Source organism: Ralstonia flaminis (assembly GCF_958415495.1).
In the GTDB taxonomy this organism is placed as follows: Bacteria; Pseudomonadota; Gammaproteobacteria; order Burkholderiales; family Burkholderiaceae; genus Ralstonia; species Ralstonia flaminis.
This window is the reverse complement of the sequence record NZ_CATZLL010000006.1, coordinates 112365-167644: the sequence shown is the minus strand read 5'-3', so window position 1 is coordinate 167644 and position 55280 is coordinate 112365. Positions and strand designations below refer to the sequence as shown.

Sequence of the window (55280 nt, the reverse complement as noted above, 5' to 3'; positions counted from 1 at the left end):
GAGTAGCGGAAGGTCTTCTGCGCCAGCGCATCGGAATACTTGCGGTACATGCGCCATGCATAGGCGAAGAAACCGCCGCCCAGCACCAGCGCCGTCGCAAGGTAAATGTAGCCGCTCATGCCGTACACAAACGGCAGGATGGTCGCGGCAATCATGATGAGCGTGTACAGCAAGATGTGCAGCAGCGTGTATTTCTCGCCGTGGGTGATCGGCAGCATCGGCAGGCCAGACTTGGCGTAGTCGGCACGGCGGTACAGGGCCAGCGCCCAGAAGTGCGGCGGTGTCCAGGTGAAGATGATCAGCACGAGGATCCACGCCTCGGCCGGCACGCTGTTGGCGACAGCTGCCCAGCCCAGCGCCGGCGGCATCGCGCCCGACAGGCCACCGATGACGATGTTCTGCGGCGTGGCCGGCTTGAGCAGCAGCGTGTAGATGATGGCGTAGCCGATGAAGGTGGCGAAGGTCAGCCACATCGTCAGGTCGTTGGCGAACACGTGCAGCGTCCACATGCCCGCGCCGCCCAGCACCAATGAGAACAGCAGGATCTGCCGTGTGCCCAGCTCGCCGCTGGCCGAGGGGCGCCACGCCGTGCGCCGCATCATGGCGTCGATCTTGCGTTCGACCAGGCAGTTGATGGCGAAGGCCGCGCCGGCAAACAGCCAGATGCCGACCGCGCCGCCAATCAGCACCGGCCACGGCACCATGCCCGGGGTGGCCAGGAACATGCCGATCACGGCGCAGAATACGGCGAGCTGCGTGACGCGCGGCTTGGTCAGCGCCGCATACTGCGATGCGGTGTGCCGCCAGCCAGGGAGTTGAGTGGAAGTCGTTGGGGTTGCCACGGTATTCATAAACAATCAATCAAACGGCGGCCACTGCCGCAGGCATCGGCGCGCGCACTTGCGCCAAGCCGATCAGGTAATGCAGACGCACCATCAGCAACAGCAGCACCGCCGCGCCACCGTTGTGCGCCACCGCCGCCAGCAACGGCCAGCCGAGCACGATATTCGACAGGCCGGTCGCCAGTTGCACGGCCAGCACAATGAGCAGCACGGTCGCCACACGGCCGATGCCGGCCACACGCCGCGCGCGTATGCCAAGCCATGCCAGGTAGCTCAGCACGAGCACCGCAAAGACGCGGTGCGTCCAGTGGATCGCGACCAGCGCGTCATGCGAGATGAAATCGCCCCCGGCGGTACGACCCAGCTGACGCCAGAAGGTGAAGCCATGCGCGAAATCCATCGCGGGCACCCACTGGCCATTGCATAGCGGAAAGTCAGTACAGGCGAGCACCGCGTAGTTGGTACTGACCCAGCCACCCAGCGCGATCTGCACGACGAGCAGCAACAGACCGATTGCCGCCGGCACACGCAGCAATGCACCCTGACCGTCGACCAGGCGCGGCGTGTCGTTCTTGCAGCCAAGCCAGATCAACGATGCGAGCAACGACATGCCGAGTAGCAGGTGCGTCACCACGATGGCCGGCTGCAGCTTGAGCGTGACCGTCCAGGCGCCAAACGCGCCCTGCACGCACACCAGCGCCAGCACAGCCGTGGCGTACCAGGGCGATTGCTTGAGTTCCTTGCGTTTGACCCACGCCAGCACCACCAGCGTGATGATCAGCACGCCCAGCGCGAGCGCGAAATAGCGGTGCGTCATCTCGATCCACGCCTTCATCCACGTGACCGGGCCACTCGGCATGGCGGTTTGCGCGGCGTGAATGTCGTCACGCGCGTGGAAGGGGTTGGACGTGCCGTAACAGCCGGGCCAGTCCGGGCAGCCCAGGCCCGAGTCGGTCAAGCGCGTGAAGCTGCCGAACATGATGAGGTCCAGCGTCAGGAATGCCGTGATCCACACCAGCTTGCGGTACTTGTTGCGGTCCCCCTTGACCAGCACGTAGCACAGCGGGATCAGCGCGATCAGGATGCCAATGGATGCAAGTTGCAGCAGCATGGCTTATCCGATGCGCGAGTACTTGAGCAGCCGCGTCAGGTCACCGCGCACCTTCTTCGGGTCCGGGTCCTTCGGGAACGACATCATCAGGTTGCCGAGCGGGTCGATCAGGAAGATGTGGTCCGTTGCCGGCGTCTTGCCGTCGGTCAGCCAGTCCTTGGGCAACTCGGGCGCACGCAGGAAACGCGCGGCGGCGTAGTCGTCGTTATAGGCCTTCATCAGGCGTGGGTCGATCGCGCCGCGATCCGTGACCAGCCACACGGGGACGATACGGTCACGGTCCGGGCCCTGCCCGATGCGCAACTGGCGCATGGTGAAGAGCTTGCGCGCGCAGTTGTCGTCGCAGGCGCTGTTGTCCACCGAGACCATCAGCCACTTGCCCTTGATGCTGGCGAACGGTACTTCTGCGCCGTGCTCGTCCTGCACCATCAGGCCGGTCGGAATCGGGCGCTGCGGGTCGACCAGCGCGCCATACGCGGCCTTGCCGCCGGCCGGCGTGAAGACGTAGTACGCGAGGTACGACGCAATCACCGGCGATGCGCATACCAGCAGCAGGAACAGCATCATCAGGCGGCCCCGGCGCGTGCGCGCGTCGATACGCGGGTCAGCGGGCGCCGCGAGTATGCCGGGCGTGCCCGGTGCAGATTCCTGGTTCACCATGTGATTCCTAATACATTCAACTGCGGCACTAAGCCGCAACACGTGTTCGTATTCAGACGGGCTCAGAAGGGCCCGCCAAGCGACGATAGCGTCGCACGCTGTAGACAACCATCAAGGTCAGCACCGCCGCCGCCATCGCAAACCACTGGAACGCGTAACCGTAATTGCGGTCGGCGCCCAAGTCTGCACGCGGCCAATCGCGCGCCAGACCGTCTTGCGCGTCGGATTGCTGCTCCACCACAAAGGGCTGCAACGGCACACCGATTTCGCGCGAAAAAGCGTCGAGGTCGATATTCTGCCTAAGTCGCTGGCCGACTTCATCCGCGCCGTCCTTGCGCCCCAGGCTGAAGACGCGGCTGGCATGTGGCACAGCAACCCCTTCGACCTGCACTTCGCCCGCCGGTGTGGTGTACGGCGCGATGCGCGTGCGGTCTGCCGGATCACGCGGCAGCCAGCCACGGTTGACCAGCACCGCACGTCCACCCGCCCCTTCCAGCACGAATGGGATCAACACCTCGAAACCGGCGCGCGACACGCCATTGTTCGTATGCGGGCGATTGTCGAGCAGCACCGTATGCGCCACGTCAAACGTGCCACGCAGCAGCACCGGCCGGTACAGCACCGCATCGGCCGCGACAGGTTGCGCCGTGATGCGCTGCACGGGCGCATTCTGCAGCGCCTCGATGCGCGCCTGCTTGTCGATGCGCTCCTGCGCGCGCGACAACTGCCACCGCCCCAGCGCGCACGTGAGCGCAATCAACAGCACGCCCGCCAACATCGGCACCGGCGCAAACCACTGGCGCAGTGGCACGCGCGCGGTCATCGCGTCCACCCGGTGAGATAATGCACGGCAACCATTTCCAAGCTCTCAACCTTCCATGCGCATCGTCGTTGCCATCGCGTTCCTGCTGATCCTCGGCAGCCTTGCCTCCGCGCTGTTCTTCCTGATGCGCGACAAGGGCAACAGCAACCGCACCGTCCGCTCACTGATGTTCCGTGTCGGGTTCTCGATCGCGCTGTTCATCTTCATTCTGGTTGCGAACCGGTTAGGCTGGATCCACAGCACCGGCATCCAGTTCGGCCAGTAATCCACCGACGCCAGAAAAACGAAAACGCCGCAGCGGTGTCCCGTCTGCGGCATTCATCGGCCAAGCAATAGGGCGACAAGCGCGTCGCCCCGATCCATTCTGCCTTACAGCCAGTACACGACAACGTACAGGCCCAGCCAGACCACGTCCACAAAGTGCCAGTACCACGCAGCGCCCTCGAACGCGAAGTGGTGCTCCGGCGTGAAGTGACCCTTGATCACGCGGCCCAGCACCACGGACAGCATGATCGCACCCATCGTCACGTGGAAACCGTGGAAACCCGTCAGCAGGAAGAACGTCGAGCCGTAGATACCGGACGTCAGCTTCAGGTTCAACTCGTGATACGCGTGGATGTACTCGAACGCCTGGAAGCCCATGAACGTGAAGCCCAGGAGAATCGTCAGCAGCAGGCCCTGGATCACCTGGGCACGCTTGCCTTCACGCAGGGCGTGATGGGCCCACGTGAGCGTCACACCCGAGGTCAGCAGCAGCGCCGTGTTGATGGTCGGGATCGGCCACGGGCCCATCGTCGTGAACGGCTTGACCGTACCGGCCGGGCCGGCATTCGGCCATAGCGCGTTGAAATCGGGCCACAGCAGCTTGTTGTTCAGATCGCCCAACCAGGGCATGGCGATCTCGCGGGCGTAGAACAGCGCACCGAAGAACGCCGCAAAGAACATCACTTCCGAGAAGATGAACCAGCTCATCGACCAACGGAACGAGGCATCAACGCGATCACCGTATTTGCCGCCTTCGGATTCGGAGATGGCATCGGCAAACCACGCACGCAGCACGAACAGGAACCACAGCAGGCCGATCAGGAAAGTCCACGGCGCCCACGGCTGCGCGTTCACCCACGCCGCAGAACTCAGCAGCACGATCAGCAAGCCGATACTGGCCGTTATCGGATGCCGCGACGGCCCGGGTACGAAGTAGTACGGAGCGTTCGCTCGGTTCGCACTCATCTCTTTTTCTCCAGCTCTATTTTTTTAAGAATTCACTCGATGTTGCCCGGCCCCTGCTGCTCAGGCCGTCTCCTCAACCTTCAACTGACGACTGCACGCACAATCATCAGCAGTACAAAGATGAACAACGCCGTTGCAAGCAGACCCGCGATGATCACGTGCACAGGATTGAGCTGTGCCATGTCACGATCATGATCGCGCCCCTTGCGCACCCCGAAGAAGGACCAGAACACCGCCTTCATCGTCTGTGCGAATGACGCGCGTCGTTTGGTCGCTTCCTTCAGGTCGTCCATGGTTTGCCTTGTGCCCTCACGTTCCCTTGCCTGGCATCGCCGGCGCAATGGCTGACGGTGCGTGGATTTCAAAGAAAGTGTAGGACAAGGTGATCGTCTTCACGTCTTTCGGCAGCTCCGGATCGATCACAAATACCACCGGCATTTCGCGCGACTCGTTGGCCGTCAGCTTCTGCTGCTTGAAGCAGAAGCACTCGATCTTCTTGAAGAACTCGGTTGCCTGCTTGGGCGCGTAACTCGGGATGGCCTGCGCCTCCACCGTACGCCCTTCCTTGTTCACCACCTCGTAGACGATCTGGCTGATCTCGCCCGGGTGGACTTCCATGCTGTTCTTGACCGGGCGGAAGCGGAACGGCCCCTGGCTGTTCGAATCGAATTCCACCGTGATCGTGCGCGAAGTGTCGACTTGCGAGTTGCGCAGTGCGCCGCCATCCTCTTCGCGCGTGTTCAGCACGTTGATGTTGGTGACTTCGCAGATCTTCTTGTACAGCGGCACCATCGCATAACCGAAGCCGAACATCATGACCACCACGACGGCCAGCTTGCCGAGCATGGAGCGGTTCAGGCCACGTTCGATGGCCCGATCGTCTTGATGGTCTTGGACCGGCGGCTGGCTCATATGCGGTCTTACGAAGTTTGATTCAGCGATGGATAGATCGCGTATTCGTCATGTCTTCGGCTAACCGCCGAACACCACGCGCTTGAAAATCACACCCAGAAAGAAAACCAACGCGATGGTGCCAAGGATGAACCCCAGGCGACGGTTGTTGGCGCGCTGCTCGGGCGTTGGGCTTTTTTCTGGATTCGACATCGTTGCCTTGCGGATCGCGAGGCCGGAAGCGGCCGGCCTCGCGATACCTGAATTACTTCACGTGCGGCGGTTCTTCAAAGGTGTGGAACGGCGCCGGCGACGGCACGGTCCACTCAAGGCCTTCTGCGCCATCCCACGGCTTATCAGCAGCCTTCTCGCCACCGCGATACGACGGCAGCACCACGAAGAAGAAGAAATACACCTGCATCAGGCCGAAGCCCAGTGCACCGATCGACGCGACAGCGTTGAAATCGGCGAACTGCTGCGGGTAGTCCGCATAGCGGCGCGGCATGCCGGCCAGGCCCAAGAAGTGCATCGGGAAGAACGTGAGGTTGAAGGTGATCATCGAACCCCAGAAATGGATCTTGCCGCGCGTTTCGCTATACATGTAGCCCGACCACTTCGGACCCCAGTAATAGAAGCCCGCGAACAGCGCGAACAGCGAACCGGCCACCAGCACGTAGTGGAAATGCGCCACCACGTAGTACGTGTCCTGCAGCTGGATGTCGATCGGGGCCACGGCCAGGATCAGGCCCGTGAAGCCGCCCACCGTGAACACGAAGATGAAGCCGATCGCAAACAACATCGGTGTCTCGAACGTCATCGAGCCGCGCCACATCGTGGCCACCCAGTTGAAGATCTTCACGCCAGTCGGCACGGCGATCAGCATCGTCGCGTACATGAAGAACAGCTGGCCGGTCACGGGCATGCCGGTCGTGAACATGTGGTGCGCCCACACGATGAACGACAGGATGGCGATCGAGGCCGTGGCGTACACCATCGAGCTGTAACCGAACAGCGGCTTGCGCGCGAAGGCCGGCACGATCTGGCTGATGATGCCGAACGCCGGCAAGATCATGATGTACACCTCGGGGTGCCCGAAGAACCAGAAGATGTGCTGGTACATCACCGGGTCACCGCCGCCGGCAGCCGAGAAGAAGCTCGTGCCGAAGTGACGGTCGGTCAGCACCATGGTGATCGCGCCCGCCAGCACCGGCATCACGGCGATCAGCAGGTACGCCGTGATCAGCCACGTCCAGCAGAACATCGGCATCTTCATCAGCGTCATGCCGGGCGCGCGCATGTTCAGGATGGTCACGATGATGTTGATCGCGCCCATGATCGACGAGGCACCCATGATGTGCACCGCGAAGATCGCCATGTCCATGCCCGGGCCCATCTGCACCGACAGAGGCGCATAGAGCGTCCAGCCGGCAGCCGTCGCACCGCCCGGCGCGAAGAACGAGCCCACCAGCAGGAGGGCGGCCGGCGGCAGCAGCCAGAAGCTGAAGTTGTTCATCCGGGCGAACGCCATGTCAGAGGCGCCCACCTGCAGCGGGATCATCCAGTTTGCGAAGCCCACGAAGGCCGGCATGATCGCGCCGAACACCATGATCAGGCCGTGCAGCGTGGTGAACTGGTTGAACAGCTCCGGATGGAAGAACTGCAGGCCCGGCTGGAACAACTCAAGACGGATCAGCAGTGCCAACGTGCCGCCCGAGAGCAGCATCATGAACGAGAACAACAGGTACAGCGTACCGATGTCCTTGTGGTTGGTCGCGAACAGCCAACGGCGCCAGCCGTGTGGATGGTCGTGCGCGTGGTCGTCTCCATGACCGTGCGCGTGATCTTGCGGGTGCGTAACAGCGGTGCTCATCGCAAAACTCCTTGGATTCGTTTCGTCACGCAGACGATCAATCAGCTAGCGCTGCGGTCTTGCGCCGCATTCGCTTGTTGGGTGGCCACCTGGCCGGGGGCTTGCGCAGCGGCAGTCTTGGCGCCGCCGCCTTCGGGCATCTTGCCGCCGCGCGCGTCCTTCACTTGCGACGGTTGCAGCAGGTCACCGGTATGGTTGCCCCAATTGTTTCGCTCGTACGTGATGACGGAGGCGATCTCCACATCGTTGAGCGCCGAAGCCCAGGGCGGCATTGCAGCCTTGCCGTGCAGCACGATGTCCACGTGGCCAGCCAGCGGGCCGTTGGCGATCTTCGAGCCGTCCAGCGCCGGGAACGGACCACCGCCCTTGCCGTTCGGCTGATGGCAGACCGCGCAATTGGCGGTGTAGACCTTCTCGCCACGCGTCTTCAGTTCGTCCAGCGTGTAGACCTTGCTGGGGTCATCCGCCTTGGCGGCCATTTCCTTCTTCTTGCCGTCGACCCACGCTGTGTAGTCGGCGTCGGACACGACGCGCACGACGATCGGCATGAAGGCGTGTTCCTTGCCGCACAGCTCGGCGCACTGGCCGCGGTACACGCCAACCTTCTCGGCCTTGAACCACGTGTCGCGCACGAAGCCCGGAATCGCATCCTGCTTCACGCCGAATGCCGGAATCATCCACGAGTGGATCACGTCGTTGGCGGTGGTGACGATGCGCACCTTGCGGTTGACCGGCACGACCAGCTCGTTATCGACTTCGATCAGGTACGTGGTGCTCTTGGGCGCCTCGTTGTTGATCTGCTCGCGCGGCGTGGTGAGCGTTGAGAGGAACGAAATGCCCTCGCCTTCGCCCTTCAGGTAGTCGTAACCCCACTTCCACTGGTAACCGGTGGCCTTGATGGTGAGGTCAGAATTGGTGGTGTCCTTCATCGCGACCACGGCCTTGGTAGCCGGTAGCGCCATCCCGATCACGATCAGGAACGGCACGATGGTCCAGATGATTTCGACGGTAGTGCTTTCGTGGAACGTCGCCGGCTTGTGGCCCAGCGATTTGCGGTGCTTGAAAATGGAGTAGAACATCACCCCGAACACACCGATGAAGATCACGATACAGATGATCAGCATCATGTAGTGCAGCCAGTGGATCTCGGCGGCGATCTTGGTGACCGGGGGCGCGAGATTGAGCTGCATCACTGCGGGGCCGCCTGGCATGTCTTCCACTGCCAGAGCCGTTTGACCGAAGGCGAGGAGTGAGCCTGCCGCCAGCAAACTTGCCAATGTCTTATTCAACATTTTCATTTTTTATCTACCCAATTTACAGATTCCACTCTGCCCCGGTGCGCGGCTCATGAGACCTGGGTTGGTTGCCCCTGTCCCAAACACCGGGAAAGCTCGTTCGCAAGCCTGCTCCGCCCGACCGGATCGAGAAATCGGCCGACCCGCACGACGCGTCCACCGGAATGCAGCGCAACCAGCTCCCGGAGGGGCTCATTTCGCGGCTCGCCGAGTTCGACGCGCACCCACTGCGGATTGAACACATGGCGCACCCGCTGGCCGGCGCTCACCTGTTCGATCACCAGCGCGCCGTCCTCCAGCCAGACGTGCTCGTAATCGGAGGCGTGGCGGGCATGGTACAGCAACGCCCATCCGAGAATCGCGACCTCCAGCCCCGAGAAAGGCAACACCAACCACGCACCTTGCCACGCAAAGAACGAAGCGATCACGAACGAGAGGATGACAATCGAGAGGTAGAACCAGCCGACCTGGCGAGGTGAAAGCGAGCAGTTTCGCTTCATGAGCCAGTTCTTGCGCGGCGATTCCGGAACGGTGGAGGCGCCACATGCTGGCTGGAGCGCCGTATCAACGCATACATTTGCAATGTCGTGCATTGAACCACTCCTGCCTCGGATGCATACCCGATCGGTTCGCCCGTGGCAACAAACGGGATAGGCCTTAGGGGGGACTGCTGCGACAAACCGGCACAGTATATGGTCCTAATTGACCCCAAACAAGGTAAAGCGCCTTTATGCAAGTCCCGGCTTGACAAGGGGCTATCAATGCCGTTCCTGCATCAAGAACCGCCTCAGGCGCGCGGTTTGCGGCCGATCTGATCAACTGGGATCATCGCCCGCCCTTCATCATCCAGCGCCTGCCGGCGGGTGGGCGCCAGCTTCCAGGCATGACCGTAGACGACCTCGAAGGTCAGCGGGATCAGGCCCTCGGGATTGCGCTGCGCGTCGAGCGCGTCAAACAGCCGTTGGCGCCAGCGCGGCGTGTGTAGCCCTGCGCTGGCCAGGTTGCGGCCGCTTTCATCCATGAGGCCCGCCATGCCGCCCAGCAGATGCACGTCGGCCAGCAGCGCCTGCGGGGTCTCGTAGGTGATGGTGATCTGCTCCATGTCCATCACGGGCGTGGACCAGCGGCTATGCACCAGCATATCGCCAATGTCGTGCATATCGACAAAGCGCAAGGTGTGGACACCCGCATCGATACCGGCCAGCGCGCTGCGCAGCTCGCGCAGGGTGTCCGGGCCGAACAGGCTGAACATCAGCAGACCGCCTTCCTTGGTGATGCGGTGCCACTCCGGAAAAATCGCGTGCGGAGATGGGTCCCAGTGCAGCGCCAGGTTGGACCACAGCAGGTCAAACGACGCATCAGCAAATGGCAGCGCGCGAAAGTCTGCCTGGGCGAAATCGAAGACCGGGCGCTTCTTCAGCAGCCGACCGAGCCAGCCCGTGTCCGTGCGCTGCGGATCAAGCTGTATTGCCCGCGCCAGCATGGCGGATGACCAGTCCACGCCGCAGATCTGCGCATCCGGATACTGGGCGCGCAGCACCGCCAGCCCTTGTCCGAGGCCACAGCCCAGGTCCAGCGCACGCGACGGCGTCAGCTTGATGTACGACAACCGGTCCTGCATCCGGGCTCCGACCTCGCGCAGCAGGAAGTCCATGTCGGCAAGACGCGCGGCGCGGCGATCGAAAGCGCGCCGCAAGGCGGCGGGACGGGCGAGAACGGGATCGGACATCGACAAATCGAGGCGGAAACTGCGGGCACCAAGTATACCGGCGGGATGTTTCAGGCGCCGTCTGATGGCGCATCGGCCGCAAATCGGCTGGGATGGCGACTTTTTGACCATGCCTCCAACCCTGTTGCGCCAATGGTTTCATGCCGGCCTGCAGCACCTGCTGCCATGCGCCTGCGCGCTGTGCGGCGCAGTCCAGCGTGAGCTGGTCTGCGCCGGCTGCATGGGCGATCTGGCGCCGCAACTGCACCGGCGGCGCTGCATCCAATGCGCCATCGCACTGGACGCCCGGCACATCGCCCGGCATTGCTCCGCCTGCCTGGCCGGCATGCCCGACTTTGACGCCACCATCGTCATTGCGGACTACGGCTGGCCGCTCGATCACCTCGTCACCGGATTGAAGTTTCGGGCGCAGTTGCCGCTCGCGGCATGGCTGGCCGACCGTTTGCGGGACGCGCTGGTCGCCGCGCCGGGCGGCCTGCCCGACCTGTTATTGCCAGTGCCGCTGTCGGCAACCCGTCTGCGCTCGCGCGGCTACAACCAAGCCTGGGAGATCACCCGGCGACTGGGCAGGCAACTCGCCATCCCGGCCAAGGCAGATGGGCTGCGCCGCGTGCGCGACAATCCCGCCCAGGCCTCGCTCGATCGTGCCGAGCGCCTGACCAACCTGCACGGCGCCTTCGAGGTGACGGACGCGGGCAGCATCGCGGGGCGTCACATCGGCGTCATTGATGATGTGATGACCACCGGCGCCACCCTCGGCGAGATCGCCACCCGACTCAAGCGCGCAGGCGCCGCGCGTGTCACCAACGTGGTTGCCTTGCGTACGCCCTAGTTACATGCTTATGCGACATTGTGTCGCGGCCCGTGTTTGGCACTGTGGCGGGGTGACAACCCTCGTCAATCTAGATAAGCTCGCCGCCGAAATTTCCTTGGCCAGCCATCATGTTCAACGTCGTCCTCGTCGAGCCCGAAATCCCGCCCAACACGGGCAATGTGATCCGCCTGTGCGCCAACACGGGCGCGCAGCTGCATCTGATCGAGCCGCTGGGGTTTCCGCTCGAAGACGCCCGCATGCGCCGCGCCGGCCTCGACTATCACGAGTACGCAACGATGCGCGTGCATGCCGATTGGGAAGCCTTCCTACGGGATGCGCAGCCTGATCCGGCGCGCATGTTCGCGCTCACCACGCGTGGTTCCACACCGTTTGCCAGCATGACTTTCCAGCCGGGCGACTGGTTCGTGTTCGGATCGGAAACGCGCGGGTTGTCTGAAGAACGCCGCGAATGGTTTCCCACGTCGCAGCGCATCCGTCTGCCGATGCGGCCCGACAACCGCAGCTTGAATCTGTCGAACACCGTGGCGGTGGTGGTGTTCGAAGCGTGGCGGCAGAACGGTTTCGAAGGCGGCGCCTGAGCGCCAGCCCCGCACCAGAATCAGCGCGCCGATTCGGATTTCGCGTCGCGCTGTAGCAGACGATCCACTGCGCTTGCAGGCGCAAGACCCTCGAACAGGACTTCGCACACCGTAAAGGTAATCGGCATGTCGACGCCTTTTGCTCGCGCCAGTGCGGCGACAGCGCGCGCGCAACGCACGCCCTCGGCGACATGGCCAAGGCTGTGCAGGATGTCGTCAAGCGTGCGGCCCTGCGCGAGCTGCATGCCGACGGTGCGATTGCGCGAGAGATCGCCCGTGGCGGTGAGCAGCAGATCGCCCATGCCGGTCAGGCCCATGAAGGTTTCCGGCCGACCACCCAGTGCGATGCCCAGACGCGTCATCTCGGCCAAGCCGCGCGTCACCAGCGCAGCGCGCGCATTCAAGCCCAGGCCCAGACCATCCGCCGTGCCGGTCGCTATGGCCAGCACGTTCTTGACGGCACCACCCACCTCCACACCGATGAGGTCATCGCTCGCATACACGCGCATCGCGTGATGGTGGAAACCGCGTTGCGTGAGCTTGCCCAGCGCAGCGCTGGTGGATGCCACCGTCATCGCGCACGGCAAACCCTGCGCGACCTCCTTGGCAAAGCTCGGGCCGGACAGCACACCCGTCGCCAGATCCGGGTGGCTGGTCTGCGTCAGCACGTCGGCAACGATGGCGTGGGGCAACGCACCGGTCTGTGGGTCGAACCCCTTGCATAGCCAGATCACGTTGCGCACACCACCGTGCGCGGCAACCGCCCGAGTCAGGTCGGCCAGACCCGCAACGGGCGAGGCAATCACAGCCAATGCGTCGTTGCCGGCTGCGTGATCGAGCGCGGCGTGCAGGTCAGCCTCGAAACGCAGCGACACCTGCAGCGCGATGCCCGGCAGGTAAGCCTCGTTGATGTGCGTGGCGGCCATCTGCGTGACGAGGCTGGCGTCACGCCCCCACAGCACGACATCGTGCGATTGCGCGGCATGGCTGGCCAGGGCAGTCCCCCAGGCGCCGGCACCCAGAACGGAAATTCGCATGCGCGTGTGCATGTTCAAAACTCGGATCGGTCAGGCAAAAAGGTCGAGCAAAAGAAAAAGCCCGCGCGAGCGTATGGCCGGCGCGGGCTTCTGGCGCGGTGCGCCTCGTACTTAGTGGGTGGCCTTCGAGCCGTCCGGCATCACCAGACCACTGTTGCCACCGGCAGCTTGGGCTTGCTCCATGGCGGCAGCCAGGCGCTGCTCGTACAGTGCCTGGAAGTTGATCTCCGCCAAGTGGATTGGCTGGAAGCCCGCGCGGCCGATGGTGTCGGCGATGTTCGAGCGCAGGTACGGGTACACGATGGTCGGGCAGGCGATGCCCAGCAGCGGGTCCATTTGCTCGTCCGGCACGTTGCGGATGTCGAAGATGCCGGCTTGCTTGGCTTCCACCAGGAAGGCCACCTTCTCTTGCACCTTGGTCGTGACCGTGCCGATCACCACCACTTCAAACACACCCTCGGCCAGTTGCGAGGCGGACACGTCCACCTGCACTTCCACGGACGGCTGTTCCTGTTCCAGGAAAATGTGCGGCGAGTTCGGCTGTTCCAGCGACAGGTCCTTCAGGTAGACGCGCTGAATGTTGAAGAACGGCTGGCCATCCTGGCCCGGTTGCTGCTGTTGCTGGTCGCTCATGACTCGCCTTCAGATAGATGTATGGTCAGTGCGCGGCGGGATCTGTTCCGCGCGCAAGACGCGTATGGTACATGAGGCAATGGTGCCCACCATGAGAGCTGGCCTAAAAGTGCAACGCCCGGTCAAAGCCGGGCGTTTTGGCATGGCGATCAGGCCGCCAACAGTGGCACCAGCCCGCCTTCGCGGTCCAGCGCAGAGAGGTCATCGAAGCCGCCGATGTGGCGATCGTCGATGTAGATCTGCGGCACGGTGCGGCGATTGGTGCGCGTCATCATCTCTTCACGCTTGCCGGGTTCACGGTCGATCAGGATCTTCTCGATCTGCTCGACACCTCGCTGCTTCAGGAGTTTTTCCGCTGCCACGCAATAGGGGCAGACGGTGGTGCTGTACATAACCACGTGCGCCATACTTCAAACCTCGTTGTCTTTATTTGACGACCGGAAGACCAGCCTGCTGCCAGGCGGCCAATCCGCCCTCGAGCGAATAGACCTCACTGTAACCGGCCTGCTTCAAGACTGCTTGCGCCTTCCCGGCGCGCTGGCCGGTCTGGCATACGAGGATGATGGGGGTCTCTTTGTTCTTTGCAAGGCCGGCAGCCTTGCCTTCCAGCTCGCCGAGCGGCGCATGCTTGGCTTGCGGCAGGTGGCCTGCGGCGTATTCAGCACTCTCACGCACATCCACCACCACAGCATTGCGGCGATTGATGAGCTGGGTGGCAACCGAAGCGCCTACCTGGGCACCACCGCCACCAGCAAGGCGGCGCTGGATGGGGCCCCAGATCAGCAGCAGACCCGAAACGATGGCGACAGCAAGCAGGGCAAGGTTGTTGTAATCGGCGAAGAACTTCACGGTATGGGTTTCCTGGATGGATCGGGCGGGCCGAATTGGCGAACATCAGCCGAACGGCTCGGGCGCGCGCGGGGACATGATGCGGGCGGCATTATAAAATAGCTGGTTTCGGCGGCCGCACGATGACGCCACGACGCATCGCCGCAGGCCCGCGCGCAGGTTTTCTCACTTCTCATCATGGCAGTCATGCATAAGCTCGTCCTCATCCGCCACGGCGAATCAACGTGGAATCTGGAGAACCGCTTCACCGGCTGGGTCGACGTCGACCTGACCGACACGGGCGTTGCCCAGGCCCGCCAAGGCGGCCGCCTGCTGCGCGAAGCCGGCTTCACCTTCGACCTGGCCTACACCTCGGTGCTCAAGCGTGCAATTCGCACGCTCTGGCACGTGCAGGATGAAATGGACCTGATGTGGATCCCGACCCGCAACGAGTGGCGCCTCAATGAACGCCACTATGGCGCACTGTCGGGTCTGAACAAAGCCGAGACCGCCGCCAAGTTCGGCGATGAGCAAGTCCTCGTCTGGCGCCGCAGCTACGACACGCCGCCGCCCGCCCTTGAGCCCGGCGCCGAAAACGACGCGTTCGGCAACCCGCGCTACGCGGGCCTGTCGCGCGAGCAAGTGCCCCTGACCGAGTGCCTGAAGGACACCGTCGCACGCGTGCTGCCGCTGTGGGAAGAATCGATCGCCCCGGCCATCAAGAGCGGCCAGCGCGTAGTGATCGCCGCGCACGGCAACAGCATCCGCGCACTGGTGAAGTACCTGGACGGCATTTCGGACGCTGACATCGTCGGCCTGAACATCCCCAATGGCACACCACTTGTGTATGAGCTGGACGCCAACCTCAAGCCGATCCGCCACTATTACCTGGGCGATCAGCAAGCGATTGCCGCGTCCCTCGCGGCGGTAGCCAGCCAGGGTAAGTCGAAATAAACCGTAACGAGGCGTTTGGCACTCCAACGCCTTTATACTGTCGAAGCCTGTAGCCCGGGATATGCGCGAGCCATCCCGGGTCATGTTTATCTACTGTTCCCACGTCCACGCTCGACACATGCGAACTTCGCTCAAGAACATCAGCTTGATCGCCATTGGCCTCGTCACCGGGGTTCTGGCGACGCTCCAGCTCTCCGCCACCGCGCAAAACGCGACGGTTGGGCCGCTCCCGCTGGAAAAGCTCCGCCTGATGGCCGACATCTTTGGCCAGATCAAGCGCGAATACGTCGAGCCCGTGGACGACGACAAACTGCTGACCGAAGCCATCAAGGGCATGGTCTCCAGCCTTGACCCGCATTCGGCGTATCTCGACAAGAAAGACTTCCAGGAACTGCAGGAAGGCACTCAGGGCCGTTTTGCCGGCTTGGGCATCGAGATTTCGCAGGAAGAAGGCCTGGTCAAGGTCATCAACCCGATTGAAGACACCCCCGCCTTCCGCGCCGGCGTGCAACCGGGTGATCTGATCACCCGCATCGACGACAAGCCCGTGCGCGGCATGCCGCTGGAGCAAGCCGTCAAGCGCATGCGCGGTGCGCCGGGCACCAAGGTCACGCTGACCATCTATCGCAAGAAGGAAGAGCGCACCTTCCCGCTCACGATCACCCGCGCTGAAATCCAGGTGCAGTCGGTCAAAGCCAAGCTGCTGGATAACGGTATCGCCTGGGTGCGTATCACCAGCTTCCAGGAACGCACCGTGCCGGACCTGGCCAAGAAGCTGAATGACCTGGCCAAACAAGACGGCCACCTCAAGGGCCTGATCCTGGATCTGCGCAACAACGGCGGCGGCGTGCTGCAAGCCGCTGTGGGCGTGTCGGCCGCGTTCCTGCCGCCGGATGTGACGGTGGTGTCGACCAACGGCCAGGTGCCGGATGCCAAGCGCACGTACAAGGCAAACTTTGCCAACTACCGCTTGAGCAACTTCGATTCCGATCCGTTGGCCGGCCTGGACCCCGAGTTCAAGACCGTGCCGATCATTGTGCTGACCAACGCTTACACGGCATCGGCATCGGAAATCGTGGCGGGTGCGCTGCAGGATCACCACCGTGCCAAGACGATGGGCAAGACGACCTTCGGCAAGGGCTCAGTGCAGACGGTGCGTCCGCTGTCCAACGACACCGGCATCAAGCTGACCATCGCGTACTACTACACGCCGTCGGGCAAGTCGATCCAGGCCTGGGGCGTGCGCCCGGACATCCCGGTTGACCAGAACCCGGACGGCGACCCGGACGACGCGCTGATCACCCGTGAAATCGACACCGAGCGCCACCTGCACAACAAGCAGGAATCGGAAGAAACCGAGATGACCGAGCGCGAAAAGCGCCGCGTTGAAGAGCTGCGTCGCCTGGAAGAAGAGAACGCCAAGAAGACACCTGAGCAGCGCGAGAAGGAGCGCAACAAGAAGCCGATCGAGTTCGGTTCGGCTGACGACTTCATGCTGCAGCAGGCGATCAACGAGTTGCGCGGCCAGCCGGTCAAGCGCTCGAAGTCGGTGCTGGAAGCCGCCGTGGCGACGTCGGACAAGCCCGCCAAGTCGCCGGCCGCCAAGGACGGCAGCGATGCCAAGCCCAAGGCCAAGCCGGCAGCACAGAAGCCCAACGTTCCGGCCAGCGGTGTCATCCCGGCACCGGAGCCGAGCGGCGCCCGTTAAGACACCCGCCGGCAAACACTGGCAAACTTGCGAGGCCGTGCACTGCACGGCCTTTTTCATTGCACCGCCATGAACGACAACCAACTGCTGCGCTATTCCCGCCACATCCTGCTCGACGAGATCGGCATCGAGGGGCAGACGCGTCTGCTTGAAGCGCATGCGCTCGTCATTGGCGCGGGTGGCCTGGGCGCAGCAGCCCTGCCCTACCTGGCAGCCGCAGGCGTAGGCACGCTCACCATCGTCGATGACGACACAGTCGACTTGACCAACCTACAGCGCCAGATCCTTCACACCACCGAGTCGGTTGGACAGCCGAAAGTGGCATCGGCACAGGCCGCCATCGCCCGCCTGAACCCGGGCGTGCAGGTCAACACCGTGCAGCGCCGATTGGATGCGGACAGCATCGGTGCGCTACTCGGCGGCGTGAATGTGGTGCTCGATTGTTCCGACAATTTCGCCACGCGCCAGGCAGCCAACCTCGCCTGCGTGCATGCGGGCGTGCCGCTGGTGTCGGGGGCGGCGATCCGCTTTGACGGGCAGATCAGCGTATTTGACAGCCGCGCTGGTGGCCCCTGCTACGCCTGCCTGTTCCCTCCCGACGAGCCCGCGCCGGACGTGGCCTGCGCAACGATGGGGGTGTTCTCGCCACTGGTCGGCATGGTGGGCACCGTGCAGGCCGCCGAGGCGCTCAAGCTGATCGCTGGCATCGGCCGCTCGCTTGCCGGGCGCCTGCTGATGCTCGACAGCCTGTCGATGGAATGGACGACGATGCGTGTGGCGCGTCAGGCGTCGTGCCCGGTCTGTGGTGGCGCACACTAGTCCTAAGTCCTGGCTCACTGAACGCGGACAACAAAAAAAAAGGAGGCCCAGAGGCCTCCTTTTTCCTTGCCGATCGACGAGGCTTACTCGCTGTCGGCTTCCATCTGCGACTGCAGGAAGTTCTGGATGCCGATCTTATCGATCAGCTCCAGCTGCGTCTCCAGCCAGTCGATGTGCTCTTCGGTGTCGTCCAGGATGTCGACGAAAATCTCGCGGCTGACGTAGTCCTTGACGGACTCGCAGTACGCAATGGCTTCCACCACCGTGGTGTGTGCGGCCTTCTCCAGCTTCAGGTCGCACTCGAGCATTTCCGGGGTGTTCTCGCCGATCATCAGCTTGCCGAGGTCCTGCAGGTTCGGCAGGCCTTCGAGCATCAGGATGCGTTCGATCAGGCGATCGGCGTGCTTCATCTCGCCGATGGACTCTTTGTATTCGTGGTCCCCGATGCGCTTGAGCCCCCAATGGCCATACATGCGCGCGTGGAGGAAGTACTGGTTGATGGCGGTCAGCTCATTCTTGAGCTGGGCGTTCAGATATTGGATAACTTTCTTATCGCCTTTCATTCTTGGGGCTCCTGCGGGTGATGGACGCACGCACGCGTCCGTTCAAGGCGAGCCCTGTGCCTGACCCAAGCAACAAACGCCACCTAGGCTATTCAGCCTGGGCGGCAGGTCGCGGCGAAAAAAGAAACGGAAAAGCGGGGGTATCAGGCAGCCAACGCACTAGCCGAAATGGCTTGATCGTTGGCAACGGGCTCGTCGCGACGCTCGATTATGGCATGCGTGCTTGCACGGCCCAACACCTGATCGACGGGAATGCAGCTCACCGCTTCGGCGAGCACCTGCTTGGCGCAGTCCCGGCATTGTCCACAGCAGGTGCCGACGCCCAGCGTCTCGGCGAGTTCGTCCATTGTCGACACGCCCAGACGGGCAGCGCCATGGATTTCGCGATCGGTCACTTGGTTGCAGATGCAGACGTACACAGGTTTCCTCCGCAGCACTCAAAACGCGCTGTGAAACCAGAATAACAGAGAATGGTAATGAGAACAATTCTTGTTCTACCTCATACAATCGGCAGGGACAAACAGGTGCGCGCAAGCCGTCTTTTCGCGAAAAGACGTGCAATTTCAGTCACTTAACGGGGAAGCGCCCCTGAGACAGGCGATGCGCCGGTACGACAGTCGTGTGGGCCCGGTGCTTAAAAACTCAGCAGGTCAAGCGCGAGCCAGCGCGCCCAGTGCGTCCTGGATTTCAGCGGGTTCACAGGCGTGCAGCAGGCGGTCGGCCTCACGCATCAGACGCGGGCGGTCCGAGCGCAGGATCTGCTGCTTCACGCTGAGCAACTGCGATGGATGCATCGAGAACTCGGTGAGCCCCATGCCGAGCAGCAGGCGCGTCATCGTCGAATCGCCCGCCATCTCGCCACACACTGATACCGGCTTGCCCGCCAGATGCCCTTCGCGGATGGTACGCGCAATCAACTGCAGCACCGCCGGATGCAGTGGGTCATACAGATGCGCGACCGCGTTGTCGGCGCGGTCGATGGCCAGCGTGTACTGGATCAGGTCATTGGTGCCGATGGAGAAGAAATCCATGCGGCGCAGGAATACCGGCAGGATCAGTACAGCAGCCGGAATCTCGATCATGGCGCCAACCTTGACGGTCGGGTCATAGGCGATGCCGTCGGCGTCAAGCGAGGCCTTGGCACGCGCGAGCAGATCCAGCGTCTGGTCGATCTCGCGGGCGTGCGCGAGCATCGGCACGAGAATCTTCACCGGCCCGAAGGCCGACGCCCGCAGCAGCGCGCGCAATTGCGTCAGGAACATCGCTGGCTCCGACAACGACCAGCGAATCGCACGCAGCCCCAGCGCCGGGTTGGGCGCGGTCTCGAACACGTCGTCGCGGATGTCGAGCGGCTTGTCGGCGCCGATGTCGATCGTGCGGATCGTCACCGGCAAGCCCTGCATCGACTCGACCGCCGTGCGGTACGCGTGGAACTGCTCTTCCTCGTCGGGCAGCGCGCCACGCCGGTTCATGAAGAGGAATTCTGAGCGGAACAGCCCGACGCCCACAGCGCCAGCCTTCACGGCGGCGGCTGCATCTTCCGGCATCTCAATGTTGGCCAGCAGATCGATCTGCGTGCCGTCGAGTGTGACAGTGGGTGTGTGGCGCAAACGCTCGAGGCGCTTCTTCTGCAGCTCGCCCTCGCTGCGGCGGTGGCGGTATTCCTCAAGGATGGCCACGCTCGGATCAACGATGACGATGCCGTTGTCGCCATCGATGACGATGACGTCGTCCTGGCGGATCAGCGCGCTGGCATTGTGCACGCCCACCGCAGCCGGAATATCCAGGCTGCGCGCAACGATGGCAGTGTGTGAGGTGCGCCCGCCGAGGTCGGTGACAAAGCCAGCGAACGTTTGACCGCGAAACTGCAACATGTCCGCCGGGGCGATGTCATGTGCGACGACGATCATGCCGGCGTCCGGATCGCAGCCGACCGCCACCGGTGCGGGCGCCAGCGCGGGCGCACCGGCCAGCACCTTCAGGATGCGCTCGACCACCTGCTCGATGTCGGCCTTGCGCTCGCGTAGGTACTCGTCTTCGATCTCACCGAACTGGCGGATCAGCTCTTCGAGCTGCGTGGTCAGCGCCCACTCGGCGTTGTAGCGCCGCTCGCGAATCAGCTTCTCCGCCTCCTGCGACAGATGCGGATCATCCACGAACATCGCATGGACGGCCAAGAAGGCGCTCAGCTCCTCAGGCGCATCGGCGGGCAACTCATGCTTGAGCGTGACCAGCTCGCCGCGCACAGCGGCTCGAGCGCTGCGCAGGCGCTCGACCTCGGCGTCCAGCTTATCTTCGTCGACGAGGTAGTGCGACACATCCAGTGCCGCGCGCGCCAGCATATGGGCTCGACCAATGGCGATGCCGCGCGAGACCGGGATGCCGTGCAAAGTGAATGGCATAGAGACGCTGGCCGAGAGCTGCTGCGTTGTCTGACAGGTTGTGGGTTACTCGCCTTCGCCGAAGCGGTCGTTGATGAGTCCGACCAGCCCGTCCATGGCAGCCTGCTCGTCAGGGCCTTCGATCTCCAGCGTGACGGTGGAGCCGATGCCTGCCGCCAGCATCATCACGCCCATGATGCTCTTGGCGTCGACCTGACGGCCGTTGCGCGACATCTTGATCTGGCTGTCGAACTTGCTGGCGAGCTGCGTGAGTTTGGCGGAAGCACGGGCATGCAGCCCGAGCTTATTGATGATGGTGATATCCCTCTGCAGCATATTTGTCCGGATGGTTGGCAACCTGGTTCTGAACGGCTGTCGAGCCGACCTGCAGTACGCCTTGCGCGCCGCCGGCCAAGGCCTTGGCAGCAAGTTGTTCGAGTTTTTCGGTGCGATAGCAGATGGCGCGCACCAGCATCGGCAGGTTAACGCCGGCCAGCACACGCACACGACCTGGATCCGCCAGGCGGGAGGCGATGTTGGCAGGCGTGGCTCCGAAGATGTCGGTCAGCACCAGCGCGCCGTTGTCCTCGACCAGCTCTGCGAGTTTGGCGCGTGCCTGGGCCAGCACGGCGGCCGGCTCGGCATCGGGCAGGACGTCGATTGCACCCAGCCGTTCGGGCTGGCCGCAATACACGTGTGCAGCGCAATCGCGCAGTGCGCTGGCCAGCGGCGCATGAGCGATGATCAGAATCCCTGCCATGATCGAAAAGCGAATCGGTATGACTCTGATTGTATCAGGGCCATTTGGGGCGATTGCGCACAGTGTGACGGAACTCCCCCGAGCGGAGGACACCCGCCAGAGGGGCTATGCCGCCTTCCTAGGCCAACTTCCGGCCAGTCCCACCTAACCCCGCGCCCGGCGACTTGCCCGCGGCCCGCTCGAGCGCGTCGATGAACATGCCAGCCACGTTAAAGCCGGTCTGCTGGGTGATCTCCTGGAAGCACGTCGGGCTGGTGACGTTGACCTCGGTCAGGTAGTCACCGATGACATCCAGGCCGACCAGTAGCAGGCCGCGCTGCCATAGCACCGGCGCGAGTGCATGCGCAATCACTTGATCGCGCTCGGACAAGGGCTGGGCACGACCCGTACCGCCGGCGGCCAGGTTGCCGCGCACTTCGCCAGCCATCGGGATGCGTGCCAGCGAATGCGGCACCGGCGAGCCACCGATCAGCAAGATGCGCTTGTCGCCCTCGCGGATGGCGGGAATGTACTGCTGCGCCATGATCGTGCGCGCGCCGTTGTCGGTGAGCGTTTCGATCACAGCGCCGAGGTTCATGCCGTCCGGCCCGACGCGGAAAATACCCGTACCACCCATGCCGTCGAGCGGCTTGAAGATGACGTCGCCCTGCTCGGCGTGGAAATCGCGCAGGCGCTTGGCATCGCGCGAGACGATCGTCGGTACGGTGAACTCGCGAAACTGCGCAATCGCCAGCTTCTCGGAGTGGTCACGAATCGCCTGCGGCTTGTTGAACACACGTGCGCCCTGGCGCTCGGCAATCTCCAGCAGCCAGGTGCTGGTGACGTACTCCATATCGAACGGCGGGTCCTTGCGCATCAGCACGGCGTCAAAGCCCGTGAGCGGTAACAGGCGCGCATCGCCAGCGCGATACCACTCTTGCCCATCCTCCTCATTGCCGGTCAGGGCGATGGGCGTGGCAACGGTTTCGACCACGTTGCCCGACAGCGTGAGGTGCGACTGCAGGCACGTGTAGATGGCGTAGCCGCGTGCCGTCGCCTCGCGCATCATCGCGAAGGTGGAATCCTTGTAGATCTTGAACGTCGACAGTGGATCGACGATGAACAGGATGCGCATGGCGATTCCCTCAACAGCTTGTACTTAGATCAGCGGGTTCGGGTCGGTCTTCTCGAGCTCGAGCGACGCGGCCAGCAAAGCGAGACGGGCCACTACGCCATACATGTAGAAGCGGTTCGGCTCGCCGGCGCCCGGCTTGGCGTGGCTGTCCGGCAGCGAGTTCGACGCAAACGGCAGCGGCACGAAATGCATGCCCGGCGCGTTCAGATTCTCGTCCACGCCGCGGCCCGTATGAACCCGATAGAAGCCGCCAACCACGTAGCGGTCGATCATGTAGACCACAGGCTCAGCCACGGCCTCGTTGATTTTCTCGAAGGTGTGCACGCCTTCCTGCACGATCACCTCGGAGACCTCCAGGCCTTCCTTGACCACGCTCATCTTGTTGCGCTCCTTCCGGTTGAGGCCCTTGACCTCGGAAGGATCACGCACGGTCATCACGCCCATGCCGTAGGTGCCGGCATCCGCCTTGACCACCACGTACGGGGTCTCGGTCACGCCGTATTCCTTGTACTTCTTGGCGGTCTTCTTGAGCACGGTCTCAACCGCGTGGGCGAGTTCTTCCTCGCCGGCGCGCTCGTGGAAGTCAAGGCCGCTGCACTTGGTGAAGTACGGGTTGACCATCCACGGGTCAATGTCGATCAACTTGGCGAACTTCTTGGCCACTTCATCATAGGCGGCGAAGTGGTTGGTCTTGCGGCGCTGCGACCAGCCCGCGTGCAGCGGCGGCAGCAGGTACTGCTCGTGAATGTTCTCGAGGATCGGCGGTACGCCGGCCGACAGATCGTTATTCAGCAGGATCGAACACGGATCGAAATCTTCCATGCCCACGCGGCGGCCCTTGGTGCCGATGCGCGAGATCGGCTCGACCACCAGGCGCTGACCATCGGGCAGGTCGATCGGCGTCGGTTCCTTGATGTCTTCGGACAGCGAACCCAGGCGCACGTTGAGCCCTGCCTGGCGCATGATCTGCGACAGGCGTGCCACGTTCTGCAGATAGAACATGTTGCGCGTATGGCGCTCGGGGATCAGCAGCAGGTTCTTGGCGTCCGGGCAGATCTTCTCGATCGCGGCCATGGCGGCCTGCACGGCCAGCGGCAGCATCTCTGGCGCCAAGTTGTTGAAGCCGCCCGGGAACAGGTTTGTGTCGACCGGCGCCAGCTTGAAGCCGGCGTTGCGCAAATCGACCGAACAGTAGAACGGCGGCGTGTGTTCCTGCCATTCCAGGCGGAACCAGCGTTCGATGGCGGGCGTGGCGTCAAGAATCTTCTGCTCGAGCTCCAGCAGCGGCCCGTTCAGCGCGGTGATCAGGTGCGGAACCATACCCTTCCTATTGATGTAATTTATCGCCCGCTCCGATTGTAGAGGAACAGGCAATAGCTTGCAGACGACAGTGGGCTATCGATATGCGGTCAGCGGAGGGTTTCGCAAGGGGCGGTGTGTGGCAAGGCACAAAACCACACAAAAAACGCGGGCAAAAAAAAGCGCGGGGCTGCCGCGCTTGGGGAATAGCCTGACAGATACGGGGAGCGTTCTGCAGGTGGAGGAAACCACGTCTGCAATGTAAGCGTCCGCATAACGAGAGGCAATTGAAGGTTTTTTACATCGGAATTAAGGCTACGCGGCTTGGGGCGGGCGCCAACAAAAAACCCGGCACGTGGCCGGGTCTTTTGCTCCATCAGGTTGCGGATCAGTCTTCGTAGGCAGTTTCGCCGTGGGACGTGATGTCCAGACCTTCGCGCTCCTCTTCCTCCGGTACACGCAGGCCGACGACCGCGTCGACGATCTTGTACGAGATGAAGGCCACCACGCCAGACCAGATCACGGTGGTCAGCACGCCCTGGAACTGGATCCACAGTTGACCGCCGATCGAGTAGCCGTCGGCCACCTTGTTGGCGACATAGTCGTAGATGCCAGTGCCGCCCAGGCTCGGCGAGGCAAACACGCCGGTCAGCAGTGCGCCGAGGATACCGCCCACGCCGTGCACGCCGAACACGTCCAGCGTGTCGTCCATGCCCAGCATGCGCTTGAGGCCAGTCACACCCCACAGGCACAGCAGGCCGGCGATGATGCCCAGCGCGATCGAGCCCATCGGGCCGACAAAGCCGGCTGCCGGGGTGATGGCCACAAGGCCCGCCACAGCACCCGATGCAGCACCCAGCATCGACGGCTTGCTCTTGCCGATCCACTCACCGAAGCTCCACGACAGCACAGCAGCGGCGGTGGCCAGCAGCGTGTTGACGAAGGCCAGCGCGGCGCTGCCGTTGGCTTCCAGGGCCGAACCGGCATTGAAGCCGAACCAGCCGAACCACAGCAGCGAGGCACCGACCATCGTCAGCGTCAGGCTGTGCGGCTTGAGCGCTTCACGGCCGAAGCCGATGCGCTTGCCAAACAGGAAGGCCCCCACCAAGCCCGCGACAGCGGCGTTGATGTGCACCACGGTACCGCCGGCAAAGTCCAGCGCGCCCTTTTGGAACAGCCAGCCCGACTTGGACGTCATGAGTTCAGCGGCCTTGGCATCGGTAAAGCCATCCGGACCCGGCCAGAACCAGACCATGTGGGCGATCGGCAGGTAGCTGAAGGTGAACCACAGCACCACGAACAGCAGCACGGCCGAGAACTTTGCACGTTCGGCGAAGGCACCGATGATCAGCGCGCAGGTGATCGCAGCAAACGCGCCCTGGAACGCGAAGTACGCGTACTCCGGCACCACCACGCCCTTGCTGAAAGTGGCGGCCACCGAATCTGGCGTCAGGCCCTTCAGGAACAGTCGGTCCATCCCGCCGAAGAACGCATTGCCTTCGGTGAACGCGAAGCTGTAACCGTAGACGGCCCACAGGATGATGATGAGCGAGAAGATGCCCATGCACTGCATCAGCACGGACAGCATGTTCTTCTTGCGCACCAGGCCGCCGTAGAACAGCGCCAGACCCGGCAGCGTCATCAGGATGACGAACGCGGTGGAGATCAGCAGCCAGGCCGTATCGCCCTTGTTGGGCACGGGCGTGGCAGCCGCAGGGGCAGCAGCGGCAGCGGGCGCAGCAGCGGCTGGCGCGGCGGCCGGTTCCGACGCAGCAGCAGCGGCTGCCGGCGCGGCGCTGGCTTCAGCGGCAGGCGCAGATGCGGCCGGCTTGTCCTGCGCCATAGCCGGCGCGGACAGTACGGCGCCTGCAAGCACCGCAGCGACGGCCCCCGCCGTCAGGAATCGTGTGAACCAGGTTTTCATGTCTTGACCTCTTCCTTGGCTGGTTGGCGCTTATAGGGCGTCGCCGCCGGTCTCGCCGGTGCGGATGCGGATGACTTGCTCAACGTCGGCAACGAAAATCTTGCCGTCGCCGATCTTGCCGGTGCGTGCGGATTTTTCGATGGCTTCGACGGCGCGCTCGAGCACGTCGTCGGGCACGGCCACTTCAATCTTCACTTTAGGCAGGAAGTCGACGATGTACTCGGCGCCGCGGTAGAGCTCCGTGTGACCCTTCTGGCGCCCAAAACCCTTGACTTCCGTAACGGTGATGCCCGACACCCCGACTTCGGACAACGCCTCGCGGACCTCGTCGAGCTTGAACGGCTTGATGACCGCCATGATGAGTTTCATGCTGGATTCCTCCTCGATTGGCAGCGCCCTGTTGTTGTTCAATGAGCGCCGCCTCGCCTCGTTGATTAGAAAGTCTTGGTGACCGACAGCAAGGCTGTGGCCTTGCCCATGTAGCTGCCGCGAGTGTTGGTGTAGAAGGCGCGCGAAGCATTCGTATCGATGTAGGCCAGCGATGCCGTCCAGCCGCTGCCGAAGTCCTTCGTCACGCCGATCTTCCAGTCGGCATAGGAGGCGCGTACGGCCTGGTGCGGCACCTGCTGGTAGCCTGCATGCAGGTTCAGCGTCAGGCCCCAGAAGCCGGTGTCGAAGTTGCCCGACAGATCAAAGTACTGGCTGTGGTGCGAATCGGGCGTGCCGAACAGGTTCGAGAACGCATGGGAGTACTTGAATGTGACCGGGCCATAGCCGATCTGCGCATAGCCTTCGGTCGTGTGCGGGCGCGTGAAACCGTCGGGATAGCTGCCCGGGTAGTAGTACTGCAGCACGCCCACGTCGATGGGCACGTCCTTGACGATCTCGGTCTTGTAGCCACCGTAGAAGTCCATCTCGATGGGTGCGGACACGTTCGAGTTGGAATCGCTCAGCCAGCTGATCGACGAGTTCCAGTTGCCGATGTAGAAGCCTTCGGGCAACACGCCGCCCGGAATGGCGTAGTCAAAGCCGCCTTGAATGGCTGGCTTGTTGTTGGTCTGCATGATGCCGCGATAGCGGTATTGGCTGGCCAGCGTGAGATTGGCAGTCAGTGCAGGTGCCGGCGCGGGCGCGGCGGCAGGTGCATCGGCCGCCGGAGCGGCGGGCGCAGTCTGAGCAATGGCGGTTTGCGTGATACCGGCGGCAGCACCGGTCAACAACACCACACTGGCTGCGTACGCAAATTTCTTCATAACGGCTCTCCCCCTTTAGAAAGTCGCAACAACAGAACGGAACGTGGAAACGTGAAAAAAGTCGCACTGGTTCTGCAACTGTCATGCCATGTCGAGGTGGTGAAGTTGGAGGATTCCCTCGACCGATACGCCACACACGGCGTGGAGCATGAAACAGGAGAAATTGGGGACGGATCGCTCAAGTGATGCACGCCACCCGCCAACAGTTGCCGCAGGCTGATCTGCCCAATGCAGCCTCAGCCCGTCATGGCACGCAAAAAGCCATGTGATAGAGTGATTTCAACAACGTGTCATGGCCCCGCCTGATATTCCGGGGCAGCGGACGCTGAATCTGTCCCCGTTTGGCTGGCGTCGGCAATGCCGCATCGCAGCGAGACTTGCTGGGATTTGTGGAGTTGGAAGCGCTCAACAGGTAGCATCCTCGCCTGCAGCACCGAAACCACGCGCCTTGTGCCGCCCAGCGCACCATGACACGGCAACTCCAGCGCACAAAAGCGGTGCATGCACCGGCTTGGCGCAGGCAGCCTGACCCTCGGAGAACCTCAATGAAACCCACCGATCTCTTTACCGACTTTCAGAACCGCGTGACCGAGGCACTGCGCAACTCGCCGGCCGCCGACATCGAAAAGAACGTGCGCGCGATGATGACCCAGGGCTTTTCCAAGCTCGATCTGGTCACACGCGAAGAATTTGATGTGCAGTCGCAGGTGCTGGCCCGTACCCGCGCTCGCCTGGAAGAGCTGGAGACGCGCGTGGCTGCGCTCGAAGCGCAGCTCAAGACCACCGCCCCGGCAAGCACCGGCCAGTAACGCGCGAGCGCCCAACATCACGCAGGGAGTGGGTACCGCCCCCTGCTGTGCCCGCCGCCGCACCCGTGCTGCGGCGCACAGCGAAAAGTTCGAAGCGCCGCCTTGTTGCAACTGGTGAACTGATCTAGAACGTCCTTAAGACGCACGCGCAGCAGCGCTTGAGGAGAAGATCATGCAGCATCGCCTCTACTTTCTCTTGCCGGACGTCGCCAGCGCCCGGCGTGTCATGAATGACCTCCTGTTGGCGCGCATCACCGAGCGCCACATCCACTTCGTCGCCAAGGAAGGCGCCGACCTCACCGGCCTGCACGAGGCCAACCTGCTCCAGACTTCCGACATCGTCCACGCCACCCAGAACGGGCTGGTGATCGGCGGAGGTGCGGGCGTGGCAGCGGGCGTGGTGGCCGCGCTGTTTCCGATCATTGGCGAAGGTCCGCAGTGGGGGATGGTCGGCATCACAACCGTGGTCGGCGCGCTGTTTGGTGCGTGGGCCTCCAGCATGATCGGCAGTTCCGTGCCGAACAGCCGCCTCAAACCGTTCAAGCAGGCGGTGGAGGATGGGCAGATCCTGTTGATGGTGGACATACCGCGCTCGCGCGTGCCGGAAGTGCGCGCCCTGCTGCAGAACACGCATCCCGAAGGCCGCTTCAGCGGTGAGGATTCGGCGATGCCTGCGTTCCCTTGATCTGATCTGCCGACAACAACACCGGAGCCACGTGCTCCGGTTTTTTTGCATTCAGACTGCGCGTCAAATTTGGATGCAGGCAGAGATCATGGCGTGGCGTGGCTGGCACAGTGGCAGGTTCCTCTTACGCCGCGCACTGACACGCCATGCATCCCTGCCCCGCTCTCTGTTCCGCCAGTCATGTCAATCGGAGGACGCCGCGATGAGCCTCGCCGTCCTGCGTTCACGCGCGCTCTCCGGCATCGATGCGCCAGCAGTGTCAGTGGAGGTGCATCTGGCCAACGGGTTGCCGTCGTTCACCATCGTCGGGCTGCCCGACACCGAGGTGAAGGAGAGCAAGGACCGCGTGCGCGCCGCCATCCAGAACAGCCGCTTCGAGTTTCCGGCGCGGCGCATCACCGTCAATCTGGCACCGGCGGATCTACCAAAAGAGTCCGGGCGATTTGATTTGGCGATTGCGCTGGGCATCCTCGCCGCGAGCCGGCAGATTCCGCACACGCATCTGGACGCGCACGAGTTTGCGGGCGAGTTGTCGCTCTCGGGTGACTTGCGGCCGATTCGCGGAGCGCTGGCGATGGCGTATGCACTGTCGCGCAACCCCACATCCGCAGACGGCGAAGCGCCGCTGACCCGCGCGTTCGTGCTACCCACCGAAAACGCCGCAGAAGCCGCACTTGTCAGCGGCACCAAGGTGCTGCCCGCGCGGTCGCTCATCGAGGTATGCGACCACCTCAGTGCGCCCGACCGCAAGCTCGCGCCCGCGCTGCCCGCACCGGTCGATGCTGATATCCGCTATCCCGATCTGTCAGACGTGCGCGGCCAGCCGCAAGCGCGGCGCGCATTGGAAGTGGCCGCGGCGGGCGGCCATTCGATGCTGATGATCGGCCCGCCCGGCACCGGCAAATCGATGCTCGCGCAACGCTTTCCCGGCTTGCTGCCGGACATGAGCGACGACGAAGCGCTCTCTGCCGCCGCTGTGATGAGCCTGACCACGCGCGGTTTCGATGCCAAGCGCTGGAAGGTGCGGCCGTTCCGGGCGCCACATCACACCGCATCGGCGGTGGCGATGGTCGGCGGCGGTAATACGCCGAGGCCCGGCGAGATCTCGCTGGCACATCAAGGCGTTCTATTTTTGGACGAACTCCCCGAGTTCGAGCGCCGCGTCCTCGAGGTCCTGCGCGAGCCGCTGGAAACCGGCCACATCACCATCTCGCGCGCTGCGCACCAGACCGACTTTCCTGCCAGCTTCCAGTTGATTGCCGCGATGAACCCTTGCCCGTGCGGCTATCGCGGCCATCCGCTACGCGCGTGCCGCTGCACGCCAGACCAGGTGGAGCGCTACCAGGCACGTATCTCCGGTCCGCTCCTCGATCGCATCGACGTGCAGATCGAAGTGCCGACGCCTTCGCAGGAAGAATTGCTGGATGGCCCGCCAGGCGAGCCGACCGCCGATGTGGCCGAGCGCGTATCGGCGGCGCATGCCCGGCAACTCGCGCGGCAAGGCAAACGCAACGCACTGCTGGCTGGCCACGAGATCGATCTGCACTGCGCCCGCACGGATGCTGCCGATGGCTTGCTGCGTCATGCCATGACGCGCTTCTCGTGGTCCGCCCGCGCCTATGCACGCGTGCTCAAGCTGGCCCGCACCATTGCTGACCTGACCGGCGACGCGCAGATCGATGCCGTGCACGTGGGCGAGGCGATCCAGTATCGGCGTGGGGTGAAGGCAGACTAGTTCTCGGCCGCGCGCTGCCCGTCGATCAACTTCGCCAACAGCTTTGCCAGTTGCCGCTGCTCGGCGTCTGTCAGCACCGATAGCACGGCGCGCTGGTTCTCGACATGCGCGCTGACCGCCTTGTCGATCAACGCAAACCCCGCCTTGGTAAGCGCGACCAGCGTGCCGCGGCCGTCTTCCGGGTTGGGCCGGCGCTCCACCCAGCCGGCCTGCTGCAGGCGATCGATGCGATTGGTCATGCCGCCCGAGGACATCATCGCCGCGTCGTACAACGCGGTGGGCGTGAGCGCATAGGGCGCGCCGCCGCGGCGCAGGGTGGCGAGCACATCGAACTCGCCGGGCTGCAAACCGAATTCCGCAAAGAGCGGGTTCAGCCGTTCACGCGCGATGATGAGGGCCGCCTCGCCCAGGCGCCCGAGCAGCAGCATCGATCCAACATCCAGGTCTGGGCGTTCGCGATTCCATTGTTCGACGGCCTGTGCAGCGCGGTCCATTCTCCCTTCCTCCAGCGGTGGTTATCTTGACGTCAAGACAACTCGTTTTTATCTTGACGTCAAGATAGTGCGATACCGAGCGATACAACGCAAGCCAACCGTCACGGCCAACCCGGCTGACGCGTCTTGCAGGTACCCCCCCCCCGACCCTTGCTGGAGCCCAAGATGAGTCCCACCTCGATCACCGCCGACGATGCCTCGTGGCTGGATCTGTTTCGCGGTGCCAATGCGCTGCGCGTGCTGGTGCTGGCCGCTGGCGTGGCGTTGCACGCCATCAATCTCTACCTGACCACGACGATCCTGCCGAGCGTGGTCGACGACATCGGCGGTGTGGCCTTCTATGCCTGGAATACGACGCTGTTCATCGTCGCGTCGATCACCGGGGCGGCAGTTGCGGCGCAGGTGATCCAGCATGTTGGGCCGCGCGGCGCCTACCTGCTGGGCGCGGCGGTGTTTGGCGGCGGCTCGGCGCTGTGTGCGCTGGCGCCCACCATGCCGGTGCTGCTGGTGGGCCGCGTGCTGCAGGGGCTGGGCGGCGGCGTGCTGCTGTCGGCACCGTATGTGCTGATGCGCAGCGTGCTGCCCGAGCCGTTATGGCCGCGCGCGCTGGCGCTACTCTCGGGCATGTGGGGCATTGCGACGCTGCTCGGACCGGCGGTCGGCGGCATCTTTGCGCAGTACGCGACGTGGCGGCTGGCGTTCTGGTCGCTGGTCGTGCTGATCGCGTTGGCGGCTGCCGCTGCCGTGGTCGTGCTGAAGCCGGCGGCTACCCAGGCGGAACATCCGACGCCAGTGCCCGCGCGTCAACTCGTGCTCCTGGCGGTTGCCGTGGTGGCGGCGTCGTGGGCCAGCGTCAGCGACACACCGTGGCTTGGCGCGCTTGGATTGATCGCAGCAGGCATCACGCTGCTGGCCATCCGCCGCGTGGAGATGCGTTCGTCGCGCCGCATCCTGCCCGCCGATGCATACACGGGCCGCACGGCGCTCGCCGCACTGTACGGCGTATCTGCGCTGCTGGCCGTGACGGTCACATGCACGGAGATCTTCGTGCCGCTGTTCTTGCAGCGGCTGCATGGACAGAGCCCGTTGATCGCGGGCTACATCGCGGCAACGGCCTCGGCCGGCTGGACGCTGGGTGCCATCCTGAGCGCGGCGTTGCGCGAGGCGTCGGTCACGCGCGTGATCCGTGTGGCGCCGTGGGCCTGCGCGGCGGGTCTGCTGGTACTGGCGTTTCTGGTGCCGATGGGCGCGGGCGATACGTGGGTGACCGCGCTGATCATCGTCGCGCTTACGCTGGTGGGATTGGGCGTGGGCGTTGTGTGGCCGCACCTTGGCAACCGCATCATGACGGCGGCGCCGGCGGTAGATCATGACCGCGCCTCGGCGTCGATCGTGACGGTACAACTGGTGGCAACAGCCTTGGGGGCAGCGTTGGGCGGCGTGGTGCTCAACACGCTGGGAGCTGCCGGCCCGGCTCCAGATCTGGGCACCGCATCGCGCTGGCTGTTCCTGCTGTTTGCGGTGGCGCCCGTGGGCGCGTTGGTGATTGCGCGCGCTGGTCTCGGCACGCGGCCAGCCCAGCGGGCACGGTAGCCGTCAGGCCGTCTGACGCTTCACGAAGAACAGCGCGGCACCGATGCTCATCAGCATGCCGCCAAAGAAACGGCTCTGCCAGCGCAGCGCGCGCGGATTGCGGAACAGGCGCTGCGCACGCGAGGCCAGCAGCGCATAGCCGTGCATGACGATCAGGTCAACGAACACCATCGTTGCCGCCAGGATGCCGAGCTGCGACAGCAGCGGCTTGGCCGGATCGATGAACTGCGGCAGCACCGCCACCATGAACAGGATGCCCTTCGGGTTCGTCAGATTGGTCAGCAACCCGACCAGGAAGCGCCGGCGCGCGCCGCTGCCGGAAACCTTCACCGGTTCACCCTCGGCGGGCTTGTTGATCTGGATAGGCGTGCGCCACTGCACGATGCCCAGATAGATCAGATACAGCGCACCAACGATCTTGATGGCCGTAAAGGCATGCTCCGACGCGATCAGCAGCGCGCCCAGTCCAGCGCCCGCAATGAACAGGATCACCACGATGCCAAGCTCCAGCCCGGCAATCGTGACTGACGTACGGCGCACGCCATGTGTCAGCCCGTGACTCATGCACAGAATCGCGCCCGAGCCCGGCGAAATGGCGATCACCCAGGCGGCCAGAAAGAAGGCCAGCCAGACTTGCAACGTCATGATGGTTCCCCGTGATGTGATGAGGTGAGATGTCAATCGGAAGACGACGATTGTGCACCGGCTATGGCCGACGCGCTCGGCAGGGTCTGTTCCTATTCCGACATGGAACATGCGCACGCAAGGGGCAAATGGGCTGACCCGAACAAGGGCCAACCTGCATGTGGTCCATGTGGGAACAGACCCTAGTAGGGGTGGAAGCTGGCGAGGAACTGCTCGACCTGCTCCTGCTGCCGAGCATCTCGTGCAGCATCGCCAGACTCCAGCACGACCGCCTGATAGGCGTGCTTGCCGGTGGCGACAACGCGGGCAGTCAGGCGGCGTGGCGCGGGGTCATCGCCGCCGGCCCCCTGCGCAACCAGCTCCACGGCTGGCAGCGACAGCGGTGGTTGTGCGGCTGTCTTCACGGCGATGTCGTGCACGGCCACGTTGCCCTTGAGATTGGCCGACAGCCCCGCGCGCAGTGCATCCACCGCTTGCTGGCGCCAGACCGGATCATCTGCCGGCAACACCACTACGCCGATGGCGAACAGCGTGCCGTCAATGCTGGCGGCCTGCATCGTCATCGGCAGACGCTGGCCGTTGATGACGATGGGGCGAGCCTCGGCGGTGGGCTTGGCGGGGTAGTCGACGGCGTAGGCCCCTTCGTCAGAGTGCACCGTGCGCCAGTCGTACTTGGGCGAGCACGCCATCAGCAGCACGCACGCTGCCACGCCTAAACCTATCCGCCAACCTGCCGTTGTTGTGACTGCCACGCCGCCTCCGTCTTGTTTTGTCGAGTCATCAGCGGCCTATTATCGGACAGAGACCGCCGCCTCATCCCCAAGGACAGCGCTATGCCTCCCCTGACTGCCACCCTGCGAGCCCTGCACGGCGACATCACGACGCTCGACTGCGATGCCATTGTCAACGCCGCCAACAGCTCGCTGCTGGGCGGCGGCGGTGTGGACGGCGCCATCCATCGCGCCGCCGGGCCGGAATTGCTGGAGGCGTGTCGCGCACTCCATGGCTGCCGCACCGGTGACGCCAAACTCACGCCGGGCTTCGGCCTGATCGCGCGTTACGTCATCCACACCGTCGGCCCGATCTGGCGCGGCGGGCGCCAGGACGAGGCGACGCTGCTGGCCGCCTGCTACCGCAGCAGCCTAGTGCTCGCCCGGCAGCATGGCGTACGCACGATTGCGTTTCCGTGCATCAGCACGGGCGTATATGGCTTCCCGCCGCACCTGGCCGCGCCGATTGCCGTGCGCATGGCACGCGAGCACGGCATGGGCCTCGACGAAATCACCTTCTGCTGCTTCTCCGCGGCGGATCTGGTGCTTTACGAAACAGCGCTCGCCAGCGGAAAGTGACGCTGAAATCGCAATAGGCAGAATGTCGCAGCCAGTCAGCGGGCCCGGCACGACGCGCCTACAATAGACGTTTATTCCCTATTTCCGGAGCCGTTGCCGATATGGCCTCGACCCTGACCTCCTCTGCCGCTACACCCGCTGCCGCTTCCGGCCGCCACTGGCTGCTGCCTGTCATCGTGCTGGTGCTGGCCGTTGCCGGTTGGTTCGGCTGGCGCGCGTTCTCGCCGTCGCAACACGTGCCGGCAGCCACCTTCACGCTGCTCGATGGACAGAAGCTGTCCACGCAAGACTTGAAGGGCAAGGTCTACCTCGTCAACTTCTGGGCGACGAGCTGCACCACGTGCGTCAAGGAAATGCCCAACATGATCCAGACGTACAACAAGTACAAGGGCCAAGGCCTAGAGTACGTGGCCGTGGCGATGAGCTATGACGCGCCGATGTACGTGATGAACTTCAGCCAGACGCGCCAGTTGCCCTTCAAGGTGGCGATGGATGCCGATGGCTCCGCCGCCAAGGCTTTCGGCGACGTGCAGCTCACCCCCACCACCTTCCTGGTCGACCGTGACGGCCGCATCCTCAAGCGCTACGTTGGCGAGCCGGAGTGGAGTTCGTTCGATACGCTCCTGAAAGACACACTGGGCAAGCAGGCCTGAGCGCTTTCCCCTGCCATCAAAACGCCCGGTCGATGCCGGGCGTTTTTATTTGCGGCGCAGCGGGTTCCACACAAGGTTCACGCGGGCCTGCTGCAATGGCAGCCCAGAACGAACACCAAGAGGGCGCAATCGCATGGCCAATCACTACTGCATGTTCAAGGGCAAGCTGAAATTTGGCGTGCCCTACCTCGATGGCTACAACGGCAATCCGCACTATGCGATCGTGGTGCAGGCGCCGGACGGCTCGGAGTTTGTCGTGCTCGCCAACGTGAAATCCGATTCGACCATGCCCGGTGCCGGTGAAGCCGGCTACCACGTGCTCTATCAGTGGACGCAGGACTTCAAACTGCCGATGACAGCCGACCTGGCCGCGCTGGAACCGGGCCTGCATCAGGATGGATTTCCGCGCATTGATTACGTGCGCGACGCGGGCATGGTCGACTTCCCGAACATGCAGCCGATTGCGCTGGACACCGCAACCGAGCACAACGACATCAACGCGCTGGTCGACGGCATGCTCACGCTCGACCGCACCGCCACGCCAATCGACTACGTCTACCACGGCAGCTCCGGCGACGACGACCGCAAAGGCTGGCCGCCGCGCGCTGACGTGACCGTCTACGGCTTCGGCTACCTGTTCGAGCCGCAGCACAACGGTCTGCACGAAACGCACATGAACCAGGGCAACCCGGTCGTGCATCAGCCCGGCGTGAAAGACCATTCGCGCGAGAACGGCACGCAGCAGGACGGCGCCGTCATCGTGGAGATCGACGGTCAGTTCCAGGCGCTGTTCATTGCGTTCCAGACGCAGCGGGTTCCGACGGATGCGCGCGGGTATCCAGTGCCGGGGGCCAAGCCGATTCTTGGCTGAGCGCCCATGCAAAACGCCCGGTTGATGCCGGGCGTTCTGTTGAGCAGGCGTGGCGCGTCAGAGGCCGTAGCGCTTGATCTTGTCGTACAGCGTGGCGCGGCCTACCTGCAGGATGTCCGCCGCCTGGTGCACCGACCCGCCCGTGCGCGCCAGCGTCTCGGCAATCACCGTGCGCTCGTAGCGCTCGACACGCTCCTTGAGCGGCATGCCGTCTTCCGAAGCATCCGTCACCACCGGCGTGCGGCCAACGCCGAGCACGAGGCGGTCCGCCGCGTTGCGCAGCTCACGCACGTTGCCGGGCCAGCTCGACTGCATCAGTTCGTGGCGCTGGCGCTCGGCCAGCATCGGCAAGGGGCGCTGGTAGCGCACGGCAGCTTCGAGCAGGAAATGCTCGAACAGCGGAATGATGTCTTCGCGTCGTTCGCGCAGCGGGGGCAGGTCGATAGCGACCACATTGAGGCGGTAGTACAGGTCACGCCGGAAACCGCCCGCGTCGATCAGCGCTTCCATGTCGCCCTTCGCGGCCGCCACGATGCGCACGTCGATGCGTACCGATGCGTTCGAGCCCAGCCGCTCCAGCGCGCCCTCCTGCAGCACGCGCAGCAGCTTCACCTGCAGCGCGATCGGCATGCTCTCGATCTCGTCGAGGAACAGCGTGCCGCCCGAAGCGTGCTCCAGCTTGCCGATGCGCCGCTTGCCCGCGCCGGTGAAGGCGCCGGCTTCGTGGCCGAACATCTCGCTCTCGAAAATCTGCTCGGGCACCGCACCGCAGTTGAGCGCAATGAACGGCTTGTCATGGCGCGGCGACAGCATGTGCAAGCTGCGCGCGACCAACTCCTTGCCGGTGCCGGTCTCGCCGTTGATGAGCACGGGCGCATCGGTGGTCGCCACGTTTTCGATCAACGCACGCACCGCGCCCATCGCAGGCGAGCGCCCGATGATGCGCGTACCCGCCGCCGGCCCGGCCAGTTCGCGGCGCAGTGCTCGGTTTTCCAGCTCCAGCGCGCGGCGCTCGACGGCGCGGCGTACGGTCTCGGTCAGGCGCTCAGCAGGGAACGGCTTCTCGATGAAGTCGAACGCGCCATCGCGCATCGCCTGTACAGCCATGGTGATGTCGCCGTGGCCGGTCACGAGCACCACGGGAATCCCCGTGCCGAACGACTGGCAATGCGCGAGCACATCCAGGCCGCTGGCACCTGGCAGGCGCAGATCGCTCACCACCACGCCGGGGAAGTTGGCGTCGATCTTGCCAACGGCGTCTTCGGCGCTGCCGAACGCCTGCACGTTGAAGCCGGCCAGCTCCAGGCTCTGCGCGGTGGCCTGGCGCACAGGCGGGTCGTCTTCGATGAAGAGAACGTTCAAGCCTTCGGACATGGGTCGTATGCGTATGAGAAAGGGATCAAAGCGACAGGTCAGGAAGGAGTGGCCGAGGTCACCTCGGCGCGTACCAGTGTCAGCGTAAATTGCGCGCCGCCACCCGGTACATTGGCTGCCGAGAGCGAACCGCCGAAGTCGCGCGCGATGCTGGTGGAAATCGCCAGCCCCAGGCCCAGGCCCTGGCCGATCTCCTTGGTGGTGAAAAACGGCTCGAACAGGTGTGGCATGGCATCGGGCGGGATGCCGGCGCCATTGTCGCGCACCGCAATACTCAACTGGTTAGGTTGCGACGGTGCGCCTTCCGCGGGGCCGATGTCGATGTCGATGCGGCCTGGGTGCCCGGCTTCGCTGGTGCCGATGGCATCCAGCGCATTGCCGATCAGGTTGATGAGGACCTGCTCTAGCTTAAGCTCATCGGCACGGACGATGGCTTCGACTTCGGGGATACGCCAATGCAGTTCCAACCGCACGTTGCCCAGGCGCGGACGCAGCAGTGCCAGCGAGTGATCAAGGGCTACGCGCACCTGCACATCGCTGTGCTTGCGGCGCGAACGCCCCGCAAAGAGCTTGAGCTGCGCAGTGATCTTGCCCATGCGCTCGGTCAGGTCGGCAATCGCCCGCAGGTTATCCGTGGCCGCACCGTGCTGACCGCGTTCCAGCAGGATGCGCGTGTTGTCGGAGAAGGTGCGCAGTGCGGCCAGCGGCTGGTTGAGTTCGTGCGTGATGCCGGCCGCCATCTGGCCCAGCGCGGCGAGCTTGCTGGCCTGTACGAGTTCGTCCTGCGTGGCGCGTAGCTCGGCCTCGGCGCGCGTGCGGTCGACGATCTCGTGCTGAAGCTGCTCGTTGGTGGCCATCAGGTCTGCCGTGCGGTCTTCGACGCGGCGTTCGAGTTGGTCATACGCGGTCTCAAGCATCCTGCGGCTGCGCAGCATTTCCATCATGCGCAGACGACGCTGGCGCCAATAGAACAGCAGCAGGCACGCAAACGCAAAAGCAAACGCGGCGGCCACCGTGGCGCTGCGCGCGGCACTCATCACCGGATCGACGGGGGTGAGGTACATCAGCGTCCAGTCGGGCTCGACCAGATCGCGCGAAACCTGCAGGTAGCGTGTGGCATTGACCCGCTCGCCAATGCGCACCAGCTCGGCGCCCTCGGGCAAGCGCCCGGTCAAGCGCAGGAACGCGGGCGCCTCAGGCTGCAGCGGCAGCGGCGTGATCTGCTTGCGGTAATACTGGCGGGTGGATTCCAACTGCGCCTGCAGATGCGGCGTCAGGGGCTCGACCGTGCGGTACTGCCACGCCGGTACGGAGGACAGGAAGATCACGCCGTTTTCGTCGGCCACCATCACCGGCTCCGACGCGTCATGACTCGCGCGACCAAACCATTCGAGGTTGAGCTTAACCACCGTCACGCCAATCACGCGGCCGTCTTGCATGACGGGTTGCGAGATGTAGTAGCCCGGCTCTTCACGCGTGATGCCGATACCGTAGAAACGCCCGACGTGGCCCGCCGCTGCCTGCTGGAAGTACGGCCGGAATCGATATTCCGCGCCGACAAAGCTGTCAGGCTGGTTGTAGTTGGATGCCGCCATCGCCCGACCGCTGGGGGCAATCACGTACGTGGCGGTGGCATGCGCACGGTCATTGACCTCGCGCAGATAGCGATTGGCGCGATCGACATTGGCCAGCGTCGGGTTGGCCAGCAGATCGTGGATGAACGGATGCAGCGCCACCAGCGCAGGCAGGTATTCGTAGCGGTCGAGCGTGCTCTTGAGGTTGGCGGCGTAGCGGTCGACGCGCCCACCTGCCGCCTGTTGTGCCTGCGCGAGACCGCGGTTCCACGTCACCACAAAGGTGGTCGCGCACACCACGGTCATCAGCGCCACGAGCCCGACCGCCACCAGCCACCAGAACCCGCGTCGCGAGCCGGAGGCGCTGGTGAACGAGAAATCGGGATCGGACATCGGTTGGAGGTGGGCGGCGGGGGCAGACGGTGTTGCCGTGCCCTCCAAAGCCACACCATCCATTCGGGCCGTCGTGCGTGTCACGAGGCGCTCCAAATAAGAAGCGGGGCCGTCTGGAAGACAGGCCCCGCAATCATACGCTTTCAAGCGGCGGCGCCCGCAGGCGCCTGCCAGTGTTGCCCGATCAGGCTGCCGGGGCGGCCGGCACGCTTGCACCGCGCTTGCCCGACATCACCTGGGCCAGCTTGCTGCGATCCAGCTCGCGTTCCCATGCCGAGATCACCACGCAGGCCACACCGTTGCCGGTGATGTTGGTCAGCGCACGGCATTCGCTCATGAAGCGGTCGATCCCCAGGATCAGCACCATGCCTGCCACCGGAATGTCCGGCACCACGGCCAGCGTTGCCGCCAGCGTGATGAAGCCCGCACCGGTGATGCCCGAAGCGCCCTTCGACGTCAGCATGGCAACGGCCAGGATGGTCAGCTGCTGCGTCCAGGTCAGCTCGATGTTCAGCGCCTGCGAGATGAAGATCACCGCCATCGTCATGTAGATGTTGGTGCCGTCCAGGTTGAACGAGTAACCCGTCGGAACCACCAAGCCCACCACCGACTTCGAGCAGCCCAGCTTCTCCATCTTCTCCATCAGGTGCGGCAGCGCCGATTCCGACGAGCTCGTGCCCAGCACGATCAGCAGCTCTTCCTTGATGTACGCGACAAAGCGGAAGATGTTGAAGCCAACCAGCCGCGCGATGATGCCCAGCACCACCACCACAAAGATGATGGCCGTCAGGTAGAACGTGCCGACCAGCTTGAGCAACGGCACCAGCGAGATCACGCCGTATTTGCCGATGGTGAAGGCCATGGCGCCGAACGCACCGATCGGGGCCACGCGCGTGATGACGTGCACGATGCGGAAGAACACGTGCGAGATCTGGTCGATGAAATCCGTGACCATCTGCGCGCGGTCACCCATGGCGGACAGCGCACCACCAAACAGCAGCGCGATCAGCAGGATCTGCAGGATGTCGCCCTTGGCGAAGGCATCCACCACCGTGCTCGGGATGATGTTCAGCAGGAAGTCGACCGTGCTGGCCGAGTGCGCCTTGGCGGCGTACTGCGCCACGGCCTTGGCGTCGATGGTGTTCACATCGACGTTGAAGCCCGCGCCCGGGTTGAAGATGTGGCCCGCAGCCAGACCGATGATCAGCGCGAAGGTGGAAACGACCTCGAAGTAGAGCAGCGCCTTGCCACCCACGCGGCCCACCTTCTTCATGTCGCGCATGCCGGCAATGCCGGAGACGACCGTGCAGAAGATGATCGGCCCGATCACCATCTTGATCAGTTGGATGAAGCCATCGCCCAGCGGCTTCATCTTCACGGCCAGCTCGGGCGAGTAATGGCCCAGCAGAACGCCGATGACGATGGCCGTCAGCACCTGTACGTACAGGATTTTGTAGAACGGTTTTTTCATGTCTTCCTCGAGTGTCACAGACCGGCCGTGCGCTCAACTGCTCGCCCGGTCCGACCCGCCCTGGTGTGGTCTCTCTCCTGCCTCGCACCGCCGACGCATCCGGCGTTTCCCGCGGCAGGGCGTTCTTTATTGCAAGGGCTATGCCAGTGTTGATTTTGTTGACCGACAACCCGCCAGCCCTTGTGCCACCTAGTATCAGCTTGGTGTGCCTACGATGGCACCCGCCCCACCCGTCGTCAATCCCGGAATCCGCGCACACGGGCGTCCAGACATCCGGAAAACGTGTTGCGACGCAGCATCGCGCAGCGACATCACGGGGAATGCCCGCCTTGGCGGCCGTATAATGCCGGGTCGTTACGCAAATCCACACTGTGTGCGCGGCGCGTGGAAACCCTCCACACCGGCTCCGCGCACTGTCACCCAGCCCGCCGAGCCCGACCTGTCCGCCCATGAGCAGCCACTATCAGCACCACGTTTTCTTCTGCCTGAATGAACGCGAGGACGGCTCGCGCTGCTGCGCCGACTTTGGCGCCAAGACCATGCAGGAATACGCCAAGAAGCGCTGCAAGGAGCTCGGCATCAACGGCGAAGGCCGTGTGCGCATCAACAAGGCCGGCTGCCTCGACCGCTGCGAACTCGGCCCGGTGATGGTGGTCTACCCCGAGGCCGTCTGGTACACCTTCGTTGACAAAGAGGACATCGACGAGATCATCCAGAGCCACCTGATTGAAGGCAAACCGGTCGAACGCCTGATGGTCGACCGGCCAGCCACCGCCTGAGCCGCTTAAGCCTTACCGCATCCGCATTTCCATGAACGTGCATACCGAAGAACGCCTGATCGCCGGCCCTGTTGGGCAGATCGACCTGTCGATCGACCTGCCCGATGCGACCACGGGCGCACCCCGTGGCCTGGCGCTGGTTGGCCATCCGCACCCGCTGTTTGGCGGCACCAAGGACAACAAGGTCGCGCAGACATTGGCACGCACCTTCGTCGGCTTGGGCTATGCGACTGTGCGCCTGAACTTTCGCGGTGTGGGCAAGACCGAAGGCACGCACGACAACGGCATCGGCGAGCAGGACGACGTGCTGGCCGTGCTCGACTGGATGCGTACGCAAACCGGATGGTCGGCCGATGTGGCCACACTGCCGCTGGCACTCGGCGGCTTTTCGTTCGGCAGCTTCGTGATCTCGCAGGTGGCACGTCGCCTGGCCGAGGCCGGCACGCCTGCCGAGCGCCTGGCGCTGGTCGGCACCGCCACCTCGCGCTGGGACGTGGCACCCGTGCCCGCCGACACCATCGTCATCCACGGCGAGCAGGACGACACCGTGCCCCTTGTCGACGTACTCAACTGGGCGCGCCCGCAGGAATTGCCAGTCATCGTCATCCCGGGCGCGGACCATTTCTTCCACCGCAAGCTGCACCTGATCAAGCAGCTCATTACCGGCGCCTGGGCGCCACGGCCCTAACCCCTTTGTTTTTCCGGATGCCGCGCCTCCCCCCTGCGCGGCATCGTTGAACTTCAAGCAGACCGCAGGACCCGCCATGCAGACCCGTTTCACCGCTTCCGTCTTCTCTTCCGCCGCTGCCACCGTTGTTGCTGCAGCCTCGCTCGTCACAGCGTTGCCGGCCGCGGCGCAGTCCGTGCCCGCCCCGCAAGTCGCGGCCCGCTCGTGGATGCTGACTGACGTGACCAGCGGCCAGGTGCTCGCTGGCGCCAACATGGACGAGCGCATCGAGCCCGCCTCGCTCACCAAGCTGATGACGGCCTACCTGGTGTTCGAGGCCGTGCGCGACGGCAAGCTCAAGTACGACCAGATGGTCACGCCCACCGAGACCGTGCGCAGCGTCAAGACGGATGAATCACGCATGTTCCTGCAGCCGGGCAAGCCCGTGTCGGTACGCGACATGACGCAGGGCCTGATCGTGCAATCGGGCAACGACGCCGCGCTGGTGCTCGCCGAGGCCGTGGGCGGCACGGAGACCAACTTCGTGATGCTGATGAACCGCGAAGCGCAGCGCCTGGGCATGAAGAACACGCACTTCGCCAACGCCGCCGGCCTGCCTGATCCGAACCACTACTCCACGGCACGTGATCTTTCGATCCTGACGGCAGCGCTGATCAAGGATTTCCCGCAGGACTACAAGTTCTATTCGCAGAAGGATTTCACCTATAACAACATCAAGCAGCCCAACCGCAACCGCCTGCTGTGGCTCGACCCGACCGTTGACGGCGGCAAGACGGGTCACACCAAGTCGGCCGGTTACTGCCTGGTCACGTCGGCCAACCGGCCGCTGCCGGATGTGCCGGGTGCAAACCGCCGCCTGCTGTCGGTCATCGTCGGCACCAAGAGCGACGCCATCCGCACACAGGAAAGCCTGAAGGTCCTGAACTACGGCTACCAGTTCTTCGACACGGTGCGCCTGTACCAGGCCCAGCAGCCGCTGCAGACGCCAGACGTGTACAAGGGCCAGGCCAAGACCGTGAAGCTGGGCGTGGCCGAAGACAAGTGGATCACCGTGCCCAAGGGCGCAGGTGCCCGCCTGAAGCCGGTGCTTGAGCGCCGCGACCCGCTGATCGCCCCGATCACGCAGGGCCAGCAGCTCGGCACGGTCAAGGTGATGGATGGCTCGACCGTGGTATCGGAGTTCCCGGTGGTGGCGCTGGAAGCCGTGCCGGAAGCCGGCTTTGTGGGCCGCACGATCGACTCGGTCAAGCTGTGGTTTAAAAAGAAGTAATCGACCCCATTTACTTCGACATGACCTCTTCGCACACACCCCCGCCGGGCCACATCCCGCCCGAGCAATCGCTGATCGAGTATCCGAGCGACTTCCCCATCAAGGTGATGGGGGCGATGCAGGATGATTTTGCCGAGACGATCGTACAGCTGGTTCAGCAGCACGATCCGGAGTTCCATGCCGGTCGCCTGGAAATGCGCCCGTCGTCGAGCGGCAATTACCTCGGCCTGACCGTCATCGTGCGCGCCACCAGCCGCGAGCAGCTCGATGCGCTGTACCAGGCGCTGACCAGCCACCCGATGGTCAAGATCGTGCTGTAAGACACCTCGCGCGCCAAGCAAAACGCCCCGGTCATGCCGGGGCGTTTGCATTTGCGACATGTGCGAAGCCGGTCAGGCGTCACCCTTTGGCGACGTGACCCAGGCAGACGGTGTTGTCGTCCATCAACCGCTCCAGCTTGAGCTTGAATGCGGCAATCTCGGGCAGCAGCCACGCACGGAACGCCTGCATCTTGGGCGTTTGCAGCGCGCTGTGGGGGCAGACGAAGTAGTAGTTCCATGGGCACGGCGTCGTCGTCTCGAACAGGCGCACCACGCGGCCCGCAAGCAACTCGTTGAAGGCCAGCGTCGGGCGGATCAGCGCAATGCCCTGCCCGGCCGCCGCGGCCTGCAGCAGCAGCGATGAATCCTGGAACATCAGCCCGCCGCGCGGCTCGACAAACCCCTCCATGCCAGCGGCCTCGAACCAGGGCGTCCAGTCCTCCCCCTCGCTGCGCAGCAGGGTCATGCCCGCCATTTCGGACAGCGTGCGTGGCAAGCGGCCACCGTTGTACGACGGGCTGCAGATCGGGAAGAACACGTCGTCGAGCAGCTTCTCCACATACAGGCCCGGATAGTTGCCCGAGCCCATGCGCAAGGCCACATCCACCTCTTCGCGCCCGAAATCGACCAGCGCAGGGCTGGAGAACAGCTCCACCTCCAGCTCCGGATGACGCTCGATGAAGGTGCCGATATGCGGCGTCAGCCAGCGCGCCGCAAACGACGGCATGGTGCTGATGGCCAGGCGGTTGTCGCGGTTGCCGGCGCGCAGTTGATGCGTGGCCTGGGCGATCTGGTCGAGCGCCTCGCGCACGCGATCGGCATAGACACGGCCCGCATGCGTGAGCGTGACACGCTTGCCGCGCCGCTCGAAGAGTGGCACACCCAGCTCCTCCTCCAGGGTGCGCATCTGATGGCTGACCGCACCGTGCGTGACGAACAACTCCGTCGCTGCACGCGAAAAGCTCTCATAGCGGGCTGCCGCCTCGAACACGCGCAGCGCGCCCAGTGGCGGTAGGCGCATCGGTTCGCGGATCTCCGTCATATTCCCTCCGGATTCTTGTTGTGCCGCTTCTGGTCTCTATGTGAGCTGCACTATCAAAGACAGCAATATATATCGTTTTGTACTAGGCAACCAAACACCTAGACTACTTCCACGGCAGCCCCCGCCTCGATGCCGTGAAGGAGCCGATCATGAAAGCTGTACTAACAAAAATTGTATTCACTCTCCAACCCGGTGAAGTGGTGGCACTGCGTATGCCAGCGAACCAGAACCTGCGCGTTGAAGAGGCCCATGGCCGTGACGTATGGGTCACGCATGAGAACAAAGCCGGCGATGAATGGCTGCATGCCGGCGGTAGCGTCGCTGTAAAGCGTGGTGAAGAAATTGTCGTCTCGGTGGACCCGAAAGCCGCCGGTCCGGTGTCGCTGGCCGTGGAAGCGCTGGACGGCCACATGCCGCGCAAACCGTGGCACGTGACGGACGGCTGGCGCCATACGCTCGCAGCACTCGGCTGGAACGAGCACGCCGAAACGCCGATCGTGGCCGCCTGAATGGACCACCTGAGCACGCCAAACCTGTTTTAGCCTCCTTTCGCGGCATATGCCGTGAAAGCCCGATGCCGGCGCGATGCCTCCCATCGCGCCGGCATCGTTTTTTGGGGCCATCCCTGCAAGAGAGTTGGACAAAGGCACCCGGCACCATCGGCGGCCCTGCGATACACTCGCGAGCATGATTCCGATTGACATCGTCGAACGCGGCTTGCAGGACTACGCCGCGTGCTTCGACGAAATGCAGACCTTCACCGCCAACCGCAACAAACCCGGCGGTCCCGACACCCCCGACACGATCTGGCTGGTCGAACACCCGCCGGTGTTCACGCTTGGGTTGGCGGGCGATCCGGCACATCTGTTGGCCCCCGGCAACATCCCGCTGGTAAAAGTCGACCGTGGCGGACAGATCACCTACCACGGCCCCGGCCAAGTCGTTGCCTACCTCTTGCTGGATCTGCGCCGTCGCGGGCTGTTCGTGAAGGCGCTGGTCGACGCCATCGAGGCCGCCGTTATCGAGACGCTCGCCACGTATAATGTCGCCTCCGAACGCAAGGCTGGCGCCCCCGGCATCTACCTGTCGAGCGGGCCGCATCAAGGTGCGAAGATCGCCGCGCTGGGGCTGAAGATCCGCAACGGCTGCAGCTACCACGGCGTGAGCCTGAACTTGGCGATGGACCTGTCGCCCTTCACGCAGATCAACCCGTGTGGCTATGCCGGCCTGGAAACCGTCGATATGGTGACCGCTGGTGCCCACGATGCGTCCGGGCGCACGGTCGATGCAAGCGACTGGCAACCCGTTTCCCGCGTACTGGCCAATGCGCTGGTCGCCCAATTGCAGCAACGCGCGCAAGCGCAACCCGCCGAGGTCGCTACCGCGTAGTGATTGGCAAGCAGGACCTGACCCAAGCGTGTGTCACAAGCGCACGCGGAGAACACGATGACCGATTCCGCCACCGGCGCCGCTGAAAGCGCCGTCACCTCCGTCCCGTCGAACAAACCTTACGACGCCACGGCCAAGCAGAAGTCACTCGACAAGACTGCGCGCATCCCCATCAAGATCGTGCCGGCCGAGAAGCTCAAGAAGCCGGACTGGATTCGCGTCAAGGCCGCCACCGGCAACTCGCGCTTCTACGAAATCAAGGACATCCTGCGCGCCAACAATCTGGTGACGGTGTGCGAAGAGGCAAGCTGCCCGAACATCGGCGAATGCTTTGGCAAGGGCACGGCCACGTTCATGATCATGGGCGACAAGTGCACGCGCCGCTGCCCGTTCTGCGACGTAGGCCACGGCCGCCCGGACCCGCTGGATGTGAACGAGCCGGAAAACCTGGCCAAGACCATCGCCCAGCTCAAGCTCAACTACGTCGTCATCACCAGCGTCGACCGCGACGACCTGCGTGACGGCGGTGCCCAGCATTACGTCGATTGCATCTCGCGTACGCGCGCACTGTCGCCGGCCACGCGCATTGAGGTGCTGGTGCCGGACTTCCGTGGCCGCCTGGAGAAGGCGCTGGATATCCTCCAGGAAAGCCCGCCGGACGTGATGAACCACAACCTCGAAACCGTGCCGCGCCTGTACAAGCAAGCCCGCCCGGGCGCGGACTACGCGCACTCGCTCAAGCTGCTGAAGGACTTCAAGGCCCGCAACCCGAACGTGCCGACCAAGTCCGGCCTGATGGTCGGCCTGGGCGAGACGGATGAGGAAATCCTGGAAGTCATGCGCGACATGCGCGAGCACGACATCGACATGCTGACCATCGGCCAGTACCTGGCGCCGTCGGGCCACCACCTGCCGGTGCTGCGCTACGTGCACCCGGACACCTTCAAGATGTTCGAGGAGAAGGCCTACGAAATGGGCTTCACGCACGCCGCCGTGGGCGCCATGGTGCGCAGCTCGTACCACGCTGACCAGCAAGCGCACGAAGCCGGCGTGGTCTGATCGCCAGCCAGAAACGCGGCACAAACAAAAAGGGCCTTGGGGTTGAACCCAAGGCCCTTTTGCTTTGGTGCAGTTCGATTAGACGTTCGAAGCAGCGTCCTTCGGATACGAAGCATCGCCGTTCCACGACAGGTAACCGTAGGTGTCAGCCTGACGGTCAGCACCTTGCGTGTACGGGTCGAACTTGGCTGCAGCGCCGTCCGTGTACGGATCAGCCTTGGCGATTGCACCATCGGTGTACGGGTCAGCCTTGCCGACGGCACCTTGGGTGTACGGGTCAAAGCGATCGCCCTTCCACGACAGGTAGCCGTAGGTGTCAGCCTGGCGATCGGCTCCTTGCGTATAGACATCGTACTTGGCGGCAGCGCCCTGGGTGTACGGATCAGCCTTGGCGACAGCACCTTGCGTGTACGGATCGGCGCTGGTTTGCACAGCGGCGGCAGCCGGTTGGGCCGACAGCAGTGCAGCGGAAGCGGACACGGTGGCCACCAGGGCCAGCAGAGCATTACGGGAAAAGCGGGTTGCGAGACGGGTGTTCATGATTGGCTCCTTGTGTGCCTAGGTATTCGGTTGCGCTCAGTTCGTTGCGCTTGAGATCAGAATAGATCGTTGCCTCTCATGAATAAATCACCATATCAAGAAAAGACTGTTCTTCATAAATCAACAATTAATCTGTGAACAAGACGGCACATACGTCGCGCCAAACCTAGGACTGACATGGGATAACGGCGTGCTGCCGCGCAGCGTTTTCTGTGGCTGGTCGCCTGATTGGTCAACGATGTCTTGGCACAGAACCGCACCAAGGAGCGTGCACTGCCCCTGCCCCTGCCCTGCCCTTGGCGCTGGCGCTGGCGCTGGCGCAGCATCGCGCACCCAGCGCCTCCACGCTGAACCAATTCAGACCGTCACAACGATCTTGCCGAACTGCTGGTTGGATTCCAGATAGCGGTGGGCCTCGACGATCTGCTCCAGCGGAAACACACGGTCGATCACCGGCTTGAGCGCGCCAGAGGCCAGTCCATCGAGGATGAACTGCTTGGCAGCGGCCAGCTTGGCGGGGTCCCGCACCACCAGCTTGTACTGATAGCCCTGCACCGTCAGTTGCTTGCCCAGTACCGGGAACAGCGGGAACACGGTCGCCCCCGCGCTCAGTGCGCCGTACTCGATCAGGATGCCGTCTTCCGCCAACGCCTCGGCCAGTTGCTGCAGAACCGGGCCGGCGATCGGGTCGAAGGCCACGCGCGCGCCCTTGCCTTGCGTGATGTCCATCACGCGGGTAACCAGATCCTCTTCATTGGTGACGATCACGTGGTCGGCGCCCGCCTCGCGCAACGCCCGCGCCTTGTCGCTGGTGCGCGTGCTGGCAATGGCAGTGGCGCCCACCATGCGCGCCACTTGGATCGCCGCCAGCCCGACGCTGCTCGACGCGGCGGTGATGATGACCACGTCACCGCGCTTGAGTTTGGCGATGTCAATCAGGGCACCCCACACGGTCACGTACTGCATCCATAGCGCTGCGGCCTCGGTCAAGCCCAGCGAGGCCGGGTGCTTGACCACCACCTCCGCCGGCACGGTGGCCACTTCGCCATACATGCCCCAGCGGGTGATCGACAGCGGCGGTACCACGCTCACTGCATCGCCAATTGCAAAGCCCGTCACCCCCGCGCCGATGGCGCTGACGATGCCGGCTGCCTCATAGCCGAGTCGGGCCGGAAACACCGGCGCCTCGACGTATTGCCCCGAGCGGAACATTGATTCGGCCCGGTTCAGGCCGAGTGCCTTGACCTGCAGGGTGATTTCGCCCGGCCCCGGCGGCGCGACTTCGATGTCGTCAAAGCGCAGCACTTCCGGGCCGCCGTTTTCGTGAATGCGTACAACGCGCGTCATGTTGGCTCTCCGTTAAAGAATCGAGCCCTGACTATAATTAGCGTCAATTCGGAGATAAATCTCGACTCTGATCCATCTATTGAAACGATTAGTTTGTAATCATGGATCGACTCACCAGCATGGCGGTCTTTGTCAAAGCCGCCGAAACAGGTTCGTTTGCCTCGGCCGGCGTAGCGCTGGGGCTGTCTTCGCAGCTGGTGGGCAAGCACGTGCGCTTTCTGGAGGCGCACTACGGCATGCGTCTGATCAACCGCACCACGCGCCGCCAGAGCCTGACCGAAGCCGGCCGCGCGTTCTACGAGCGCAGCCGCGCCGTGCTGGCGGAGTCCGAAGCGGTCGATGCGCTGGCCGCCAATCTGCAAGCCGAGCCACGTGGCACGCTGCGTATCAACGCGCCCATCAGCTTTGGCGTGCATTGTCTGGTGCCGATGCTGGCGTCGTATCTGCGCACCTATCCCGAAGTGCAGGTCGACCTGACGCTGTCCGATCGTATTGCCGATGTGGTGGACGAAGGCTATGACGCGGTGATCCGCATCGCGCCGCTGGCCGATTCCGGACTGATCGCCCGGGCACTGATGCCGTACCGGTTGGTGGTGTGTGCCTCGCCCGCGTACCTGGCCACACATGGCACGCCACAGCACCCGAACGAACTTGCGGAGCACGAATGCCTGGGCTTTGCCTACTGGGCGCTGCCCACCGCGCTCGACTGGCAGTTCACCGATGCACACGGACAGGAGCACGCCGTGCGCGTGAAGAGCCGCTTCTCGATCAACAACGGGGCCGGGCTGCGGATGGCGGCGCTCGAAGGGCTGGGCATCATCCTGCAGCCCGTGGAGTTGGTGCAGGAAGACCTCGCCCGCGGCAAGCTGGTCCAACTGCTGACGGAATACGAACCGCCGTCTCGGCCGATCCACCTGCTCTACTCGCCCGACCGGCGGCCCACGCCCAAGCTGCGCAGCTTCATCGATGCCGTGATCGCTGCATTCGGCAAATAGCGCAGGCGAAAAAAAACCGCGCTCGAAAGCGCGGTCCTGGCAAAACAACACGACCCTACTGCTGCGCGGGCTGCCCCGGGCGCGGTGCCCCAGGGGCTTCCGCCACTGGCCGCCCTGCCTGCTTGTTCCGCCACCAGCCCATCAGCGTCAACGCAAGCCAGAAGAATTGCGTCAGGAACGACGACAGGTTGAACGAACCCATCAGCGAAATCAGGATGCAGATCGGCCCGATCATGTTGAGCCGGACGGCAAATGCGCTGGTTGGCGATTTATGTAAGACCTGCACGCCGAAGTGCGCAGAAACATAAGCGGCGACGCCGACCAGACCGACAACGTCGGTAAAACCCAGGGAGGCCATGGTGTGTTGCTCTCAGAGCGAAGGTTGTGGGGAAAGGGTTAAAGGAAAGACGCCGCCTGCCGCTCAGTACGTCGCCGTCAGCTTGAGCACGACCGTGCGCCGGCCGAGCGTCATGCGGTCGGCGCCATTACGCGCCGACACCTGGTGGGCATAGGCAGACGCGTCCGCACCTGTGAGGGCGGCGGATAGCGTCAGAAACTTGTTGATGGGCCGCGACAGCTCGACGCGGTAATCGGTAAAGCTGAACGCGCTGTGGTTGCGCACGTGCTCATGGCCGATGTGCAGGCCTAGCGTGAAATTGTTAGGCAGTGGCACAGCCCAGTTGGCCTCGGCATAGGTCGAGCCGCGGCTGCCTTTGTCGATGCCGTCGGCCAGCGAGTTGCCATCAAAGCCGAAGTAGTTCGACAACGATGTCCACAGCTTGACCGACACGCCGTGCCACCCCGTGCCGACCATCCATTCCGTATAGCCGTAGCCGGTGGCCGGGCCGCCCGCAAAGGCCTTGTCATAGCGGGCACCCGGATACCAGTAGCGATACAGCCCGGTGGTCAGCTCGATGTCGTGCGCGATGGTGGTGGCGTAGCCAACGTAAGTGTCGATCTCCGCATGGCCGCCAGCGATGACGTGGTCGCTGATCTGCGAGCCCCATGCGCCAAAGTAGAGGCCGTTCGGCATCGCGTAATCGATGCCGGCCTGCAGCGCAGGCTTGCCCCACGTCTGGCGCAGGCCGCGCGACACGTACTGCGAGACGACGGAAGCGTTGGCCGACCAGCGTTTGTCCTCACTGGCCGGTGCCTCATCGGCAAACGCAATGGACGTGGGGAGTACGGCAGCGCAAGCCGCCGCCCCACCCAGCATCGTCGCGACCTTGCGCCAGCGCATCAGGCCGTCACTAGCTCGTTGGCGACCAACGGCTTGGCCGGCGCCTGCAGCGGCGATTTGCCATGCACGTAGAACGCCGCATCCGAACGCGCGAGCGGTGCCACGCCGCGAATGCGGTCGGCAATCTTCTCAGCCATCATGATGGTCGGCGCGTTCAGGTTGCCGGTGACGATGCGCGGCATGATCGACGCATCCACCACGCGCAGGCCATCGAGCCCATGCACGCGGCCTTCGTTGTCGACCACGGCCATCGGGTCGGATGCGTCGCCCATCTTGCAGGTGCAGGATGGGTGCAGCGCGGTCTCGGCGTGGTTGCGTACGAAGGCGTCGATCTCGGCGTCGGTCTGCACGCTCGGGCCGGGGCTGATCTCGCGGCCGCGGTACTGATCGAACGCACGTTGCGCGATGATGTCACGCGTGATGCGCACACCGGCACGGAACTCGCGCCAATCCACATCGTGCGCCATGTAGTTGAACTGGATGCGCGGCTTGTCACGCGGGTCGCGCGAGGCGAGCTTCACGTAACCCTTGGACGGCGAGCGCATCGACCCGACATGGCACTGGAAGCCGTGCATCTTCACCGGGTTGCTGCCGTCGTAATTCACGGCCAGCGGCAAGAAATGGTATTGGATGTTCGGCCACTCGAAGCTGTCGTCGCTGCGGATGAAACCGCCCGCCTCGAAGTGGTTGCTGGCGCCGGGGCCGGTGCCGTTCATGTACCACTCCAGGCCGACCTTTGGCTTGTTGTACCAGAGCGTCGATTCATAGATCGACACCGGGCGCAGGCACTCGTACTGGATGTACATCTCCAGATGGTCCTGCAGGTTCTCGCCCACGCCCGGCAGGTGCGCGACCGAGTGGATGCCCATGGCGCGCAACTCATCCGCGTTGCCCACGCCCGAGCGCTGCAGCAACTGCGGCGAGGCAATGGCACCACTGGCGACGATCACCTCACGGCGTGCACGCCACGTTTCGCGGTTGCCATCCATCAGCGCCTCAACGCCAACGGCACGCGTGCCCTCGAAGATCACGCGATCGGCCAGCACACGCGGCAGCACGGTCAGCGTAGAACGCTTGCGCGCGTTGTCGAGATAGCAGAGTGAGGTGCTGGCGCGGCGGCCCTTGGCGTTGACGGTGCGGTCCATTGGCCCCAGGCCTTCCTGGCGGTAGCCATTCAGATCGTCGGTGGCAGGAATGCCGGCCTGCTCACCCGCTTCGATGAAGGCGTGGAACAGCAGGCTGTTGTCCTGCTTGGGCGTGGTGACCTGCAGCGGGCCGGCATCGCCGTGCCAGTCGTTGGCACCCTTGTCGTACGTTTCGGATTTGCGGAAGTACGGCAGACAATCCGCGTACGTCCAATCGTCGAGTTGGAAATCGCTTGCCCAGCGCTCGTAGTCCATCGCGTTGCCGCGAATGAAACACATGCCATTGATGAGCGACGAGCCACCCAGCCCCTTGCCGCGGCCCTGCGACATACGGCGGTTGTTCATATGCGGCTCGGGCTCGGTTTCGTAGGCCCAGTTGTACGTCGTGCCCTGCAGCGGATAGGCCAGTGCGGCCGGCATCTGCGTGCGGAAGTCCCAGCGATGGTCGGGGCCGCCGGCTTCGAGCAGCAGCACGGTCACATCCGGGTCTTCGGTCAGGCGCGCGGCCAGCACACAGCCAGCCGAGCCCGCGCCCACGATGATGTAGTCGTATTCCTGTACGGTATTCGTCGTCAAAACAAGCCCTCCAGTTACGCAGCGTCCGTGCCAAACCAGCCCATCGGGGCCGGTGCGAGGTTGATGTAGCTGTGCTTGAGTTCGGTGTACTCGTCCAGGCCACCGCGGCCGAGTTCGCGGCCAATGCCGCTGGCCTTGTAGCCGCCCCACGGTGCCTCTGGGAAGTACGGGTGATAGTCGTTGGCCCATACCGTGCCGAAGCGCAGTGCGCGCGAAACGCGGTTGGCGCGATCCAGATCGCGCGTCCACACGGCGCCGGCCAGACCGAACGGCGTGTTGTTGGCGCGGCGCACGGCTTCTTCTTCGGTGTGAAAGCGCTCAACGGTGAGTGCCGGGCCGAAGATCTCCTCGGTGGCGATCTTCATGTTGTCGTTCACATGGGTGAGCACCGTCGGCTCCAGCCAGAAGCCACGCTCGAAGGCTTTACCTTCCGGCGCCTTGCCGCCACAGCGCAGCACCGCGCCTTCGGCCACACCGGCTTGAACCATGTTGATGATCTTCTGGCGCTGGAAGGCCGATTGCACAGGGCCCATCTGCGTGCCGTCGTCAAAACCGTTGCCCATGCGGATGCGCTTGACGCGCTCGACCAGCGCTTCGACAAAGCGGTCGTGGATGCCGTCTTGCAGCATCAGGCGCGAGCCGGCCGAGCACACCTGGCCAGCGTGGAAAAACGCAGCGTTGACGGCGTGATCGACAGCGGCATCGAAGTCCGCATCGTCAAAGATGATGTTCGGATTCTTGCCGCCCAGCTCCAGGCCGATCTTCTTGAAGTTGCCGATGGCAGCATTCATGACGGCCGCACCGGCCACCGCACCACCCGTAAACGAGACCAGATCCACGTCCAGGTTGCGTGACAGCTCGGCACCCGCTTCGCCGGCACCGGTAATCAGGTTGAACACGCCCGCGGGCACACCCACTTCAATCAGCAGTTCGGTAAAGCGGTGCGTGGTCAGCGGCGTCAGATTGCTCGGCTTGATGACCACGGTGTTGCCCGCGCCCAGCGCCGGGGCGATCTTCCAGGCGGCCTGCAGCAGCGGGTAGTTCCACGGCGTGATGAGGCCGCACACACCCACCGGCTCGCGCAGCGTGCGGCTGATGACATGCGACGGGGCTTCGTTGACGAGGCCCGATTCGGTGGCGACCAGGCCCGCAAAGTAACGGAACGTGGCGGCGATGCCGTCCATGTCCCAGCGGCTTTCAATGATGGTCTTGCCGGTGTTCAGGGATTCGAGCGTGGCGAGGTTCTCAGCATCGGCGTCGATCGCATCGGCAATGCGATTGAGCAGGCGGGCGCGCTCGCGCGTGCCGGTGTTGCACCACGGGCCTTCGTCAAAGGCGCGGCGAGCTGCAGCGATGGCGCGCTGCGCATCGGCCACGGACGCGTCGGCGGCCTGCGTCAGAACGTTTTCGTTGGCGGGATCGACGATGTCGCGGTACACGCCGCCTTCGGGCTGCACCCACTGGCCGTCGATGTACAGATCAAGACGGGGCGCCAGCGTGGCGGAACGAAAATCGGTGGAAAGGGAAGCTTGCGTCATATCCAGTAGCCCTGTTGATGGCTGGCGCGCAAAGAAGACGGCGCCCGAAATGCCGATACCGTAGCGCCTCGGTAGGCGCGATTCGGTACGGCGACCCAAAAATTCACTGTTGGTGTTTTTATTTACCTTTAGGGAATTATGGACTAGTCTAGGAAAAATTAGTTGCTCCCGGCCAATCGTTAAGACCTAACAATCACAAAATTAGATAGTTTTTCGCTATTTTTGAGACGTTATACTGTCGCGAATAACTTCCAGTGAATCCTGCTCCATGACCGCTGCCGCACTCCCGCCGTCCGACGGCCCGCTTGATGACGACAGCTTTGCTGGCCGCCTCAAAGGCGTGCTGACGCGCGGCCGCATTCAGCTCAAGCAGGTGGCGGCGGCACTGGGCGTGTCGCCCTCGGCGGTGCATAAGTGGACGCGCGGCGGCGAGATCGAATACGCCAACCTGCTGGCGCTGGCGCGTTTCCTGAACGTGAACTGGCTGTGGCTGCGCTATGGCGACCGCGCCCTGGCCGACCTGGAAGCCAACCTGAACACTGACACCCGCGCCCGTGAAGGCCGCCAGA

General features: G+C 63.8%; 61 protein-coding genes (2 of these 61 cut by a window edge). 22 read left to right on the top strand and 39 right to left on the bottom strand.

The genetic code is table 11. The annotated features are described in order from the left end of the window. The 4 genes in view from cyoE to R2N11_RS11435 are tightly spaced (at most 52 nt apart) and all read right to left on the bottom strand, a layout consistent with a single transcriptional unit that may run on beyond the window. Nucleotides 1-851, bottom strand: partial view of a heme o synthase gene (gene cyoE / locus R2N11_RS11450; RefSeq protein WP_316681156.1) — the 5' portion only. The gene continues 91 nt to the left of window position 1, outside the view; only the first 851 of its 942 coding nucleotides appear in the window; the start codon lies at nt 849-851; the stop codon falls past the left edge of the window. 10 nt (nt 852-861) lie between these two features. Beyond that, nucleotides 862-1953 (bottom strand): COX15/CtaA family protein, encoded by a 1092-nt coding sequence (locus R2N11_RS11445; protein ID WP_316681155.1) that lies wholly within the window; start codon nt 1951-1953, stop codon nt 862-864. Nucleotides 1954-1956: 3 nt separating this feature from the next. Further along, complete coding sequence (locus tag R2N11_RS11440) at nt 1957-2613, bottom strand: SCO family protein (RefSeq protein ID WP_316681154.1); 657 nt, start codon at nt 2611-2613, stop codon at nt 1957-1959. A gap of 52 nt (nt 2614-2665) precedes the next feature. Further along, complete coding sequence (locus R2N11_RS11435; RefSeq protein ID WP_199027660.1) at nt 2666-3436, bottom strand: SURF1 family protein; 771 nt, start codon at nt 3434-3436, stop codon at nt 2666-2668. A 55-nt stretch (nt 3437-3491) separates the two neighbouring features. On the opposite strand from R2N11_RS11435, the gene R2N11_RS11430 reads away from it, so the two are divergent. Further along, complete coding sequence (locus R2N11_RS11430; RefSeq protein ID WP_021196363.1) at nt 3492-3701, top strand: twin transmembrane helix small protein; 210 nt, start codon at nt 3492-3494, stop codon at nt 3699-3701. 104 nt (nt 3702-3805) lie between these two features. On the opposite strand, the gene R2N11_RS11425 is transcribed toward R2N11_RS11430, so the two are convergent. The 8 genes from R2N11_RS11425 to R2N11_RS11390 all read right to left on the bottom strand — a co-directional run bounded on the left by R2N11_RS11425 (nt 3806) and on the right by R2N11_RS11390 (nt 10451). Beyond that, nucleotides 3806-4666, bottom strand: a complete 861-nt coding sequence (locus tag R2N11_RS11425) for a cytochrome c oxidase subunit 3 (RefSeq protein ID WP_199027662.1) — start codon at nt 4664-4666, stop codon at nt 3806-3808. A gap of 80 nt (nt 4667-4746) precedes the next feature. Next, nucleotides 4747-4959, bottom strand: a complete 213-nt coding sequence (locus tag R2N11_RS11420; protein WP_039599001.1) for a DUF2970 domain-containing protein — start codon at nt 4957-4959, stop codon at nt 4747-4749. A 16-nt stretch (nt 4960-4975) separates the two neighbouring features. Then, entirely contained in the window at nt 4976-5578 is a 603-nt protein-coding gene (locus R2N11_RS11415) for a cytochrome c oxidase assembly protein (RefSeq protein WP_316681153.1), read from the bottom strand. A gap of 60 nt (nt 5579-5638) precedes the next feature. After that, complete coding sequence (locus R2N11_RS11410; protein ID WP_233176757.1) at nt 5639-5770, bottom strand: cytochrome oxidase small assembly protein; 132 nt, start codon at nt 5768-5770, stop codon at nt 5639-5641. A 52-nt stretch (nt 5771-5822) separates the two neighbouring features. After that, complete coding sequence (ctaD, locus tag R2N11_RS11405) at nt 5823-7427, bottom strand: cytochrome c oxidase subunit I (protein ID WP_065858722.1); 1605 nt, start codon at nt 7425-7427, stop codon at nt 5823-5825. A gap of 41 nt (nt 7428-7468) precedes the next feature. After that, the gene (gene coxB, locus R2N11_RS11400) at nt 7469-8725 is read right to left on the bottom strand and encodes a cytochrome c oxidase subunit II (protein WP_199027666.1); all 1257 of its coding nucleotides are present in this window, start codon (nt 8723-8725) and stop codon (nt 7469-7471) included. 47 nt (nt 8726-8772) lie between these two features. Continuing rightward, nucleotides 8773-9315 (bottom strand): DUF2244 domain-containing protein, encoded by a 543-nt coding sequence (locus R2N11_RS11395; RefSeq protein ID WP_199027667.1) that lies wholly within the window; start codon nt 9313-9315, stop codon nt 8773-8775. Nucleotides 9316-9509: 194 nt separating this feature from the next. Next, nucleotides 9510-10451, bottom strand: a complete 942-nt coding sequence (locus R2N11_RS11390) for a methyltransferase domain-containing protein (protein WP_316681152.1) — start codon at nt 10449-10451, stop codon at nt 9510-9512. Nucleotides 10452-10560: 109 nt separating this feature from the next. Here R2N11_RS11390 and R2N11_RS11385 point away from each other — a divergent pair, with 109 nt between their 5' ends. Both R2N11_RS11385 and trmL read left to right on the top strand, forming a co-directional pair. Next, nucleotides 10561-11283, top strand: coding sequence for a ComF family protein (locus R2N11_RS11385; RefSeq protein ID WP_316681151.1), 723 nt, complete (start codon nt 10561-10563; stop codon nt 11281-11283). A 110-nt stretch (nt 11284-11393) separates the two neighbouring features. After that, entirely contained in the window at nt 11394-11864 is a 471-nt protein-coding gene (trmL, locus tag R2N11_RS11380) for a tRNA (uridine(34)/cytosine(34)/5-carboxymethylaminomethyluridine(34)-2'-O)-methyltransferase TrmL (protein WP_199027670.1), read from the top strand. A 20-nt stretch (nt 11865-11884) separates the two neighbouring features. Here the strand turns inward: trmL and R2N11_RS11375 are convergent, their stop codons facing one another. From R2N11_RS11375 to R2N11_RS11360, 4 genes are all read right to left on the bottom strand, one after another. Next, a complete protein-coding gene (locus R2N11_RS11375) occupies nt 11885-12901 on the bottom strand; it encodes an NAD(P)H-dependent glycerol-3-phosphate dehydrogenase (RefSeq protein ID WP_316681150.1) in 1017 nt (338 codons plus the stop codon). A gap of 111 nt (nt 12902-13012) precedes the next feature. Further along, the gene (gene secB, locus R2N11_RS11370) at nt 13013-13534 is read right to left on the bottom strand and encodes a protein-export chaperone SecB (protein WP_021196351.1); all 522 of its coding nucleotides are present in this window, start codon (nt 13532-13534) and stop codon (nt 13013-13015) included. A gap of 149 nt (nt 13535-13683) precedes the next feature. Next, nucleotides 13684-13941, bottom strand: coding sequence for a glutaredoxin 3 (gene grxC / locus R2N11_RS11365; RefSeq protein ID WP_199027672.1), 258 nt, complete (start codon nt 13939-13941; stop codon nt 13684-13686). 19 nt (nt 13942-13960) lie between these two features. Next, on the bottom strand, nt 13961-14383 hold the full coding sequence (locus R2N11_RS11360; RefSeq protein WP_021196349.1) for a rhodanese-like domain-containing protein: 423 nt from the start codon (nt 14381-14383) through the stop codon (nt 13961-13963). Nucleotides 14384-14569: 186 nt separating this feature from the next. Here R2N11_RS11360 and gpmA point away from each other — a divergent pair, with 186 nt between their 5' ends. From gpmA to R2N11_RS11345, 3 genes are all read left to right on the top strand, one after another. After that, a complete protein-coding gene (gene gpmA / locus R2N11_RS11355; RefSeq protein WP_199027673.1) occupies nt 14570-15316 on the top strand; it encodes a 2,3-diphosphoglycerate-dependent phosphoglycerate mutase in 747 nt (248 codons plus the stop codon). 118 nt (nt 15317-15434) lie between these two features. After that, a complete protein-coding gene (locus R2N11_RS11350) occupies nt 15435-17024 on the top strand; it encodes a S41 family peptidase (protein ID WP_199027674.1) in 1590 nt (529 codons plus the stop codon). 69 nt (nt 17025-17093) lie between these two features. Continuing rightward, the gene (locus R2N11_RS11345; RefSeq protein WP_316681149.1) at nt 17094-17843 is read left to right on the top strand and encodes a HesA/MoeB/ThiF family protein; all 750 of its coding nucleotides are present in this window, start codon (nt 17094-17096) and stop codon (nt 17841-17843) included. A gap of 83 nt (nt 17844-17926) precedes the next feature. Here the strand turns inward: R2N11_RS11345 and bfr are convergent, their stop codons facing one another. The 10 genes from bfr to R2N11_RS11295 all read right to left on the bottom strand — a co-directional run bounded on the left by bfr (nt 17927) and on the right by R2N11_RS11295 (nt 27137). Further along, entirely contained in the window at nt 17927-18406 is a 480-nt protein-coding gene (gene bfr, locus R2N11_RS11340; protein WP_199027677.1) for a bacterioferritin, read from the bottom strand. A gap of 143 nt (nt 18407-18549) precedes the next feature. Further along, entirely contained in the window at nt 18550-18825 is a 276-nt protein-coding gene (locus tag R2N11_RS11335; RefSeq protein ID WP_021196344.1) for a (2Fe-2S)-binding protein, read from the bottom strand. Between the two features lie 231 nt (nt 18826-19056). Then, nucleotides 19057-20808, bottom strand: coding sequence for a phosphoenolpyruvate--protein phosphotransferase (ptsP, locus tag R2N11_RS11330; protein ID WP_199027679.1), 1752 nt, complete (start codon nt 20806-20808; stop codon nt 19057-19059). A 45-nt stretch (nt 20809-20853) separates the two neighbouring features. Continuing rightward, nucleotides 20854-21123, bottom strand: coding sequence for an HPr family phosphocarrier protein (locus R2N11_RS11325; RefSeq protein WP_021196342.1), 270 nt, complete (start codon nt 21121-21123; stop codon nt 20854-20856). Continuing rightward, entirely contained in the window at nt 21092-21547 is a 456-nt protein-coding gene (locus R2N11_RS11320) for a PTS sugar transporter subunit IIA (RefSeq protein WP_039598986.1), read from the bottom strand. Before R2N11_RS11320 ends, R2N11_RS11325 begins: the two co-directional genes overlap by 32 nt. Nucleotides 21548-21665: 118 nt before the next feature. Continuing rightward, complete coding sequence (gshB, locus tag R2N11_RS11315; RefSeq protein ID WP_199027681.1) at nt 21666-22661, bottom strand: glutathione synthase; 996 nt, start codon at nt 22659-22661, stop codon at nt 21666-21668. 24 nt (nt 22662-22685) lie between these two features. Continuing rightward, the gene (gshA, locus tag R2N11_RS11310) at nt 22686-23981 is read right to left on the bottom strand and encodes a glutamate--cysteine ligase (RefSeq protein ID WP_199027683.1); all 1296 of its coding nucleotides are present in this window, start codon (nt 23979-23981) and stop codon (nt 22686-22688) included. A 367-nt stretch (nt 23982-24348) separates the two neighbouring features. After that, a complete protein-coding gene (locus tag R2N11_RS11305; RefSeq protein WP_199027685.1) occupies nt 24349-25884 on the bottom strand; it encodes an ammonium transporter in 1536 nt (511 codons plus the stop codon). Between the two features lie 30 nt (nt 25885-25914). After that, nucleotides 25915-26253, bottom strand: a complete 339-nt coding sequence (locus tag R2N11_RS11300) for a P-II family nitrogen regulator (protein WP_021196337.1) — start codon at nt 26251-26253, stop codon at nt 25915-25917. A 65-nt stretch (nt 26254-26318) separates the two neighbouring features. Beyond that, complete coding sequence (locus R2N11_RS11295; RefSeq protein WP_199027687.1) at nt 26319-27137, bottom strand: TorF family putative porin; 819 nt, start codon at nt 27135-27137, stop codon at nt 26319-26321. Between the two features lie 545 nt (nt 27138-27682). Here R2N11_RS11295 and R2N11_RS11290 point away from each other — a divergent pair. The 3 genes from R2N11_RS11290 (at nt 27683) to R2N11_RS11280 (ending at nt 30366) form a co-directional block, all read left to right on the top strand. Then, entirely contained in the window at nt 27683-27946 is a 264-nt protein-coding gene (locus R2N11_RS11290) for an accessory factor UbiK family protein (RefSeq protein WP_199027689.1), read from the top strand. Nucleotides 27947-28118: 172 nt separating this feature from the next. Next, nucleotides 28119-28631, top strand: coding sequence for a DUF1269 domain-containing protein (locus R2N11_RS11285; protein WP_199027691.1), 513 nt, complete (start codon nt 28119-28121; stop codon nt 28629-28631). Between the two features lie 202 nt (nt 28632-28833). After that, entirely contained in the window at nt 28834-30366 is a 1533-nt protein-coding gene (locus R2N11_RS11280; RefSeq protein WP_316681148.1) for a YifB family Mg chelatase-like AAA ATPase, read from the top strand. Here the strand turns inward: R2N11_RS11280 and R2N11_RS11275 are convergent. Then, nucleotides 30363-30860 (bottom strand): MarR family winged helix-turn-helix transcriptional regulator, encoded by a 498-nt coding sequence (locus R2N11_RS11275; RefSeq protein WP_316681147.1) that lies wholly within the window; start codon nt 30858-30860, stop codon nt 30363-30365. The genes R2N11_RS11280 and R2N11_RS11275 overlap by 4 nt on opposite strands. 165 nt (nt 30861-31025) lie before the next feature. On the opposite strand from R2N11_RS11275, the gene R2N11_RS11270 reads away from it, so the two are divergent. Beyond that, the gene (locus tag R2N11_RS11270) at nt 31026-32453 is read left to right on the top strand and encodes an MFS transporter (protein ID WP_316681146.1); all 1428 of its coding nucleotides are present in this window, start codon (nt 31026-31028) and stop codon (nt 32451-32453) included. A gap of 3 nt (nt 32454-32456) precedes the next feature. Here R2N11_RS11270 and R2N11_RS11265 read toward each other — a convergent pair whose 3' ends face one another. Together R2N11_RS11265 and R2N11_RS11260 are read right to left on the bottom strand one after the other, a co-directional pair. Further along, on the bottom strand, nt 32457-33098 hold the full coding sequence (locus R2N11_RS11265; RefSeq protein ID WP_199027923.1) for a LysE family transporter: 642 nt from the start codon (nt 33096-33098) through the stop codon (nt 32457-32459). 182 nt (nt 33099-33280) lie between these two features. Continuing rightward, on the bottom strand, nt 33281-33850 hold the full coding sequence (locus R2N11_RS11260; RefSeq protein ID WP_199027925.1) for a hypothetical protein: 570 nt from the start codon (nt 33848-33850) through the stop codon (nt 33281-33283). Between the two features lie 81 nt (nt 33851-33931). Here R2N11_RS11260 and R2N11_RS11255 point away from each other — a divergent pair, with 81 nt between their 5' ends. The 3 genes from R2N11_RS11255 (at nt 33932) to R2N11_RS11245 (ending at nt 35971) form a co-directional block, all read left to right on the top strand. Then, a complete protein-coding gene (locus R2N11_RS11255) occupies nt 33932-34447 on the top strand; it encodes an O-acetyl-ADP-ribose deacetylase (RefSeq protein ID WP_316681145.1) in 516 nt (171 codons plus the stop codon). Nucleotides 34448-34548: 101 nt separating this feature from the next. Next, entirely contained in the window at nt 34549-35100 is a 552-nt protein-coding gene (locus tag R2N11_RS11250) for a TlpA disulfide reductase family protein (RefSeq protein WP_316681144.1), read from the top strand. A 133-nt stretch (nt 35101-35233) separates the two neighbouring features. Beyond that, on the top strand, nt 35234-35971 hold the full coding sequence (locus R2N11_RS11245; protein ID WP_316681143.1) for a DUF2278 family protein: 738 nt from the start codon (nt 35234-35236) through the stop codon (nt 35969-35971). Nucleotides 35972-36028: 57 nt separating this feature from the next. On the opposite strand, the gene R2N11_RS11240 is transcribed toward R2N11_RS11245, so the two are convergent. From R2N11_RS11240 to R2N11_RS11230, 3 genes are all read right to left on the bottom strand, one after another. Continuing rightward, entirely contained in the window at nt 36029-37345 is a 1317-nt protein-coding gene (locus tag R2N11_RS11240) for a sigma-54-dependent transcriptional regulator (protein WP_199027933.1), read from the bottom strand. 38 nt (nt 37346-37383) lie between these two features. Continuing rightward, on the bottom strand, nt 37384-39375 hold the full coding sequence (locus tag R2N11_RS11235) for a sensor histidine kinase (protein WP_199028020.1): 1992 nt from the start codon (nt 39373-39375) through the stop codon (nt 37384-37386). Nucleotides 39376-39496: 121 nt separating this feature from the next. After that, on the bottom strand, nt 39497-40783 hold the full coding sequence (locus tag R2N11_RS11230; protein ID WP_199027936.1) for a dicarboxylate/amino acid:cation symporter: 1287 nt from the start codon (nt 40781-40783) through the stop codon (nt 39497-39499). A 449-nt stretch (nt 40784-41232) separates the two neighbouring features. On the opposite strand from R2N11_RS11230, the gene R2N11_RS11225 reads away from it, so the two are divergent. The 4 genes from R2N11_RS11225 (at nt 41233) to R2N11_RS11210 (ending at nt 43840) form a co-directional block, all read left to right on the top strand. Further along, nucleotides 41233-41562 carry a (2Fe-2S) ferredoxin domain-containing protein gene (locus tag R2N11_RS11225; protein ID WP_199027938.1) on the top strand — a complete coding sequence of 110 codons (330 nt, stop codon included), beginning with the start codon at nt 41233-41235 and terminating at the stop codon, nt 41560-41562. Nucleotides 41563-41593: 31 nt separating this feature from the next. Next, entirely contained in the window at nt 41594-42250 is a 657-nt protein-coding gene (locus R2N11_RS11220; protein WP_316681142.1) for an alpha/beta hydrolase, read from the top strand. A gap of 76 nt (nt 42251-42326) precedes the next feature. After that, nucleotides 42327-43520: a D-alanyl-D-alanine carboxypeptidase family protein gene (locus R2N11_RS11215; protein ID WP_199027942.1), complete on the top strand. Its 1194-nt coding sequence runs from the start codon at nt 42327-42329 to the stop codon at nt 43518-43520. A gap of 20 nt (nt 43521-43540) precedes the next feature. Next, the gene (locus R2N11_RS11210; RefSeq protein ID WP_199027944.1) at nt 43541-43840 is read left to right on the top strand and encodes a YbeD family protein; all 300 of its coding nucleotides are present in this window, start codon (nt 43541-43543) and stop codon (nt 43838-43840) included. 79 nt (nt 43841-43919) lie between these two features. On the opposite strand, the gene R2N11_RS11205 is transcribed toward R2N11_RS11210, so the two are convergent. Next, the gene (locus R2N11_RS11205; RefSeq protein WP_199027946.1) at nt 43920-44882 is read right to left on the bottom strand and encodes a transcriptional regulator GcvA; all 963 of its coding nucleotides are present in this window, start codon (nt 44880-44882) and stop codon (nt 43920-43922) included. Nucleotides 44883-45031: 149 nt separating this feature from the next. On the opposite strand from R2N11_RS11205, the gene R2N11_RS11200 reads away from it, so the two are divergent. From R2N11_RS11200 to lipA, 3 genes are all read left to right on the top strand, one after another. Then, nucleotides 45032-45391 carry a DUF2917 domain-containing protein gene (locus tag R2N11_RS11200; protein ID WP_199027948.1) on the top strand — a complete coding sequence of 120 codons (360 nt, stop codon included), beginning with the start codon at nt 45032-45034 and terminating at the stop codon, nt 45389-45391. Nucleotides 45392-45569: 178 nt separating this feature from the next. Continuing rightward, the gene (gene lipB, locus R2N11_RS11195) at nt 45570-46271 is read left to right on the top strand and encodes a lipoyl(octanoyl) transferase LipB (protein ID WP_316681141.1); all 702 of its coding nucleotides are present in this window, start codon (nt 45570-45572) and stop codon (nt 46269-46271) included. 57 nt (nt 46272-46328) lie between these two features. Beyond that, entirely contained in the window at nt 46329-47330 is a 1002-nt protein-coding gene (lipA, locus tag R2N11_RS11190; protein WP_316681140.1) for a lipoyl synthase, read from the top strand. Between the two features lie 78 nt (nt 47331-47408). On the opposite strand, the gene R2N11_RS11185 is transcribed toward lipA, so the two are convergent. Both R2N11_RS11185 and R2N11_RS11180 read right to left on the bottom strand, forming a co-directional pair. Further along, nucleotides 47409-47870 (bottom strand): hypothetical protein, encoded by a 462-nt coding sequence (locus tag R2N11_RS11185; RefSeq protein WP_316681139.1) that lies wholly within the window; start codon nt 47868-47870, stop codon nt 47409-47411. Between the two features lie 357 nt (nt 47871-48227). Continuing rightward, complete coding sequence (locus R2N11_RS11180) at nt 48228-49217, bottom strand: zinc-dependent alcohol dehydrogenase family protein (RefSeq protein ID WP_316681138.1); 990 nt, start codon at nt 49215-49217, stop codon at nt 48228-48230. 101 nt (nt 49218-49318) lie between these two features. Here R2N11_RS11180 and R2N11_RS11175 point away from each other — a divergent pair, with 101 nt between their 5' ends. After that, the gene (locus tag R2N11_RS11175; protein WP_316681137.1) at nt 49319-50212 is read left to right on the top strand and encodes a LysR family transcriptional regulator; all 894 of its coding nucleotides are present in this window, start codon (nt 49319-49321) and stop codon (nt 50210-50212) included. Between the two features lie 55 nt (nt 50213-50267). On the opposite strand, the gene R2N11_RS11170 is transcribed toward R2N11_RS11175, so the two are convergent. The 4 genes from R2N11_RS11170 to R2N11_RS11155 all read right to left on the bottom strand — a co-directional run bounded on the left by R2N11_RS11170 (nt 50268) and on the right by R2N11_RS11155 (nt 54711). Next, a complete protein-coding gene (locus R2N11_RS11170) occupies nt 50268-50570 on the bottom strand; it encodes a CBU_0592 family membrane protein (protein ID WP_021196288.1) in 303 nt (100 codons plus the stop codon). A 63-nt stretch (nt 50571-50633) separates the two neighbouring features. After that, nucleotides 50634-51452 (bottom strand): TorF family putative porin, encoded by an 819-nt coding sequence (locus R2N11_RS11165; protein ID WP_316681136.1) that lies wholly within the window; start codon nt 51450-51452, stop codon nt 50634-50636. Further along, entirely contained in the window at nt 51452-53173 is a 1722-nt protein-coding gene (gene betA, locus R2N11_RS11160; protein ID WP_316681135.1) for a choline dehydrogenase, read from the bottom strand. The genes R2N11_RS11165 and betA overlap by 1 nt, the downstream gene beginning before the upstream one ends. Nucleotides 53174-53187: 14 nt before the next feature. Then, the gene (locus R2N11_RS11155; protein WP_316681134.1) at nt 53188-54711 is read right to left on the bottom strand and encodes an aldehyde dehydrogenase family protein; all 1524 of its coding nucleotides are present in this window, start codon (nt 54709-54711) and stop codon (nt 53188-53190) included. Nucleotides 54712-54979: 268 nt separating this feature from the next. Between R2N11_RS11155 and R2N11_RS11150 the strand changes: the two genes are divergently transcribed. Next, nucleotides 54980-55280: the start of a PAS domain-containing protein gene (locus R2N11_RS11150; RefSeq protein ID WP_316681133.1), read on the top strand. It continues 1145 nt past the right edge of the window; the window shows 301 of its 1446 coding nt (coding positions 1-301); the start codon lies at nt 54980-54982; its stop codon lies off the right edge, out of view.

Coding starts and splice junctions, on each gene's coding strand:
- R2N11_RS11320 (WP_039598986.1), bottom strand. CDS start 21,547: ATGGCAGGGATTCTGATCATCGCTCATGCGCCGCTGGCCAGCGCACTG.
- R2N11_RS11305 (WP_199027685.1), bottom strand. CDS start 25,884: ATGAAAACCTGGTTCACACGATTCCTGACGGCGGGGGCCGTCGCTGCG.
- R2N11_RS11200 (WP_199027948.1), top strand. CDS start 45,032: ATGAAAGCTGTACTAACAAAAATTGTATTCACTCTCCAACCCGGTGAA.
- R2N11_RS11245 (WP_316681143.1), top strand. CDS start 35,234: ATGGCCAATCACTACTGCATGTTCAAGGGCAAGCTGAAATTTGGCGTG.
- R2N11_RS11175 (WP_316681137.1), top strand. CDS start 49,319: ATGGATCGACTCACCAGCATGGCGGTCTTTGTCAAAGCCGCCGAAACA.
- R2N11_RS11265 (WP_199027923.1), bottom strand. CDS start 33,098: ATGACGTTGCAAGTCTGGCTGGCCTTCTTTCTGGCCGCCTGGGTGATC.
- ctaD (WP_065858722.1), bottom strand. CDS start 7,427: ATGAGCACCGCTGTTACGCACCCGCAAGATCACGCGCACGGTCATGGA.
- R2N11_RS11350 (WP_199027674.1), top strand. CDS start 15,435: ATGCGAACTTCGCTCAAGAACATCAGCTTGATCGCCATTGGCCTCGTC.
- R2N11_RS11280 (WP_316681148.1), top strand. CDS start 28,834: ATGAGCCTCGCCGTCCTGCGTTCACGCGCGCTCTCCGGCATCGATGCG.
- lipB (WP_316681141.1), top strand. CDS start 45,570: ATGATTCCGATTGACATCGTCGAACGCGGCTTGCAGGACTACGCCGCG.
- R2N11_RS11435 (WP_199027660.1), bottom strand. CDS start 3,436: ATGACCGCGCGCGTGCCACTGCGCCAGTGGTTTGCGCCGGTGCCGATG.
- R2N11_RS11425 (WP_199027662.1), bottom strand. CDS start 4,666: ATGAGTGCGAACCGAGCGAACGCTCCGTACTACTTCGTACCCGGGCCG.
- R2N11_RS11180 (WP_316681138.1), bottom strand. CDS start 49,217: ATGACGCGCGTTGTACGCATTCACGAAAACGGCGGCCCGGAAGTGCTG.
- R2N11_RS11430 (WP_021196363.1), top strand. CDS start 3,492: ATGCGCATCGTCGTTGCCATCGCGTTCCTGCTGATCCTCGGCAGCCTT.
- gshA (WP_199027683.1), bottom strand. CDS start 23,981: ATGGTTCCGCACCTGATCACCGCGCTGAACGGGCCGCTGCTGGAGCTC.
- R2N11_RS11290 (WP_199027689.1), top strand. CDS start 27,683: ATGAAACCCACCGATCTCTTTACCGACTTTCAGAACCGCGTGACCGAG.
- R2N11_RS11185 (WP_316681139.1), bottom strand. CDS start 47,870: ATGAACACCCGTCTCGCAACCCGCTTTTCCCGTAATGCTCTGCTGGCC.
- R2N11_RS11225 (WP_199027938.1), top strand. CDS start 41,233: ATGAGCAGCCACTATCAGCACCACGTTTTCTTCTGCCTGAATGAACGC.
- secB (WP_021196351.1), bottom strand. CDS start 13,534: ATGAGCGACCAGCAACAGCAGCAACCGGGCCAGGATGGCCAGCCGTTC.
- bfr (WP_199027677.1), bottom strand. CDS start 18,406: ATGAAAGGCGATAAGAAAGTTATCCAATATCTGAACGCCCAGCTCAAG.
- R2N11_RS11410 (WP_233176757.1), bottom strand. CDS start 5,770: ATGTCGAATCCAGAAAAAAGCCCAACGCCCGAGCAGCGCGCCAACAAC.
- trmL (WP_199027670.1), top strand. CDS start 11,394: ATGTTCAACGTCGTCCTCGTCGAGCCCGAAATCCCGCCCAACACGGGC.
- R2N11_RS11295 (WP_199027687.1), bottom strand. CDS start 27,137: ATGAAGAAATTTGCGTACGCAGCCAGTGTGGTGTTGTTGACCGGTGCT.
- R2N11_RS11285 (WP_199027691.1), top strand. CDS start 28,119: ATGCAGCATCGCCTCTACTTTCTCTTGCCGGACGTCGCCAGCGCCCGG.
- R2N11_RS11415 (WP_316681153.1), bottom strand. CDS start 5,578: ATGAGCCAGCCGCCGGTCCAAGACCATCAAGACGATCGGGCCATCGAA.
- R2N11_RS11440 (WP_316681154.1), bottom strand. CDS start 2,613: ATGGTGAACCAGGAATCTGCACCGGGCACGCCCGGCATACTCGCGGCG.
- R2N11_RS11205 (WP_199027946.1), bottom strand. CDS start 44,882: ATGACGGAGATCCGCGAACCGATGCGCCTACCGCCACTGGGCGCGCTG.
- R2N11_RS11210 (WP_199027944.1), top strand. CDS start 43,541: ATGACCTCTTCGCACACACCCCCGCCGGGCCACATCCCGCCCGAGCAA.
- lipA (WP_316681140.1), top strand. CDS start 46,329: ATGACCGATTCCGCCACCGGCGCCGCTGAAAGCGCCGTCACCTCCGTC.
- R2N11_RS11275 (WP_316681147.1), bottom strand. CDS start 30,860: ATGGACCGCGCTGCACAGGCCGTCGAACAATGGAATCGCGAACGCCCA.
- R2N11_RS11170 (WP_021196288.1), bottom strand. CDS start 50,570: ATGGCCTCCCTGGGTTTTACCGACGTTGTCGGTCTGGTCGGCGTCGCC.
- R2N11_RS11270 (WP_316681146.1), top strand. CDS start 31,026: ATGAGTCCCACCTCGATCACCGCCGACGATGCCTCGTGGCTGGATCTG.
- R2N11_RS11165 (WP_316681136.1), bottom strand. CDS start 51,452: ATGCGCTGGCGCAAGGTCGCGACGATGCTGGGTGGGGCGGCGGCTTGC.
- R2N11_RS11300 (WP_021196337.1), bottom strand. CDS start 26,253: ATGAAACTCATCATGGCGGTCATCAAGCCGTTCAAGCTCGACGAGGTC.
- R2N11_RS11220 (WP_316681142.1), top strand. CDS start 41,594: ATGAACGTGCATACCGAAGAACGCCTGATCGCCGGCCCTGTTGGGCAG.
- R2N11_RS11240 (WP_199027933.1), bottom strand. CDS start 37,345: ATGTCCGAAGGCTTGAACGTTCTCTTCATCGAAGACGACCCGCCTGTG.
- R2N11_RS11255 (WP_316681145.1), top strand. CDS start 33,932: ATGCCTCCCCTGACTGCCACCCTGCGAGCCCTGCACGGCGACATCACG.
- R2N11_RS11385 (WP_316681151.1), top strand. CDS start 10,561: ATGCCTCCAACCCTGTTGCGCCAATGGTTTCATGCCGGCCTGCAGCAC.
- R2N11_RS11325 (WP_021196342.1), bottom strand. CDS start 21,123: ATGCTGCAGAGGGATATCACCATCATCAATAAGCTCGGGCTGCATGCC.
- R2N11_RS11375 (WP_316681150.1), bottom strand. CDS start 12,901: ATGCGAATTTCCGTTCTGGGTGCCGGCGCCTGGGGGACTGCCCTGGCC.
- R2N11_RS11230 (WP_199027936.1), bottom strand. CDS start 40,783: ATGAAAAAACCGTTCTACAAAATCCTGTACGTACAGGTGCTGACGGCC.
- R2N11_RS11390 (WP_316681152.1), bottom strand. CDS start 10,451: ATGTCCGATCCCGTTCTCGCCCGTCCCGCCGCCTTGCGGCGCGCTTTC.
- grxC (WP_199027672.1), bottom strand. CDS start 13,941: ATGGCGCACGTGGTTATGTACAGCACCACCGTCTGCCCCTATTGCGTG.
- R2N11_RS11155 (WP_316681134.1), bottom strand. CDS start 54,711: ATGACGCAAGCTTCCCTTTCCACCGATTTTCGTTCCGCCACGCTGGCG.
- gpmA (WP_199027673.1), top strand. CDS start 14,570: ATGCATAAGCTCGTCCTCATCCGCCACGGCGAATCAACGTGGAATCTG.
- R2N11_RS11235 (WP_199028020.1), bottom strand. CDS start 39,375: ATGGATGGTGTGGCTTTGGAGGGCACGGCAACACCGTCTGCCCCCGCC.
- ptsP (WP_199027679.1), bottom strand. CDS start 20,808: ATGCCATTCACTTTGCACGGCATCCCGGTCTCGCGCGGCATCGCCATT.
- coxB (WP_199027666.1), bottom strand. CDS start 8,725: ATGAAAATGTTGAATAAGACATTGGCAAGTTTGCTGGCGGCAGGCTCA.
- R2N11_RS11250 (WP_316681144.1), top strand. CDS start 34,549: ATGGCCTCGACCCTGACCTCCTCTGCCGCTACACCCGCTGCCGCTTCC.
- R2N11_RS11420 (WP_039599001.1), bottom strand. CDS start 4,959: ATGGACGACCTGAAGGAAGCGACCAAACGACGCGCGTCATTCGCACAG.
- gshB (WP_199027681.1), bottom strand. CDS start 22,661: ATGCGCATCCTGTTCATCGTCGATCCACTGTCGACGTTCAAGATCTAC.
- R2N11_RS11445 (WP_316681155.1), bottom strand. CDS start 1,953: ATGCTGCTGCAACTTGCATCCATTGGCATCCTGATCGCGCTGATCCCG.
- R2N11_RS11215 (WP_199027942.1), top strand. CDS start 42,327: ATGCAGACCCGTTTCACCGCTTCCGTCTTCTCTTCCGCCGCTGCCACC.
- R2N11_RS11395 (WP_199027667.1), bottom strand. CDS start 9,315: ATGCACGACATTGCAAATGTATGCGTTGATACGGCGCTCCAGCCAGCA.
- R2N11_RS11345 (WP_316681149.1), top strand. CDS start 17,094: ATGAACGACAACCAACTGCTGCGCTATTCCCGCCACATCCTGCTCGAC.